Genomic DNA, 55,879 nt, shown 5'->3' with positions numbered 1-55,879 from the left:
TGCAGGTATGTGATTTGGCGCTAATATACACCTTCTAGTAGGCAGGCATCCGCGGGGCGCTATCGAATCAAAATGAGGGATTATGGATGGCGACTCTCCATTACACGTCGGGCGGGTCCGGCACGGACATTGCAAAAGCCGGATTCAATCTGGCTAGCGTGCAATATGTTGACCAGGTCAACGAGCTGCCAGAGGGCATGAAAGGCTTGGTCTACCTCGACGAGGCCAACGGAGTAACCCAATCCTTTATCGACAAGGTTACTCCTTTCCTCGGCAATCCGAACGTATTTGGGTTCTTCCTGGTTGACGAGCCGGATCCCACCGGCCAATGGGGTACCTACGCCTCTGCCGCAAATCTGAAGGCAGAATCCGACTGGATCCATGAGCATTTTCCAGGCGCCAAGACCTACATCACAATGATGAGCTTGGGGACGTCGGCGAATCCGGATTTTAGGGGCACGTACAATCCCGCCAATACGGGTATCGATTACTACGGCATAGATGTCTATCCCGTCCGCACGGATGGCCCGGTCGACTACAACATGATCGATAAATTCGTCGCCGCCGCTCAGGCATCGGGCATCCCGACGAGCCAGATCGTTCCGGGCTACCAGGCGTTTGGAGGTGGCGAGTATAACACCGACATGGGTGGCAAATATGTCGTGCCCACCGCCGCCCAGATGGAGACCATGATGGACCACTGGGCCAAGCTGGTTCCATCACCCGCCTTCGACTACGCGTACGCCTGGGGTTCGCAGCGAGGCGACACCGCGCTTGAGAGCTCCCCGGAACTGCAGGCCGTTTTCCGGGAGCACAATCTCGCAACGACTGGGACCGCTCCGCCTCCCGTCGACACAAGCGACACCTTGTATGGCAGCAGCGGCGACGATGTGTTTCACGGGGCCGGCGGCCACACGATGATCGGCTATGGCGGCAATGACACCTATTATGTCGATGACATCCGCGATAAGGAGATTGAGGCGGTGGGCGGCGGTACCGACAAAGCACTTGCCTCCGTAAGTCATGCTCTTGCGGCCGGCTCCGAGATCGAGCTTCTCGCCACCAGCAATCCGTCCGGCACGACGGCGATCAACCTGACCGGCAATGCGTTCGCCCAGACTATCCAGGGCAATGCCGGCGCCAATGTCATCAACGGCGGCGGCGGCGCCGACAAGATGGTCGGCTATGGCGGCAACGACACCTATTATGTCGACAATGCCGGCGACAAGGTATACGAGGCCGTCGGCGGTGGCGCCGACAGAGTGCTCGCCGCAGTGAGCCATGCGCTTGCGGCCGGCTCGGAAGTTGAGCTTCTCAGCACCACGAACTCGGCCAGCACGACGGCAATCAACCTCAGTGGTAACGCGTTCGCTCAAACCATCTTAGGCAATGCCGGCGCCAACGCAATCGACGGCCTCGGCGGCGCTGACAAGATGGTCGGCTATGGCGGCAATGACACCTACTATGTCGACAATGCCGGCGACAAGGTATACGAGGCCGTCGGCGGTGGCGCCGACAGAGTGCTCGCCTCAGCGAGCCATGCACTTGCTGCCGGCTCCGAAATTGAGCTTCTGAGCACCACGAACTCGGCTGGCACGACGGTAATCAATCTCAGCGGTAACGAATTCGCTCAAACCATTGTAGGCAATGCCGGCGCCAACGCAATCGACGGCCTCGGCGGCGCTGACAAGATGGCCGGCTATGGCGGCAACGACACCTACTATGTCGATAATACCGGCGACAGGGTTTACGAGGCGGTCGGCGGAGGCGCCGACAGAGTGCTCGCCTCAGTGAGCCATGTGCTTGCGGCCGGCTCGGAAATTGAGCTTCTCAGCACCACGAACTCGGCTGGCACGACGGCGATCAATCTTACAGGCAACGAGTTCGCTCAGACGATCGTGGGTAATGCCGGCGCAAATGTCATCAACGGCCTCGGCGGCGCTGATAAGATGGCCGGCTATGGCGGCAATGATACCTACCAAGTCGACAACGCCGGCGACAAAGTCTACGAGGCAGTGGGCGGCGGCAGCGACAAAGTGCTCGCCTCGGTGAGCCACGCCCTTTTGGCCGGCTCGCAGATCGAGCTCCTCGCCACCACCAATCCGTCCGGTACGTCTGCTATCAACCTGACCGGCAACGCCTTTGCCCAGACCATCCAAGGCAATGCCGGCGCCAATGTCATCAACGGCGGCGGCGGTGCTGACATCTTGACCGGTAACGGAGGCAATGATGCATTCGTGTTCAACAGCGCTCTTGGAGCCGGCAATATCGACAAGGTCACCGACTTCAACAAGCTCCAGGACAAGATCCAGCTCGACGACGCCGTTTTTGCCGGGCTTAAGTTGGGCGGCCTTTCATCCGATGCTTTCTTTGCTGGCACGGCTGCGCATGATAGCTCCGACCATATCATCTACAACAGTTCAACCGGAGCGCTCTCTTTCGACAGCGACGGTATCGGCGGCGCAGCTCAAATACAGTTCGCCACTCTCTCTCCAGGTCTGTCGCTTGCAGCAGGTTCGTTCCTTGTAATCTGAACGACCCGGAACGGCGGACCTTCATTTCGAGACAGTCCGCCGCTTTATCTTTGTTCAAGCACCGGATTTCCAAGCGAAGTAACCAGTCCGGCTGGCGCTCTTCTCCTGGGGCTGGCGCGACGTACTCTCCATAAGGTTCGCCCGAAAAGTGGAATGTATCGTCGTTACCCTCGTGATCTCCTTAAAGGGAGGCCTAGATCGTTTCACTCAATGTCAATACTGAGATCTGGGGATAGCACGCCACGGCCAAAAGCGCTCAAACGTCAGCGATTTGTCGCTGCATTGACCTTGAGCAAAGATGCGGAGCTCCATTCAACTCAGGACACTCAATTATGCGCTTGTGGTCGCAGAAGAGGGCAGCTTTCTGCGCGCGGCGCGGCGCGTCGGAATCGATCACACTGCGCTGAGCCGGCGCATACGCGATCTCGAATACGCGATGGGAACGACGATATTTCATCGCCATGCCCGCGGCGTTGGGCCAACCCCGGCCGGCGAGCGTTTCCTCGATCGTCTGCGCTCCGTGCTGCTCGAACTGGACAATACTCTGACGCTGGCCAGGACCGGCATTAAGAATGAACAGCAAAGGCTTTCCATCGGCTCCAACGGACTCATCCTCGCCGGGCGAGCGCTGGATGCGATCATCGAGTTCGGGAAATGTCATCCAAATGTGACCGTCAGCTTGATAGAGGGGTCTCACCCCGAGCCCGGGGCGGCTCTGGGCGGCACCGAGGTCGACGTCACCGTGACCTCCTCCTCGCGTTCCAATGGCGGCCCATTCGAACTAATGTTGTGGAAGGAAACTCTGGCAGTCGTTGTTGCTTCAAATCATTCTCTCGCCAGCCGCCCCGTAATCGAGTGGTTGGAGCTGGGCCAAGAGACGCTGCTCGTGCGCAGGGGCGAAGCGTTTCTGCTCGCCGACGCTATTGGAAATGGCGTGCAGCTTCCCGCAATTGTCGAACACCACGTCACTGCGGGCATCCTTCTGCGCCTCGTCGGAAACGGCCTTGGAGTCGCTCTGATCCACGATGGAGACGCCAACAGCGTTCCTGACGGCGCCGTCTGCCGCAAGCTGCGGATCGGGGGCAAGCCGATCCGAATCTCCAGCTTTGCCCGTTGGCGTCCGGACAATGCCAATCCTGCCCTGACGGTCTTCATCACATTCCTGCGCGATAGGTATTGGTCCTGACGGCCGTCCGCCCACCAAATGACCCGAATAGTCATCCCGCCTTCAGGGTTCGTTGGCTCTGGCAAAGGCTCTGTCCGTTGTAATGAAACCGAGTCAGCATCGGCGGCATCAGCTTTGCCGAATCGGCGACTATCTGTCCGGTCTCGCGGCCCAGCAATTCAGCATAGGCGACGAGATGGCGATGAATGGTGCCGGGCAGTTCGACCGTGATCTTGACCGGACGGTCATCGGGAATGACGGAGAGTTTCAGTTTGGTCATGACGGATCCTTCGGCGCCGCACCCGGTCAGCACCAAAGCCTTCGGCGATGCGCACCAGATCGCAGAGCGCTGAGCGGATTTGCGGCCAAGGAAACTCGGAGCATTCCTCCCACGCTTCGCCCTCGCGCAACACGGCATCGAGCTTGCCCGCCACACCGGCCAGAGTCGTAGCGGGGGTGGTTGAGAAAGCTTGCAGCAGATCTTGCATTTTCTCGCTAGCCTCGCGCTCGGCCCTGAAGGCGGCGGTGTAGCCAGTTTGCTCCGCAGCCGCATCCCAGCGTGCCTGATGCGCCGCGAAATCAGCTTCGGCCTTTTCGCGGAGAGCCGCCATATCCGGCGCTTTGCCGAGCACTTCATTGAGCATCTCGCTCGAATGGACCGTCACCTGCTCACCCTCGGTCAGGCGGACGGTCACACAGGGAAAGCCGACGCTCTCGACAAGCCTTGTCTCCAAGCGCTGCTGCCTCCGGCAAAGCCGCTCGGTCTGTTTGTGGACTCTCTCCCATTCCCGCCAAAGCGCCAGTGCAGGATCAGAACGCACATTCGTGCTTCCGGCGCCGCTTGCGGGCGCGTTGCCTTGGAGCGTCCACGCGGTGGTGGCCACGACTGTTCCCTCAAGTACTCGCCTGCGGGTGACGTAAGGCAGAGTCGTGTTATTGTCGGAATCAGCCATGATCCGAGCTCCAATCAGCTTGGGTTGCGGTCAGGCCGGGCGGGATGGTGCAAACATCCTGTTCGGCCGCGAACTTGCCGCACGTATAACCGGAGCAATTTGACAAGCTACCGGTGAAAAGTCAACCCAAGAGATAAACGTTTGACCTATAGTAAAATTTCTGCCGCGCAGTGTCGGGGCGCTCGCGCGATGCTGGGGATAAGTCAGCGCGAGCTGGCGGACGCCGCCAAGGTATCACGGCCTACGGTGGTCGATTTCGAGCGAGGCGCCCGGGTTCCGCATCCGAACAATATGGCAGCGATTCGCCAAGCGTTGGAGGTTGCCGGTATCGAATTCATCCCAGAAAACAGCGGCGGACCCGGCGTACGACTGGTACGCCATCTCGAAAGTAAATGACCTCACGGCAGCGAGCAAACCAAAATGCGGGAGCATCCCGCGACTGTATCGCGCAGCCAGCCGCACTCTTCTTACAACCTCATCGAAAACAGGACCGACAAGACTTGTTACGGTCGATCTTGCTAATGCGAAACGGCTCGCTGGCAACGAGTTCGGCAGCTCTGGCCGACATTGACAGCACCACAGCGGCGGATTCTCGGCCTTTACTCAGCTGCTCCGCGGTCAGCGCGATTGTTCAAGGCGATGAGGCTTTTCGCCCGGGCCAGGCAATCCGGCTGCTCATTGCGATAGCGGGTCCGATTTCCATGATTAGGACGGTCCCGGCAAGAAGACCAACTCACTGAAGAGGTCATCCCAGTCGATATGGCCCAGCCGAGCGGCATGTGCAGGTCGCCCAAACCTCGTGCTGCATCCTCCTGCGGGAGGTAGGTTCGATGGAAACGGGCGCCCCGAAGGAATCATGGACATGCAGGTGCCCTGCCACCGGCGCCATGGCCCGCAGCTGCTCGCGGAAGTTCAGGCCGCGATGGGTGGATTCAATATAGGCGTGACTGAAATCGATAAGCGCCACCAAGTTCGGATGGCCGACCGCCTTAACCGTCTGCGCCACCTCGGCCGGGGTCTACCGGCACTGACCCGGTTCCATGGCGAAGAGGTTCTCAAAGGCGATGATGATCACCGCCAGCTTGCGGGGCCACCGCGACGCTGGCTCTGCAGTGGCAGGAGCGTTTGGCGGTCGCCTCACCCCAGCTCTTGACCTTGTCCCTGCCCTTGAAGCGGATCACCAGACCCGATACCGCCTCGCAGAGCGCACGCCGCACATCCGAGTCGCCGGCTTTCGAGATCCGTCCCCGGACGTCAATCGTGGAGCCGGATTGCCAGCGCCGCGACAGCGAGCGTGCCGAGGCATGGTTGCACGGCTTCGACGGCCTGCCGATTGGCGGTGAGCCGAAGCCGATAAGCAACCAACTAAAGACCGAGTTCGAAAGCCGTCAGCGGTCGGTCCACCAACCGCTGGCGCGGGCGGCATCGAAGCACACTTTCCTAGGGTGGGGGCCTTTGAGCCCGGCTTTCAGAGCGGCAACGCCACGATTGTACTCTTTCGTTTTGTCATACTTCCCACCCTCAACAAGAAAGTCGCCAAAACGTCTGTCGTTATAGATCGATTGAGAGCAAAACAAATAAGCCGCCATCTGATATCCATAATCGAAGGCAACCGAGTTAGCGCGGGCGGCGGTTGGAACGAACGAGTTTGCGCAAATCACCATTGCCGCGACCGGCATCATGCCTACGCAAGCTAATTTCATTGTTGTTGCCCTCTCCCAAGACGCAACGAACTTGCCGAAGTTTTTGCCTTGGTGCAAGACCGTCATGAAATCGTCCTCGAAGGAGCTCGTGCTCCACATCCTTCTGTGCAAGCAGTCGCAGATATTAACCGGCCGTGGCGTCAATAGCTGGTGAAACTGGCAAGATGCGCCGGATGAGGCAATCAATTCGAACGCCGGAGAGCCTGCCTCTGCAGAATTTCCGGGTTTAAGTTTCATGGGTGCGGCGTGCTCGCAAAGCCCAAAAGACCGGTGAAGTTCGCAACACGTCAAATTCTCGGCGACACTCTGACGTTACAGCCCGCCTGTATGCACCCACGCAATGACGCAGATCTGTCTGGGTTCGGTCCACTCGGGCCCGAGAGGCGAAGATATCGGGATCGAGGCGCTTGGGCCACTGCGCGCCAGACAGAGCGATCCGATCCGTGTCATACTGTCAGAGGCAAGACACTAGCAATTTGGGGGCGGCGGCAGATGAAGGAAGAGAACGACGTTCAGAAGTTGGTGCGCACGCTGCGTGCTCGAGCACCCGACGACGCGGCTGAATTGCTGGCCCGAGAATCTCCCGAGTTCATCCGGGACACACTAAAGTTGTTGCCGGACAGGCACGCCCGTAAGGTGGCGGAGCATTTGCCGCCGCATATGCGGCCTGTCAAGCCTGATGCCGGTGGCAAGGACCTTGCGATCCCTGAGTCGCTCGTCGAACTGATGGACCCGATTCCCGCCAGCGTTCCTGTCGGCACGACGATAGCCGCCGCGGTGGAGGCCGTCAGACGCACCCAGGTGCCGACCGAGCTCACTTATCTCTACGTCACGGAGGGCGGCGATAAGCTGGTTGGCCTGGTGGTCCTGCGCGATCTGATGCTGAGCGAACCGGACGCGATGGTCGATCAGATCATGCTGCCCAGGCCGTTCGCCCTTAACGTCGGTCTGTCTTTGAGCGACGCCTGCAAGGCGGCGGTACGCCGTCACTACCCTGTCTATCCCGTGGTGGACGCGGAGAACCGGCTGCTCGGGCAGGTCCGCGGCTGGCGGCTGTTCGAACAGCAAATCATTGAGATTTCCGCCCAGTCTGGCCAGATGGTGGGCGTCCAGAAAGAGGAGCGTTCTTTTACGCCGCTGTTTTCAGCCTTCTTGAAGCGTCATCCGTGGCTGCAGCTGAACCTGCTGACGGCCTTCATGGCCGCTTTCGTGGTCAGTTCGTTCACAGGCACGATCGAGAAGATCGTCGCCTTGGCGGCGTTCCTCCCGGTCTTGGCCGGGCAGAGCGGAAACACCGGCTGCCAGGCACTGGCTATGACGCTGCGTGGCCTTGCCCTGGGGGATGTGGACAAACGACCGAAGCTGCACCTGGTGATGAGGGAGGGCGCGCTCGGGATCGCCAACGGCGTGCTCGTCGGTCTTGTGGCGGCTGCGGCGATGTGGTTCTACGCGTCGCGGCAACCGGAGTCGGCGGCCCAGGCGCCCATGCTGGCACTTGTGATCCTGCTCGCCATGTCCGGATCGTGCCTCATGTCCGGAATCTCCGGCGTGCTGATCCCGCTGGGCCTGCGCCGGGTCGGCGCCGATCCGGCGGTCGCTTCGGCGATCTTTCTCACCACCGTGACCGATATCGTAGGCATGGGCCTGATGCTGGGGCTGGCCACCATGCTCGTGCTGTAGCAAGGCGCGTCCGGTGACGCGTCCATGGGGAGATGGGGTTCCTATAAGCTGACCTCGTCGCGTCCAACGAAATAGCAAGAGCCGTGCCGCATCGCGAACGCGTCGTGAGAAGCACCTCGCGGCAGCTCTCCGACCGCTTGCGCAACGCCACGGAAGACCTTTGGATGAGCCGTGGGTGACCTTGATGGCTCATTCGGTGACCAGATACGCGCAGAACCGCGCAAACAATATTAATCTTGTCGGCCGTGCGATCCACGACTGCTGACGATTTGAGTTAGTTGCCGCTGATGCCGAATACTTCAATTGTTACAGCAACGCTGAGAAGATGTTTTGATAACCAGCGCAGCCGAAATACGAATAAATCCGATGGTTTGTTGCGCAGCTGCAACAGCTGCTGAGACTCGCATGGTCTGGCGACCGTTCAGTCGCCTTTTTCTTGTGGTCGTGCTAAGTCCTTCGCACTAGTCGGGTTTGGGGTGGGTTCTCGGCATGCAATCTTCGTTTCGAACGATCTTCGGCTGCGCCGCAGCGCTGCTTTGTACCGGCGTATTGCCGGCCGGCGCACAAGGTCTTTTTACGGCATATGACGATGCGTTTTCGGCCCGCATCGCCAGTCCGGCCGACAACGGAACGCTCGCCCAGTTCGTCACAGTTGCCGTCAACGCGGGACAATACGATCAGGCGATCTCCTCAATCGAGCAGTATCTGATCAAATATCCCCGCGATGCGCGCGCCCGCCTGGCGGCCAGCCGATTGTACTATCATGTCGGCTCCTATGAATTGGCCCGGCGGCAGGTGCAGTACGGCATCGAAGTCGGCGGCCTGACCGCAAGTGAGCAGCAGGAAGCTGTTCGCCTGCTCGCCCGCATCGAGCGCGCGTTGCGTGGCGTCACCTGGGAACTCGCCCTGACCGGCGGCGTGTTCAGCGCATTTACTGATTTTGAGCCCGGCGGGGCGCAAGACGACGACAGCTTCGTCTCGCCCTATGGGCGGGCGGAAGGCTTTGTCCGGTGGGACCTCGGCACGCCAAGCGCCGACGCTCTCGTCCTTTCGGGGTCGTTGACTGCGACACAGCGCTTTTTCACGGAAGACCTGTCGGCTCCGGGTAGCGAGGAGACCTTCATCCACGGCAACGCCGCGATCACCTGGGACAAGGGGCTACCCAACAGTGGGATCGATTCGCTGCGCCTGCTGCTTTCCGCGTTCACCGTTACAGATCGCTTCGACAGCGATATCCACGAAACCGGCGTCGGCGTCAGTGGGCGCTTTCTTGTGCGCCCGACGGTCGAGACGACGCTTTTCGCAGGCGGCGGCTACATCGATCTAAGCCCCTCGCAAGGCATTTTCGCCGATAGCAGGGTCTTCTATGAGGCAGGCGGCAGCTACCGCTTCCGCAATGGCCAGGCGCTCGGACTGCGCTTTGTCGGCTCGAATGACTTCGCTTCCGGATCTGGCGAAATCGGCCGCAGCTACACGGGCGAGGTCCGCTATGGCGGCCTGTTGATGAACGTACCGGATCTTTTCGCATGGTCGCACCAGATCGCCTTCTCGGCCGGCCACAGCGACACTCCCGATCTGTCTGTCGGCATCGGCACAAATATCAAGAGCGACTTCTGGCGCATTGCCTCGGAAAGCGATTTTCAGCTGACGGAGGCGCAGAAGATCAGCGTCGATCTCGCCTATCGCGAAACCAACTTCGACATCGCCAACCGCGACCGAAAATCGTTCGAAATGCTGATGAGCTATACGTTGACGCTCAATTGAAAGAGGCCGCGATGAGGACCCCGTACCGTCAGATCGCCATTTTTATCGCCTGCCTTGCCTTCGCGGCACCATCCGCCGCTGAGACGGTCGGGTCGATGACGGCCTATCAGACCAACATCGTCCGCAACAACGGCGGGACAATGAACGTTGGTGCCGGCGTCGAACTCGGCGACCAGCTGCGCAGCAATCCCACCGGTCTTGGAATGCTGGTGTTCCGGGACGAATCGAGCGCCAAGATTGGTCCGAACACCAGCCTGACGATCGACGAGTTCGTCTACAATCCGGGCTCCGGATCGGGAAAGATCGACATCGGGATGAACAGCGGCCTGGCCCGTTTTTATGGTGGCCAGGTTTCGAAAGGGGGCGTCATGCAGGTTGCGACGCCGCACATGGTGCTCGGAGCCAGAGGCGGCATCATCGAAGTGCTGGTGGCAGCCGGCCAGACCGTCGGCATACTGCGCGCCGGCCGTATGACCTGCACGATCAATGGCAAACGGCTGGTCATCACAAACCCGGGCTACGCCTGCACATCGGAAGATGGCAAGCTGCTGACCGGCTACGGCGGAATCGACACCTTCCCGATATTGGACAGCATCGACCGGATAGCCGGCACCGGCCTGCCAGGCGCACCGGGTCCTGGATTGGACGTAAGCGCGATTTGTGCGTCGGCACTCGGCGGCTCGCTCAAAGTCTGCGAGTCCACGGACGGCGCATTGCCAGGAGTGGTCATGGAGTTCCCCGACACCCCAACGCCACCTGTGGGCGGCGGCGTGAATAAGGGCGAGTGTGAGGGTGAGGGTTGCTGCTACTACTGCAATTAGGCCTGGCCGCACGACATGAGCCTCTTGGTCGGTTGGCGCTGGGCTGATTGGCGGCAAGCTGGCAGGCGCAAAATATCCGGCCTTGTGGTCGTGCTCCTGCTGCTCGCTTGCCATTTGGCTTTTGACGGGCCGTTGTCGCGCCTGCGTGAGCGGACGTACGACTTCTACCAGTTTCTCGCCCCACGCCAGGCGACGAGCAATCCTGTCGTGATCGTCTCGATAGACGACGCCAGCCTCAAGGCACATGGGCGATGGCCCTGGAACCGTGGCCTCTTGGCCGATCTGGTCGATGGCATCACCGAATCCGGCGCGGCGGTGGTCGGGCTTGCGCTGGTACTGCCCGAGGCCGACACCTCGCCTGAGGGCATAGCCGGAGACAAGCGCCTGGCAGCGGCGCTGGCCAAAAATCGAACGGCGCTTGCCGTCAGCCTAGGCAATGAGGCGACGGTTTCAGAAGCAGAACCCAAAGCCGGCTGGTCGATCGTCGGGCAGGTACCCGACACACTTCCCGGCTTCACCGGCCTGACCGGCTCGCTTGCCGAATTCTCGAACGCCGCCGCGGGCCTCGGCGTGATTCGCACCTTGCCCGATCCCGACGGCGTACTGCGCCATGTGCCGCTGCTGTGGCTTCGCAACACCGCTCAAGGCGTGCAGCTGTGGCCGTCCTTCGCACTCGAGCTCCTGCGCCTTTATGCCGGACAGGACGGCTACATAGCCCGGATGAATGCTGCCGGGTTCGACGCACTCAGGATGGCCGGCGCCATCGTGCCGCTCGAGCCGGAGGGGAGCATCCGCCTCTGGGAAACCAACACCGATACGCCCCGCCTGTCTGCCAGCACTATCCTTTCGGGCGACAGTGATCCGCGGCTGCGTGAGGCCATCGCCATTGTCGATCTGTCGGCCGTGGGACTGACGCAGTATCTGCCCACCCCGACGCGTCCAGCGCGACCAGGGGCGGACATCCACGCCGATGCAATCGCCCAGTTGCTTGCCGGGCGCTACCTTGCAGAGCCAATGCACGCGCGCATGCTCGAGCGGCTCTGGTTTGTCCTCAGCGCCATCGTTTTCATCGGGCTTTCCGGAGTGCTCGCCGAGCGTGTCGTGCTTGGTGCCCTGGCTCTCGTGCTGCTGGCCGTCACGCCGTTCGTGTTCGGCGCTCTCGAATACAGCCTGCAGGGTAAACTCTATGACCCGCTGCAGCCGGCGCTGGCGACGATCCTGGTAGCCGGCTTCGAAGGGTATGTCCTCTACAGGCGCAGCGAGCAGCGCCGGTCCACCCTGGCACGGCAATTCTCCCAGTATCTATCGCCTTCCGTGGTGCAGCGCCTCGCAAGCTCGGACACCGAAGCGATCCTGTCCGGCGAGAAGCGCGAGATCACAATTCTGCTCAGCGACATACGCGGCTTCACGACGATGAGCGAACAGCTCGATACCCAGGAAATCGCCAAGGTGGTCAACCACTTCCTCGGCATTGCGACCGATGAGATCCTCAAGCGCGACGGCACCATCGACAAGTTCATGGGCGATGCGGTGCTCGCCTTCTGGAACGCGCCGCTTGATCAGCCGGACCATCGCAAGCGCGCGCTCGACGCGGGGCTTGCCCTGATCGAGCGGGTGAAGCGTGAAGACGCCGCCTTCAGCGCGGACGGCCATCCCTCCATCGAAATCGGCGTCGCCATCGAGACGGGCATCTGCTCGGTAGGCAATTTCGGCTCCGAACGGCGTTTCGATTACACCGCGATCGGCTCTCCGGTGAACCGCACGGCTCGGCTCGAGTCGACGACCAAGAAGCTGGGCATCCCCCTGGTGCTTGGTCCCGGCTTTGCGGCAGGAGCGCCGATGCCGGTCGTCCAGGCGGGCGCCTTTGAACTCCAGGGTTTCAAGGGCGAGGTGCCGGTTTTCACCGTTCCGGAGATGCAAGCTGCTCACCAAAGTATGAGCCGCGAAGTAGACAGCCAACGTGGTGAGCAATCTGGCGCCCCTGCCGTGGTGGTTGGTTCGCCGCCATCCGTGCAAATGGCACCGCCTGATCTTGCACCCCGAACCCGAAGCACACGCTGACCGGATCCAGCGGATCGCAGGGGTGCCGACCTGCTTTGTGAACTAATACTGCTGGGGAGGCCTAGGTGTCATCAAACGGCCCTTTAATTGCGGGTGGCTGTCAATCCGGATCAGCGCGACAGCCGATGAGACGCGGATAGACGGCGAAGGGATCGGTCGAGGTAACCCCGGCAATGATTGTCGAGGCCGCCGAATTTTCGAGCGAGAAGATAGGCCGTGTTATCCAGTTCACCACGAATGGCAGCACGGCTTCGTTGAGTTCGCCGGCGCCATCATGTGGAGGCAGCGCGTGGTTCAGATTGTTTATCCTCGCCGCCGGATCATGCGCTCGGGATGTTCCCAAGAGCATCCAGCGGTAGCACTCCCCGAGCTGCCCTAACGAGAGAGTTCGCTGGGCCGGGATTATGGCCGTTATGAACCTGACGCAATCGATGCAGCTGGCGCTGACCTCGTCGGGCGTGTGGGCGGTCTATCGACATCAATCGGTCGCCGCGGATGTTGGGATGCGCATGCGTCGGCGCACGTAACGTCGATACGCCTTGGGCATGTGGGCGTTGACAGTGACATGGCCGGAGCGACGTGTTTCAGACGCCGAGCAATTCCAAGGACTGAGCACCAGAACCGACCCTCCCGACGGATTTTCGCGAGCTGCCTTCCTCCCTCCCCTCCTTATCAAAACCGCCGCTCGCGAATTCGCTGGCGAGTATATCTCCAGTATGATATACATATATCACTCATGAGGATATACAAAATGCCGCTCTTCATTCGCGATCCCGACGTCGATGCCATGGCCGTCGAACTGCAGCACATTACCAACGCGCGCAGCAAGACCGAGGCCGTCAGAACCGCCTTGCGTCACGAGATCGAGCGCAACCGCGGCAGCGTCCCGCTGCGCGAGAGACTTGCCAAAGTCAAGGAAATGGCGCGGCGGATCGGGCCGGCCAACCCTGATTTCGATATGAAGAAATTCACCGACGAAATGTGGGGCGACGACTGATGTTCGTCGATGCCTCGGTGATCGTTGCCATCCTGAACGAGGAACCTGGCGCGGAAGAACTGGAAAAGCGGCTCGCGGCCGCGACCAAGCCGCTGTATATCTCCCCGCTCGTCCGGTTCGAGGCAGTCCAGGGTCTCGCGCGAGCATCGGCCGAAGCCATCAAAAAGAACGCCAAGCCCACGGCCGACATGCTGGCGCAAGCCCGTGATACCGTCGACGCCTTTTTGATCGAGATCGCCGGCAAGGAAATCATGATATCCGGCGACATCGGCGACCGGGCGATCGAAGCCAGCATGAAATACGGCAAAGCAGTCGGGCACAAAGCCGATCTCAATTTCGGCGATTGTTTTGCCTATGCTTGCGCGAAGGCTCACCGGCTTGCCCTGCTTTACAAGGGCAATGACTTTTCACAAACTGATCTGGCGTAAGGCTTTCCAGGCCTTGCATCGCGGCGCGAGGGCCGATGGGCCCTTTTGCATGCTTTGGGCGAATCGTCGTCTTTCATGGCTAAAGGCAATATTACGAGGAACGTTCGCTGCAGCACTGGTTTTCTTCGGCACGATCACCGTCCAGGCACAGCGGGCAGACGGCATCTTCTGGGTGCTGCGATCGGGTGTGCCATGCCGCGATCTGCCAAGGGGCGATACGGCCCACCACCACCTGCTACAATCGCTTCGTTCGATGGCGGAAAGCAGGTGTGTGTGACCGCCTCATGCATGGCATCACCAAAGCCCATGATGCAACGGTGCAGATGATCGATACCTCCATTGTTCGCGTCCATCAGCAGGGTGCGACGGCAAAAAGGGGAATCGGGATCATTGTCTCGGTCGTTCCCGAGGCGGGCTGACGACCAAAATCCATGCTCTTGTCGACGCCGAAGGCAGGCCGATCAAGCTGACGCTCACGGCAGGTCAAATGAGTGACATCGCCTACGCAGCGGACTTGATCAAGGATTTGCCCGAGGGTGCCATGCTGCTCGCCGACAAGGGCTATGATGCCAACGCCTTGCGCAATGCCGTCACCGAGCAAAAGGCATGGGCCAACATCCCGCCCAAGGCCAACCGCAAGGACCCGATGTGCTTCAGCCCCTTCCTCTACAGGGCCCGCAACCTCGTCGAACGCTTCTTCAACAAGGCCAAGCAGTTCCGTCGCATCGCAACTCGATATGACAAGCTGGCAGAAAACTACCTTGCTGCCCTGAAACTCGTCTCAACTCGCATCTGGCTACGCGGTGATGAGTCCACGTCCTAGCGTTTTGCGTGCCCTCCCCGGTTGTCATTCGCCGCGCATGGTCGCCTGGAAGGTCGGCAGGTGCTTCTTCTGTGCCTCGAGCATTTTCTCGCGATAGACGCCATAGATGACGTCGGTGTCGTGCAGTGTGACGCCGGCAATTGTCGGCGAGGCAAAAACCGGCAGTTCGATGCCGCGTTTCGAAAGCGCCTCGGCGGTGCGGGCGATCAGCTCATGCGCCAGGATCATGGCAAGCACGGTCGACGAACCGGAGACCGGCCGGCTCCAGCCCTCGACCGGCACGATGGCATCCTCGATCGGCGAGCAGGTGTCGATGACAAGGTCGGCGGCATCGCCAAGCCGTTTGCCGGAAGAGTGCGTCGCCGGCTTGTCGAGATTGTTCTTGCTAGTTATCGCAACGACGAAGATGCCGCGTTTTTTCGCATAAAGCGCGGTGTCGATGCCGGACGAATTGCGGCCGCTGTGGCCAAAGATGATGATCGAATCGCCTTTGTTCAGCGGCTGGTGGTCGAGGAATTTCTCGGCGTATTTCTCGGTCCGCTCCAGCCACAGAAGTTCGCGCACGCCGCCGGCGCCGAGCACGTTGTGCCACATGACGCGCGGGTCGGTCAGCGGATTGAAGCCGACATAGCTGCCGTAGCGCGGAAACACTTCCTGGACCGGCAACACCGAGTGGCCCGAGCCGTAAAGATGAACCAACCCGCCGCTCTCGAGCGTGTCGGCAAAGCGGCTGGCCGCCTCGCCAAAGGCTTCGGCATTGGCTTTCGAGGCCAGTTCGATCAGAGCGGCGAGGCGGGGTATGTAGAGATCGGACACGTCGGTACTCCTGTTATTGTTATGTGTCGGCTTCGGCAATGGCTCAGCTTCGTGCGTTTGGCGGGGCGCGGCCGGCGCGCAGCGTCGAGCGGATTTCATAGCGGTCGCCCCGCATCACCGAGACGGTGAATTCGAACGGGCCGCGATCGTCGGTGGTGATGCGCTCGACCACGAAAGCGGGACTCCCCGCAGGCAGATCGAGCAACTCGGCATCCGCCGCCCCGACCGCGCCGACACGGTAGTTTTCGCGTGCCGCGACCGGCACGATACCGTAATGGCCTTCCAACGCTTCGTAGAGCGAGCCCTGCAACAGGCCGGCGTCGAGAAAGCCGGGCACGCGCGCGGCCGAGAGTTGCGCAGTCTGAATACCGATCGGTTCGTTGTTGCCGAGCCTGAGCCGCCGGATGCGCACCACCGGGTCGCCCTCCTCGATCTCCAGCGCTCCGGCCGCAGCGGCATTGGCGGTGGTCAGGCTGCAGTCGAGCAAGCGCGAGCCGGCGACCACGCCCATATTGCCCATTTCCTGCGTGAAGCTGGTGAGTTCGCGGGTGCCGGCGACCAGCGTGGTGGAGCGCACGAAGGTGCCACGGCCATGTTCGCGCCTGAGCAGCCCGTGCTCCTCCAGATTGCGCAGCGCGTGGCGCAGCGTGATGCGGCTCACCCCGAACAGGGCGCACAGTCTGTCTTCGGCCGGAATCTGGTCACCAGTCGCCCACTCGCCACTCTTGACGATGGCGCGGATGGCCTCTTCCACCTGATACCAGAGCGGCTCGGGCCTTCGGCGGTCGGGCAGCTGAAAGCTCGCTTGGCTCATCTAATCTGCCTCCACTGTGCTCCGGCGAGACCGGCCAGCGAGGCGCCGACGAGACCGGCGCGGGAACCGAATTCGCCGGGCCGCAGAACGACATCGCGCAGATGCGGCGGCAGATGACGCTGCAAAGCCGAAAGCAGCGGCGGCCCTACCACGTCCAGCGCATCGGCAAGGCCGCCGGAAATCAGGACCGCCTGGGTGTCAAGCAGCGCGACCGCACCCGCCAAGGCAGTGCCCAGCCGGCGCGCCGGCAGCTCCAATGCGTCAAGTGCGGCCGTCTTGCCACCCCGGGCCGCCTCGACCAGCCTGCCGCCATTGGCCAGCCCGATCTGGCGCGCCGCGGCGTCGAACGCCCGCCCGGAAGCGAAGCGCTCCAGCCAGCCGCTGCGGTCCTCGCCTTCATCCTCGATGTCGGCGCAGGCCCAGCCGAATGAGCAGGCGCCGCCACGTGCGCCTGCAACGATGCGGTTGTTGGCCAGAACGGCGGAGCCGATGCCGGTGCCGATCGCCAGCAGGATGGCATCGGACAGGCCTTTTGCGGCACCTTCGACCGCCTCGGCCAGCATGGCGATCTGCGCATCGTTGCCAATGGCAACAGGCAGACGAGGAAACAAGGTCGCGACGTCGACACCATCGAAATAGGGCAGGTTCGGAACCCAGCGGCAGATCGAGCCCTCGACAAGCCCCGGCACCGCCAGGCCAAGTGCCTCGACCGGACCGGCCTCGGCGCGCAAGGCACCGATTCGGGCGACGAAGGCATCAAGGCTTGCCGGCGCAGGCTCGCGGCTCAGCATCTCCAGCCAGCGAACATCGCCGGTATGGATTGCGGCGCGCAAATTGGTGCCGCCAAGATCGATGGCCAGAACGCGTGTCATCGAGAGCGGCTCCGATTGGCAGCCGGCGCGAACAGCCCGCTGCCGGCATGCCAGGATTGCGACGCTGCCACAAAACCCTGCGCGTAGCGCGTGCCGCGCAGGCAGCCGCGCAGCCGATAAAGTGCGCTGTAATAATCGACATAGGGGAAACTGCTCAAGCCACGTGCAAGTTCGTATTCCTGCACCGCCTCGCTCCAGGCCTCGAAGCCGTCACTGACATCGACGAGATGCTCGGCACGAAAGCCCTCGTCGTCCTCCCAGTTCTCGCCGAACAGCAGCAGTTGCGGCGTGTATGCGCCATGGTCGCGCTTCAGCGTTGGCAATGCCGCAAAAAAAATACCGGTCTGTGTCAGTCGGGCCGCGGCGCGATGGTCCTTGTGCCAGCTGCCATGCCAGTGGGTGATGACGATTTGCGGCTTCAACTCGCGCACAACATCGCAAACCTTGAGCGCCGTCTCGTCGTCGCAAGGCAAGAAGGCGTCGTGCAGCCCGAGACTGCGCATGGCAACGCCGAGCCTGGCTGCGGCCTTTGCGGCCTCCTCCTCCTTCTGGACGCAATAGTGCTCGGGGGCGAGGCTTGGATGGCCCTGCTCGCCCATGCTGAGATGCAGGAAGGTGACTTCGGCACCGCCTTGCACCACCGTCGCCGCCAGTGGACCGGCAATCACCTCGGCATCGAAGGCGTGCGCTCCGACGACCAGGATCGAGCGTGCGGCATAGACCTTATCCTCGATCATTTCGCGCCTCCCCCAGAGCCAACGCCCTCGCGAATCTGGCGGGCAAGCAGACAGTACATGATCAGGATGGGCGCCATGGAGATGGCAAGCGAGGCGTACACCAGGCCCCAATCCGTGCGGAACTGGCCGACAAACACGCTGATCGCCAGCGGAACAGTCTTGTAGCGGTCGTCGAAAATGAAGATCAGCGGGAAGAAGAAGTCGTTCCAGACGGCGATAGCGGTGAAGATGGCAACGATCGATACGGCTGGCTTCACCATTGGCAGCACGATCTGGAACAGGATGCGCGCCTCGCCGGCCCCATCCATGCGCGCCGCCTCGTCGAGCTCGGACGGCAGCACCCGCATGAAGTTTGCGAAGATGAAGACGGCGAAGGGAATGCGGATCGCCGAATAGACGAGGATCAGGCCGGCCAGCGAATCGAGCAGGCCAAGGTTGCGCATCAGCGTGAACAGCTCCACCGAGGCAAGCCGGATCGGCAGCATGATGCCGGCCAGGAACAGGCCGAGCATGATGCCGTTCCATCCCAGCCGGTAGCGGCTCAGCGGATAGGCGGCCATTGCCGACACGACAATCGTCAGGAGCACCGCACCGGCGGTGACGATCAGGCTGTTGACGAAATTCTGGCCGAGATCGGCGCGCGTCCAGGCCGCCACGAAATTGTCGAAGGCCCAGCTTTGCGGCAGGCCGAGCCTGTTGTCGTAGATCTCCGCCGTGGTCTTGAAACAGGAGATGACGAGAATATAGAGCGGCAGCAGCACCGCTGCGGTCCACACAACCAGCGCCGTCCAGCCGGGCAGCCGTGCGAGCTGTTGAGGGATGGCGAGCGTGTTCACAATTGCACCGTGCGGCGGTCGAAGAAGCGCAACATCAAAAGCGTGCCGATGCTCAGGATCAGGAACAGCAGCGTGCCGAGCGCCAGCGCCAGGCCTATATCGGTGATACCGACCGCGCCTTCGGCGCCGAAAGCGAGCCGGTAGAAATAGGTCACCAGCGTGTCTGTGGAATAGCTCGGATTGCCCTGCACGCCTTGCATGACATAGACGATGTCGAACTGGTTGAAGGTGTTGATGAATGACAGCGTCGTCAACGTGCCGACGGCCGGCATCAGCAAAGGCAGGGCAACCGAGACCAGCATGCGCCCGCTGCCGGCGCCATCCAGCCTGGCAGCCTCGAATATCTGGGACGAAATCTGCCTGAGGCCGGCGGTGTAGATCAGCACCGGCAGGCCCATCCAGTTCCAGGCGTCGACGGCGATCAGCATCACGAGTGCCGTGTGGCTGTTGCCGAGAACCGTCAGACTGCCTTGATGCAGGCCAAGGCCGTTGAGCATCCATTCGATGGTGCCGCCGGGCGCCAGCAGCAGCCGCCACAGGGCGCCGACGATGACCGGGCTCAGCACTGCCGGGAAGAAGAAGACCGACTGGAAGAAGGCCGCCCCTTTGGCGCGCAGGAACAGCAGCCAGGCCAACAGCAGACCAAGGCCGTTCTGGAACAGCATGATGCCGAAGAACCAGGCGATGTTGTGCCAGAGCGCTCCGTAGAGCCGCCCACCGCTCGGGAAAACGAACAGGCGGGTAAAATTCGACAGGCCGGCGAACTCCAGCATGCGCAGGCCCCTCCAGACGAAGAAGCTGCCCCACAACGACATCAGCAGCGGATAAAGGACAAACAGCGCATAAACGGCCAGTGCCGGCACGATGAACAGCACGGCCATGCGCTGCTGGGTGCGCTGAAGGCTGCTTTTGCGGCGACGGGCGATCATGTGCTGCTCTTGCGCAGGTGTGACGGCCTACTGCTTCGGCTTGAACCAGCTGCTGACGGCGGCCTGCATGTCGGCCGCCAGCTTCTGCGGCGTGATGTTGCCTTCGACCATGTCGATGATCTCGGACTGCAGGATCGAGGAGGCCGTAGGCGTCTGCCAGCGGAAGCCGACAAGCGTCAGATAGGGTGTGGAATTCTTCGACATCTCCATCATCGTGGCGAGTACCGGGTCTTTCACGGTGACGTCGGTACGGGCCGGCGGCCAGCCCAACTCGTCGGCGAAGAGCTGCGCGAACTCGGCCGAAGCCATGAAGTTGAGCACCTTGATCGCTGCCTCCTTGTTGGTACTTTCAGAGACCAGACCATAGGAGCCGTCTGAAAAGGCCGAGGTGTAGAGCTTGGTGGCAGGATCGTCGGCGGGGAACGGGAAGATCGAGAATTTCAGCTTCGGGTTCTGCGCCTTGAAGCTGCCGTTCTCGAACGAGCCGCCGAAGAACATGGCCGCCTTGCCGCCGATGAATTGCTGTGTCGAGGTGGTGTAATCGACCCCGGCAAAGCCGTCGGGGAAATACGGTTTCAACTCGGCATAGCGTTTCAGGGCAGCCACGTAGCGCGGATCCTCGAAGGTCGCCTTGCCGCTCATCATTTCGTCGTAGAAGCCCGGGCCATAGATGGTCGGGCCGACGACGCCGACGCCGATCTCCAGCGCCCAGGCGGAGCCGTTGGCGCCGCCGGCGGCTATTGGCGTTATCCCCGCCCCTTTCAGCTTCTCGCAGGCGGCGACGAAATCTTTGTAGGTCTTGGGGATTTCGATGCCCTGGGCGGCGAAGATGTCTTGATTGTAGAAAACACCCATCATCGGCACCGAATAGGGCACGCCATAGATCTTGCCGTCGGCGCGGCCACGAGCGCCGCCCAGCGCGCTATCGGGCATGCTCTTCAGCTCCGGCACGCTGTCGTCGAGCGCGTCGAGATAGCCACCCTCGATGAACGGCTGCAGTTCGCCGTAAGCCTTGAGCTGGGCGATATCAGGCCCGCGGCCGCCACGCAGCGCCGTGCTCAGCCGGTTCTGGTAGTCGGCGTCGGGGGTGAACTGGACGTTGACCTTAATGCCGGGAGTCTTGGCCTCGAAGGCGTCGAAGATGCGGCGCATCGCAGCCTCGTCCTCGGTGCGCCAACTCCACAGGGTCACGGTGTCGTCAGCCTTTGCCGGCAGTGCGGTGAAGACCCCGGTGCAGACTGCGGCAAAGCCGCCGATCAGGCCGAGTGCGGCGCGTCGATGAATTGAAAACATACTCAGTCTCCCATTCTTGTCGATTGTCATTCCCACGGCGGTTCAAAAGCCGAGAGGCAGTCATAAGCTTTTCTCATGTCATTATAACGACATGATCTCGACCGCAAGTGCCTTGCAGTAAGTCGGGCATGGCCGGCAGGGGAGAATCAGCTCGAACTGTATCAGCTAATTATTTGTTTTGACAAAGTAATCTCGCATGCTTTGTGGACCGCAGTAAGAAAACGTCGCAACACCGGCAGGAGCTCTCCACGAAGATAGCGCTTGCATCGTTGCTTCAAGTTGTCATAACGTCATGGACATTGCTGTGTGGCTATGCGGAGGGTCGAATGTCTTTGGCTTGGATTTCGAAACTGGCACTGGCTGCAGGGTTGGTGGCCTCGCCCACCGTTGGTTGGGCCCAATCGGTCAACATCTCCTATCTGACCCACTGGTCGCCCGAAACGGTCGCTTTGCTGGACGCCGCGGCCAAGGACTACGCCAAGAGCAATCCGGATGTGACCGTCACCGTGCGCGCCGTCCCCTTCGGCGATCTCCTGACGACACTGCGTTCCCAGGGCGGCAGCTCGGACGGGCCGACGATCGCCGGCATCTATGATTTGTGGCTGCCCGAACTGGCGCGAGACAAGCTGGTCGCGCCGGCCCCCGATGCGGTTGCCGGCGAGGTCAAGAGTGCGTGGCGGGCCGGTGTCGTCAGTGCGGCCTCTGTTGGCGCCACGCTTTACGGCATTCCAAACGAGATCGACGTCTATGCGCTGAACTACAACAAGGAGCTGTTCAAGCAGGCTGGCATCACAGCCGCGCCGAAGACCTGGTCCGAATTGAAGGATGCGGCCCAGAAGCTGACCAGGAAAGATGCCGGCCAGCAAGGCTTCGGCATGATCAATTCCTGGGCGGCGGGCGTCGTCCATCCCTTCGCCTCGCTGCTGGTCTCCAATGGCGGCGAGCTGGTCAAGGACGGCAAACCGATGCTCGACAGTCCTCAAGCCGGTGAGACTTTCCAGCTTTACGAGGACCTGATCAAGTCCGGCGCCAGCGATCCGGCGATGGCCACGGCCGACGCCAACACAACCGGCCCCTTCCTAGACAATTTCGTCTCCGGCAAGACCGGCATGATCATCATGGCCAACTGGTGGGAAAGCGCATTGAAGAGCGGCATGGGCGACAAGTTCTCCAACATCGCCACCGCACCCATCCCGGTCGGTCCGAGCGGCGACAAGCCGCACTCGATCTCCTATTCATGGATGACCGTCGTCAACGCCAATGCCGGTCAGGCCGAACAAAAAGCGGCATGGGATTTCCTGGTATGGCTGAACAGTCCGAAGTCCGGCAAGAACGGCGCATCGGCAATGTCGGATATTCTGATGTCGATGGGCATCCTGCCGACGCGGACCTCCGACATCGAAGCCCATAAGGACAAGCTCGGCTCCGAGTTCCTGTCCGGCTATGTCAGCGTGCTTGCCGACGCCAAGCCCTTCCCTGTCGTCCCGGGCGGCCAGGAGTTCAGCGAATCGCTGCAGCAGACGCTCGAGGCGTTGCAGTATGGGCAGCTCTCGGCCAAGGATGCGCAGGCGAACGCGCAGGCCGATGCCGTCTCGATCCTGGAGCGTGCCGCCAAATAGCGAAGGCGCTGTTTCGAGAGCCCGACGCTTTGGAAGCAGAGCGATGATCAAGACCTATCGTGCCTCGGCGGGCATCATGCTGGCGCCCGCCGTGACAGTGATCGGCGTTTTCATCCTGCTGCCGATGCTGCTCACCATCTGGCTGTCATTCCAGGACTGGTCGACGCAGACGCCTTTTTCCAATGCGAGCTTCATCGGCTTCGACAATTTTCGCGAAATATTCGGGCCGACCTCGGTCGGGCGGGATTTCAAGCGAGCGCTGCTCAACACCGCCATCTACACGGCATTGTCGGTGATGCTCATCCTGCCCCTTTCGGTAGTGTTCGGCTTGATGGTCCACCAGCGCGATGTCGCAGGCGGCACGGCGCTGCGGACCGTGTTGTTTTCCACCTACATGGTGCCGATGATCGCCGTGACGCTGGTCTGGTCGAAGCTCTATTCGCCGAGCGAGGGGCCGCTCAACCAGGTGCTCGGTCTCGCCGGCATCGGCCCGCAACTCTGGTTGTCCTCGCCAAGATCGGCGTTGATCTCGATCGTCGTCCTCAATGTCTGGCAGCAGATCGGCTATTTTGCGGTGCTGGCCGTTGCCGGGCTGACCCAGATCCCGGGCAGTCTTTACGAGGCGGCGACGCTTGACGGCGCCAACCGGCGCGAACAGTTCCGCTTCATCACCTTGCCGCTATTGAGCCGCACGCTCTTGTTCAGCGCCGTCATTGCCATCATAAACGCCGTGCAGGTGTTCGAGCCGGTGGCGCTGATCACCCAAGGCGGGCCGGTCGGCTCGACCAACGTGCTGACCTACCATATCCGCCGAGTCGGCATCGAGCGGGCACAAGGCGGGCTGGGCTCGGCCATGGCAGTGATGCTGATGCTGGCGCTGATCGTCATTGTGTGTGCGCTGTTTGCATTCGCCAACCGGAAGGATGACGAATGAGCGCGCCGGGCCGCTCAGCATCGAGCCGGTTGGCGCGCAAACGCCTGGCGGGCCGCAGAGCGCTGCTCGCCACGCTGATGCTGCTGGTTGCCGTGGCCTCCGCCTTCCCGCTGTTGTGGATGGTGCTCTCCAGCCTGAAAACGCCGGCCGAAACCATGCAGGTGCCGCCGGTGTGGATACCGCGCACGCCCACCCTCGAAGCGTACGAGAAAGTGTCCGGCGTCATCAATGTCGGCCGCTCGATGTGGAATTCGCTGGTGATCGCCACGATCACCACCGCCGGCATTCTGGTCACCAGCATGATGGCTGGCTACGCTTTCGCCAAGCATCACTTTCCCGGCCGCTCACTGCTGTTTTCGGTGCTGATCGCCACCATGTTCCTGCCGCCGATCGTCACGCTGATCCCGCTTTACCGTCTCGTCGGATCAATCGGCCTGAACGCCAGCCTTGCCGGCATCATCGTGCCCAATCTCGCCAATGCGTTCGGCATTTTCCTGATGCGCCAGTTCATAGCCGGCGTGCCCGACGATCTGATCGACGCAGCACGGATGGATGGGGCGTCGGAACTCCTGATCCTGTTCAAGATCGTCGCGCCGAGCGTGGCGCCGGCAATCGCGGCACTGGCGCTGTTTGCCTTCGTCTATCACTGGAATAGCTATCTCTGGCCGCTGACCGTTCTACAGGGCAATGCACACGAATATCCGATCGTCATCAGCCTTAGTCGCCTGCTCAGCTACAATCGAGGCGCTCTCAACACGGGACTGGTGATGGCTGGCGCGACGCTTGCCGTGCTCCCGCCACTGGTGCTCTTCGTCTTGCTGCAGCGGTTCTTCGTGGATTCGATCGTCGGCTCGGCGGTCAAGGGATAGCGTCGGCGGCACTGGCTATCTGTTTGTCGCGAATCTGATGCGAATGCCTCACAAAGTGAACGTCGGACGTACGTTGTTGTCACTTACCGAACAAACTCAACCACCTATGTCCTGGTGCATGGTCGGCCAGCTCGCCTTTCCGCGTACATCGCCTGTCAATGCCCAAATGCCACGCACCATTGGCTCAGTTAGCCGGATTCTGCCGGGTTTCGACACCAAAGAGGAAGTGCGAATGGCCATGCTGCCGCGCTCCGCGGGCGCCTGCTGATTGCTCTCTGTCTTCTTGCGCGCCGTTCCTGGCGCCGAGCGCCTTTCGTTCTGTGACATATCCCCTGGCTTGAGAGCGCGCGCGATCTCTAGGTAGCCGGTCAATTTGTCAACCTCGACGACATAAGGCTCGAATATGGCTCCTATGTCATGGGAGTGAACGCCTTCCGGCGTCCGCCCCCAAAGCAGCTGCTTGCGGCGGTGACCGAGGCGCCGGTTACCGCATCGTGTCGTCGGTAATAAAGCGACGTTGCGCTCTCTGCTTTCACATCCGGGTATGCCGAAAAGTCCGTCGGTCAAAAGTCGACCAGCGGCGTGTCCACGATCTGGTGCTCGAATAGCAACCAGAACGGCGATCCCCGGGATTCGGAGTACCAATGCTCAAAAATCGCAAGGGCCTCGCCGATATTGGTGGCGGGTTCGTCCTCGGGCAGCCTCGCAGCCTGGAACAACGCAAGCGCAACGGGGCCAAAATGCGTGATCGCTTCCGTGCGCGCCTCGCTGTCCGCATTCCAGCCGAGCCGCAAGCGCAGGACGGCCAAAGCGCTGGCCACGGCGATCTCCTCACTTTCGGCTGAGGCCACGGCGTCCGAGATCGCCTGCATGAGGTTGAGCCGCCTGAAGGCGAAAGCGCGCTCCTGTTCCAGAACCGCGATCTGATTGGCCGCTTGTCGCCTGAAGCTTGCCTCGGTTGTCCTGGCGGTCTCAGCCGTCGTTTTCAGGTCATTCAGAAAGGAAGCCGTCGGGTTCATCTTGGCTCACTAGGATGGCGGAAGAGAGTGGGAGTCGAACCCACCAGAGACCGACTCGCGGCCCCTCCCGGATTTGAAGTCCGGACGCCCCACCGGGGACGATGCTCCTCCAGAAATTTGCGCCATCGGCGGCTCACCCTCGCCTGTCAGGCGGAACAGGTCCAGCCTGCGCCTGTTCAGACGGCGCAAGTCTCCCCGCCGCAGCGTCACGCCGTGCCGATCGAGAAATTCGAGGATATGGATGGCGACCTTGCGTCCGCTGCCCACGCGATCGCGAAATTGAGCAGCGGTGAACTGCTCTGTGGGCATCGACGCAGCGAGGTCGCGCGCGATCTCGACGATCTGCGCCAACGCCTCGCGCAGGAAGAAGTGGTCATGAGCGACCTCGTGGACCTTCCCCATGCGGCCGGCAAGCTTCAGAAGCCGCCGGATTTCCGTCCCCGGCGCGGCCAGCACCTCGGCAATATCCCACACTCTCGGCGGATGGAACCGTTCGGGTCCGCCGATGAGAGGCTGGATTTGCAGCCAGAGAGTTTCATCCTTTGCCGTCAGGTGCGCCTCATGACCGGGCAGCCGCACCCAGGCGCCGTCCAAGGCAACTTCTCCAGCGTGCGAAAGGCTCCGCAGAACTGCCGTGAAAGCGGGCGCCGGCAGACGTGGATCAAGCCCAATACGCAGTCTCTCCATTCCTACGCCCGGCAAATCCGGATTGTCGGCATGGAAGGTCTCCAGGGTCGCGGCCAAGTCGCGCTTGAATCGCAACCAGCGCTCCGGCGACAGCACGAGGAGCATTTCTCCGACGGCAAAACGGACAAGCCCGAGTTGATCGATCAGGCCTTCCGTCTCGCAGTCACTAAGCGCCCTGTCGCGCGCGAAAGCCTTCAGGTCGAAATAGTGGGGCGGCGCATCAAGGAGTGCGGCGGCGGCCAGTTCGGGCGCCAATAGCGCATGGGCATCGAGTTGGACCAACCGTTCCGGCGCGCGGCGTTTGCGGCTGGGCGCCCGCAGATCGAGAAAATGTCCGCCGCCGATGGTTCGCTGCGCGGAGGTGTCGCGCACCACGTAAACGTCGCCGGCAGCGGCCGCGATCGGACTGTCCAGCACCAATTGAACATTGGCCGTGCCGCCAGGCCCGATCGGTTCGTCTCCGAGGAGTACAATGCGTGCTCCCACCTCCGTCGCGGCATGGTGGAGCCGCACCGGAAACCATTGGCCGATCGGCTTGCGTTCACCCGGCAGAACGCGAAGGCTTGCATCGATCCGGTCCGACGGCGCGTGAAGCTTCGGATCGACAATTACGTCGCCGCGCCGGATCGCCTCCTTGAAAACCCTTTCGCCGGTCAGATTGAGCGCGCAGCGGTCTCCCACCCGACCACGTTCGGCCGGCCGGTTCTGGGCGTGGATCGATCGGACCCGCGCAAGCAATCCTGACGGGCTTACGACCACGTTGTCCCCAGTACCGAGAGAACCCGAAAGCACGGTGCCCGTCACGACGGTGCCCACGCCGCGCAGCGTGAACGAGCGGTCCACCGCTAGTCGAAAACGGCCCGAAACTGCACGCCGGGCAAGATGCGACGCCTCCTCGACCAAGAGATACCTGAGTTCATCGATACCTTCGCCTGTAACGACCGAGACGGGAATCAGGTGGGCCTCGGCAAGCATCGTCCCGGCAAGCACCGAGCGGAAATCGTTCGCCACCGCAGTGCGGCGCTCGGGACCGGCCAGATCGCATTTCGTGAGCAGGACGGCGCCGCGCTTGACACCGAGCAGGTCGACGATGGCGAGATGCTCCCGGGTTTGCGGCATGACGCCGTCGTCGGCGGCCACCACGAGCAACACGAAGTCGATGCCGCTGGCGCCGGCGAGCATCGTGTGTACGAAACGCTCGTGCCCGGGAACATCGACGAAACCGATGCTATCCCCACCCGGCACCGGCAAATAGGCGAAGCCGAGATCGATCGTCATGCCGCGTGTCTTTTCCTCCTGCAAACGATCGGTGTTTATACCGGTCAGCGCATGCACCAGCGCAGTTTTGCCATGATCGACATGTCCCGCCGTGCCGACGATCATGATGCGGTCTCCGGCAACGGCGCGGCGGCGCGACGCTCGGCCTCGGCGGCATCGCCCGCGCTCAATTCGGCCCGCACCGCAGCCAGATAGCGGCGGGCAAGGGCGCTGCCGCCTGCCTCGGCACGCAGGAGCCAAACCAGCGCCTCGACCGCGTCAGCCGGCACGCCCGTACCAAGATGGCAGGCGGCGCCGAGCATTGCCTGCCCTTCGGCGTCTCCTCGCATGGCAGCACGGCGCCACCAGCGGACAGCCTCGTCCGGATCGCGCGGCACGCCGAGCGCATTGTGATAAAGCATGCCGATCCGGGTCATAGCGGATGCGATGCCCTGATCGGCCGCGGCAAGCGCCCAGCGTCGCGCCTCGCCGGCATCGGGAGCCATCACTTCGCCCTCCAGCAGCATCCAGCTCAGCATATCCTGCGCCGGTCCGTCGCCCGTTTCCGCTGCGGCCCGATAGAGCTCGGCCGCCCGGCGAAAGTCCTGCTGAACGCCTTCGCCGCGGAAATAGAGCGAGGCCAGGTTCCTTTGCCCGACAGGATCTCCTGCCTCGGCGGCGAGCGCCAGCCAGCGAAAGGCCATATCCGCATCACGCTCGACGCCGAGCCCTTCGGCGAAGCAGGCGCCGATATTGTTCTGAGCGCGGGCAACGCCCTGGTGAGCCAGCGGCTCCCATATGGAGAGAGCCACGGCATGATCGCCTCGCCGCGCGGCTTCGAGGGCCTCGGTCATGCCTCCGGCCACAGGCGTCTCGGCTGGGCGGCGCGCAAGGCGGTCAAGCCAGCGCATCGGTTCCTCCCAGATTTAAGCCGGCTAGATTGGCGATGAAGTTCGCCTCGTCTTCCAGGCAGCGGAAATCGAGCACGAGCGCCTGGTTTTCGATGCGCCCGATCACGGGGACGCCCAGCCCACGCAGCGCAGCCGCAAGCGCTTCGAGCGCCCGGCCGCTCCCTGAGCGCGGCTTGAGAGCAAGCCCGGCGCTTGGCACAGTTTCGAGCGGCAGCGCGCCGGATCCGACTTGGCTCCGGCACTCCACCGTGTCGACCGCAAAGGCTTCGCCCACGGCGTCAGCAACCAGGGGAGCAAGGCGCTTTGCCTGCGCTGCAATCTCCCTCACCGAGCGCGAGAGCAGCCTTAGCGTCGGCAGGCGCTCGGCCAGGCGGTCGGGGTCGCGGTAGAGCTTCAACGTCGCCTCGAGCGCGGCCAGACGAAGCTTGTCGACCCTGAGCGCCCGCTTCATCGGGTTGCGGCTGATCGCTGCGAGCAGGTCCCTGCGGCCGACGATGAAACCCGCCTGCGGACCGCCAAGCAGCTTGTCGCCGGAGAATGTGACGAGATCGGCGCCGTCGGCGACCGCCTCGCGCACGGTCGGCTCGCGCCCAAGGCCGTAGCGGGCTAGATCGACCAGCGTGCCCGAACCGAGATCATGGACCAGCGGTACCCCATGCGCCTTGGCGATTGAAGCGAGCTCGGGTGCTCGGATCTCGGCCGTGAATCCTTCGACCCGGTAGTTCGACGTGTGCACCTTGAGGATGAGCCCGGTCTCCGGGCCGATCGCCGCGACATAGTCTTTGCGATGCGTGCGGTTGGTGGTGCCGACCTCGACAAGCCTGGCGCCGGCGCGCGTCATGATCTCGGGCATCCGGAAAGAGCCGCCGATCTCGATCAACTCGCCTCGCGAAACGATCGCTTCGCGACCGAGCGCCAGCGTGTTGAGCACGAGAAGGACGGCAGCCGCGTTGTTGTTGACGACGGTTGCATCCTCGGCTCCGGTCAGCTCGCAAACGAGCGATCGAAGATGATCGTCCCGTTCGCCGCGCTCGCCTTTCTCGACATCGAATTCGAGAGCCACCGCTTCGCGCATCGCCAGCCGAACAGCCTCGACCGCCTCTTTCGCGAGGAGGGCTCGTCCGAGATTGGTATGCAGCACCGTTCCGGTCAGGTTGAAAACGGGACGCAGGGAAGAGCGTTCGCCGTCCCTGAGCTGCACGAGCGCGTCGCCGGCAAGATCGTTTGCCTCCGGCACGACGGCTCCGGCATTGCGGGAGGCCATTCGTGCATCGGCGACGGCTCGGCGAATGGCCTCCGTCGCGGCCTGCCGTCCGAAGCGCTCGATTGCGGCCGCCGCCAGCGGGGTCCTCAGCACTTGGTCGACCGACGGAAGGTTGCGCAAAGGGTTTGCCGATGAAGCGGTCATCGTATCCTCAATAGCCAACAAGGAACGGATTGAACGATCCGCGGCGATGGCCACCCTCGCGGACGAGCAGGTCGAGGCCGAGCGTCGCCACGTCGTCGGCGACCGGATCGAGAGCCGGATCCTTGTGCTGGTACAGGATCTTTACATAGCAGCCGCATGCATCGCAGGTCTCGGCCTTGACCGTGCCAGGGCCTCCCTCGATTTCCTGATAGCCTATCCCCTTGGTCGAGCCGCACAGCGTACATTTGACACGGACGTGGTTCCACAATGTTCCACACAGCGCGCAGACGCAGAACCGCGCCCCGTGTGCGCCGTGCCAACCGACGATGATCGAGGATACGGGCGGCCCACCGCAGGCCGGACAGGCGCCGTCGGCAACCGGAACCAGCTTCGAGCTGTCGAGACATGCCGCGAGGCGGGCAAAGTGAACCTGCAGCGCGGCCGCGACATAGACATGCTCGGCAAGCGCGTTCATTGGGATCGCATCGGTGAGCACATTGCGCACCATGGAGTCGACCCCGGACGCATCGATATTCGCCAGCCTGTCCAAGGCGGCTGCGGCCGCCTTGGGTTTTTCGATCGCGGCTGCCACTTCGAACAGGCGGCCGAGCGTCATTCCAAGGGCGGCATCCGAAGTGGATTGGTTGCGATCGAGCGGCGGCATACCGAAGGTTCGTGCGCGCTCGCGCGCCTCCGCGGTCGGCAATTCGATCTCCGGCAAGCCGTCCTGGATGCGGTGCTGCGCATCCGTCAGTGCAGAGAGGAAGCGGAGATAGGGGCCGAGCTGGTGGTCATCCGCCAACACATCCAATCGCTCGGAGCGGCGAATGAACAAGGTCCGCGGATCAGGCAGGCGCGCAAAGGGTGGAGCCGAGACCTCGCCGATTACAGTCGGGTCAGGGCGTGACGGATCTTGTTGCTTTGGCATTTCAACCTCACGAACCTCACGGGCCACGTGGTCGGCTTGATACTGCTCCAGAGCAATTCCACGAAAAGTGTATAACGGTTTTCCGTCCGGAATTGCGTAAAAACAAATACCCGCTCATTCGGCGGGATTCGATCCCGAACGTCCGTCCGGTTTGCCTGCGATCAGTTCACGCAGCCATTTGCGATGATGCCGCCAAGCCCAGCCGCCGGTCACCCGTCCGCGCGTCATGGCGGGAATGGTGCCGCGTACCCAGATGGCCGAATAGAAATGGATAATCCAGACGCCGATGATCGCCACGGCAGCGATCGAATGAACAAGCAGCGCCACCCGCTGCTGACCGATCGTGGTGTAAGCGGCGAAATATTGTTGCCAGATGACGATGCCGCTCGAAATCAGGATGATGATGAGGATCGACATTGACCAGAAGACGAGCTTCTGGCCGGCATTGTACTTGCCGACTTCGGGGACGTTGTCCTCGTGATTGGACAATACGTCACGGAAACGAGCGAGCCACGTTCCGTCCTCGGGCCTCCACAAATTGGCCTTCCAGAACCGAAGGAAAAGCCCAAGGAAGCTGCAGAAGAGCAAGACGCCGATCCATGGATGAGCGAAGCGCGTGAACTGGCCGCCGCCAAACAGCCCCGACAGGAAGAACAGGCTCGGGTGAAACATGGCAAGGCCGGACAAGGCGAGCAGGATCAGGCTGGCCGCCGTGATCCAATGGTTGATCCGCGCGCCCACCGTGTAGCGGTCCACGATGACTGGCTTGCCGGGATGTACCTGCTCGTTCGGCTTCACGTCATACGCGGCCATCGTTGTCGCCTTCCGTCAGCTCTTCGGCATGCTCCTCATCCGTCTCGGAGACCCTGTTCGGTCCCATGACCAGATGGTGAAGCAGGCCGACGCCGGCCGCCACGCTGAGAATGGTGAGGCCGGCATATTTGGTCACGCCCTTCCACGCCTCCACGAGCGGACTGATCTTCGGCTCCTTCGGCAGACCAGAATAGAGTTCCGGCTGGTCGGCATGGTGCAGCACATACATCACATGCGTCCCTCCGACGCCGGGCGGATCGTAGAGGCCGGCATTCGGATAGCCCCGCGATTTCAGGTCCTTGATGCGGCCGTCGGCGTGCTGTTTCATCTCGTCTTTTGTGCCGAACACGATTGCCTGGGTCGGGCAGGCCTTGGCGCAGGCTGGTCCCTGGCCGACAGCCACGCGGTCGGAGCAGAGCGTGCATTTGTAGGCCGTGTGATCGACTTTGGAGATCCGCGGAATGTTGAACGGGCAACCCTTGATGCAATAGCCGCAGCCGATGCAGTTCTCATGGACGAAATCGACGATGCCGTTCGAATACTGCACTATGGCGCCTGGTGCCGGACAAGCCTTGAGGCAGCCCGGGTCAGCGCAGTGCATACAGCCATCCTTGCGGATCAGCCATTCGAGTTCGTTCGTCTCGGGATTGTCCCATTCGCTGTAGCGCATCAGCGTGAACATGTCCGGCGTCAGATCGGCAGGATTCTCATAGACGCCGGCATTGAAGCCGATCTCCGGATGCGTGTCGTTCCACTCGATGCAGGCCGTCTGGCACGCCTTGCAGCCGATGCATTTCGAAACATCGATGAGCTTGGCGACTTCCGTCAATTGCTGCTCGGGCGCGGGAACCGTCGAGGCAGAGCGGCGGATGAGGTCCTTGTCGGAAAAACGCGGTGCGGTATCCGTCGTCGAAGGATTTGGAAGTGGAGGAAACATCGCTTACTCCTCCTACGCTACCGGCCCGGCGATGGGCTCGATGTTGACAAGGAACGCCTTGTATTCCGGCGTCTCGATGTTGGCGTCGCCGACAAAGGGGGTGAGCATGTTCGGGCCAAAGCCTTTCTTCGCCGCTCCCGTGAAGCCCCAGTGCAGCGGTATTCCGACGATGTGGACGGTCTTGCCATCGCAGGTGAGCGGCCTGATCCGCTTGGTCACCATGGCCTTCGCCACAACGGAACCGCGCTTCGACCAGACGCGCACCCAGCCGCCTTTGGTGATGCCCTTCTCGGCCGCAAGCTGTTCCGAAATTTCCACGAAAAACTCCGGCTGCATCACCGCATTGGTGATGACGTGCTTGGTCCAGAAGTGGAAATGCTCGGTCAGTCGGTAGGAGGTCGCCGCGTAGGGGAACTCCTGCGAAGCCGATTCGGCGAACTGGGCCATATCGCCTTCGAACACCCGCGCTGCGGGGTTGCCGCGGACTTTGGGAGCTATCGGGTTCGCGATGGGCGACTCGAATGGCTCGTAATGCGCCGGGAATGGTCCGTCGCGCATCATGCCCCGGGTAAAGAGGCGCGAGACGCCCTCCGGATTCATGATGAACGGGCCTACTTGATCGGGCTTTGCCGTTGGCAAGATGTCGGGGACATCGTAGCCCGACCATTTCGTGCCGTCCCATTCAATCACCTTGCGGCTTGGATCCCAAGCCTTTCCGGTGAGGTCAGCCGACGCCCTGTTGTAGAGAATGCGGCGGTTGGCAGGCCATGAGAACGCCCATTTGGAATAGGCGCCGGTTTCGTCAGGATCGGTGGTGTCCCGCCTGGCCATGTTGTTGCCGTTTTCGTTGAAGCAGCCGGAATAGATCCAGCAGCCGCAGGAGGTGGAGCCGTCGTCGCGCAGCGCGGCGAAGCCCGGCAAGAGCTTTCCGGCCTCGGCCAGCACCTTTGTCGGGTCGGCCGTGTCGGTTACCCTGGCGAGCGCCCTACCATTGATCTCCTGGGCAAGCTCCTCGGCCGTCGGATCGCCGGGATCGGCATAAGGCCAGTTGAGCTTGACGATCGGCTCGGCGAAGGCGCCGCCTTCCTTGGTGTAGAGCTCCTTCAGGCGCAGATAGAGCTGCGCCATAATCCAGGTATCGCGTTTGGCCTCGCCGGGGGGCGTGCCGCCGGCCCAATGCCACTGCAGCCAGCGCCCCGAATTGACCAGCGAGCCGTCGTCCTCGGCGAAGCAGGTGGAGGGAAGCTGGTAGACTTCCGTCTGAATCTGCGACGGATCGACATCGTTGTACGGCCCGTGGTTCTCCCAGAACCGGCCCGTCTCCGTGTCCAACGGATCCATGATGACGAGGTATTTGAGCTTCGAGAGGGACTCGATCACCTTCTTCTTGTTCGGAGCTGCCTGTAGCGGGTTGAAGCCCTGGCAGAAATAGCCGTTCATCTTGCCCTGGTGCATCAGCTCGAAAGCCCGCAGCAGATCGTAGCCCGGCAGGTCGAGCTTCGGCAGGTAGTCGTAGGCGAAGCCGTTCTCCGGCGTTGCCGCGTTGCCCCACATTGACTTTTGGAAGCTTACGAAGAACTTCCTGTAGTTCTGCCAGTAGCTCATCTGGTTCGGCCGGAGCGGCTTGAAGCCTCGGGTCGACATGTAGGCTGCCAGATCGACCTCCTTCTCGGTCGGCAGCGTCAGATAACCAGGCAGCAGGTTCGACATCAGCCCGAGGTCGGTCAGCCCCTGGATGTTGGAGTGACCGCGAAGCGCGTTCATGCCGCCGCCGCGTATACCAATATTGCCGAGAACAAGCTGCAGCATCGCCATGGCGCGGATGTTCTGCGAGCCCTTCGAGTGCTGGGTCCAGCCGAGCGCGTACATCGAGGTCATCGCCTTGGTCGGAGACGACGTCTCGGCGACCATCGCGGCCACCTTCAGGAACCGGTCCTTCGGTGTGCCGCAGATGCGCTCGACCATCTCCGGCGTGTAGACCGCGACATGCTTCTTGAGCAGATTCCAGACGCAGCGGGGATTGGCCAATGTCGCGTCGACAACGGCAAAGCCGTCCGTGCCTATGTCATAGTCCCAACTGGACTTGTCATAGTCTCGCTTCGCCTCGTTATAGCCGGAGAAGAGGCCGTCCTGATAGGTGAAGCCCTCCTTGACGACATACGTCGCGTTGGTGAAGGTCTTCAGATAGTCCCATTGCACCTTATCGTTCTGGATGCAGTAGTTGATCAGCCCGAGCAGGAAGGCGATGTCCGTTCCCTGGCGGATCGGCGCGTAAAGATCCGACACCGAAGCCGAGCGCGTAAAGCGCGGGTCGACGACGATGAGCTTGGCGCCGCGGTTGGCCTTCGCCTCTGTGACCCATTTGAAGCCGCAAGGATGCGCTTCCGCGGCATTGCCTCCCATGATGACGACGAGATCCGTGTTCTTGATGTCGGTCCAGGAATTGGTCATTGCGCCGCGGCCGAATGTTGGGGCGAGACTCGCCACCGTCGGGCCGTGTCAGACACGTGCCTGGTTGTCGAACACCAGCATGCCCGCGCTGCGGACCACCTTGTAGGTCGCGAACGCGGTTTCATTGGTCGAAGCCGAGGCGGCGAGGAAGCCGGTGGTGATCCACCGGTTGACCGTCACGCCGTCATTGTTCGTCGCGACGAAGTTCTTGTCGCGATCGTCCTTCATCAGACGGGCGATGCGGCCGAGTGCGTCTTCCCAGCTTATCGGCTCGAACTTGTCCGAGCCCGGTTTGCGGATCATCGGATGTTGCAGACGGGTCGGCGACTTGACAAATCCGAGCAGGGCCGACCCTTTGGGGCACAAGGTGCCGCGATTGGTCGGATGATCAGTGTCACCCTCGATATGGGTGATCTCGGCCGGCTCGCCCTTTCTGAGATCGCCCTTCGAATACAAGATTATGCCGCAAGCCACCGAGCAGTATGGACAGGTGTTGCGTGTTTCGGTGGTGTTCGCGAGCTTGAAGGGCCGTATAGCCGCCGCGTGTGCGGCCTCGCTATCGCCGAAGCCGAGGGCTCCAAGCGTAGTACCGGCGAGACCCGCGCCTGCTGTTTGCAGGAACGCGCGTCGAGAAAGATCGATGTTCATGGGTTCCTCCCGAAGCCGATGCCCCACAAGGCAACTCGAACCAACGGTTCAAGCCGACTAACTAGTCTCGGACCAAATAAAATCAATGCCAAAGAACGAGGTGCGTATGGTGCAGCAAAAGTGCCCCTCCGAACCGCCTTCCTGCAACAGGCTTGTGCCCGCAAATCGGCTTTGTGTATTATTGTTGAATATTCTTGTCATCTTTTCGTGACCGCGACTGCGATTGACGAAAACGAACGCATTGCCATACTGTAAAGCGTGGCGATGAAACAGCTCCCGCGGGTCGGGGCGCCTTTCGATCGATACCCAATGACGGCGATGCCTCGCACGCCGGATACGGTGCTTGCCTTTCCTAACTTAACGAAATCCGCTGAGAGCAAGCGTGCTCCAAACGCGCCGTGCGTTGGCGCGATCGTATTTTCCATTCCGGTTGACCTTGATCCCTACTAGAGCGTGCCAGCAGAGGAGGCTCGACGACTATGGCAATCGCCCTCTCGCCCGAAATAACCGATGCGCCCGTTGTGCGCCTGACCAGCCTCGCCCATGGCGGCGGTTGCGGCTGTAAGCTGGCACCGTCAGTGCTGCAGCAGCTTCTCGCTAATCCGGCGGCTGCCAGTCCCTATCATCAGCTTCTCGTCGGCACGGAGACCGGCGACGATGCGGCAGTCTGGCAACTCGACGGCGCGACTTGCGTCATCGCGACCACCGACTTCTTCATGCCTATGGTAGATGACCCCTACGATTTCGGCCGGATTGCCGCAACCAACGCCCTGTCCGATATCTATGCGATGGGTGGCCGGCCGATCATGGCGCTGGCGATCCTCGGGATGCCTCTCGACAAGATCCCGATGCTCATGGTCCGCGAAATCCTGAAAGGTGGCGAAGCTGTCTGCGCCGACGCCGGAATCCCGGTTGCAGGTGGCCACTCGATCGACTCGCCGGAGCCGATTTATGGCCTCGCAGTCATCGGCACATGCCGACCCGGAGATATCCGACGCAATTCTGACACCAGGCCGGGTGACGCCTTGATCCTGACGAAAGGGCTCGGCGTCGGCATCTACTCCGCCGCCATCAAGAAGCAGGCGCTTTCCGAGAGCGGCTATCGCGAAATGATCGCCTCCACCACCCTTCTCAACCGGATCGGATCGGAGCTGGCGCAGGACGCGAGCGTCCACGCCGTCACCGACGTGACCGGATTTGGCTTGCTCGGACATGCCCTCGAGATGGCACGCGGTTCCGGATGCACGCTGATAATTTGCAGCCACGACGTGCCGCTCTTTTCCGAAGCTGCCTCGCTCGCGGTCGACGGCCACGTTACCGGCGCATCGCGGCGCAACTGGGCGAGCTATGGCGACGCGGTAAGCTTACCTCCCGGCATGCCCGAGTGGCGACGCCATCTTCTCACGGATCCACAGACTTCGGGCGGATTGCTGGTTGCTTGCGAGACCGACCGCGCAGCGGCGCTCGTCGAGAGGATCGTCGCGGACGGCTATCCTTTGGCTCGCATCATCGGCCATGCCAGGCCCGGCGCGCCGACAATAGTAGTAGAGGCCTGAACGGCCGCTCCGCTTCCCCGCCAGATGACGGGGCGCGCCCTCCAGTCCGCGGCACTCCACCTCCTGATGCCGCCCGGCATGCCGCAGCGCCTGCCGGCGTCGCGCGGTGCGCGACGTGCTGGTGTGCGCCCGGCTTGTCGCGATGGCGACAAACCGGCGCTTGACCGCGGCAAACAAAGCCGGCGGCAGCGGCCCGCAATAGCCGCTCTCCGTCTCCAGCGGCCGGATGTCGGGGCCAGGCCAGGCGAACCGGTTGCTTTCCGTCAAAACGATCCACGACCGCTCGCCGTCAAGCCGCAAACGCAGCTTGACCGCAGCCGGAATCTCGATGGCATCATCGGGATCGGACGGCGGCGTATGGGTGATCGGCAGGACCCGGACGACTGGCGAGCCGTCCTCCTGCATGGCGACCAGCGCGAGCACCAGGCAGGGCCGGTCCTTGTCTCCTTCCTCGCGGCCTTCGCGGTGTTGCCAAGGCCAGAGGTAGGAGTAACGGAAGACGTGGCCGACCTTGATTTCAGCCGGTAGCATTTTTTGCCGTCAGGCCTTTTGCCCCGAGGCGTTTCGACCCGAGGGTTTTGACCCAGAGAGCTCGTCGTTGAGATGGTCGAGATCCGGCTCCATTTCAGAGGCTTCGACCGCGGCGATCTCGTCCGAGCCGAGTTCCGCTGTCAGATCGACCCGCCGGTCGCGCTTCGACAGCCGGACAAAATCCTCATAGGCCAGCAGCACCGTGCGCGGGCGACCGTTCTTGGTGATGATTACCGGGTCGCGGACCGCGGCATCCTGATAGGCGCCAAAATTTTTCGAGACGGCGGCGGCGGTGACGGTGGTGCTCATCGGCGAGACTCCTTTATTCCGGAATATACGGGCTTTCCGGGCTTTCCGCAAATGTCGGGCGCCCGCCAAATGGAACGAGGCAGTGACAGGGCAGCTTCCAAAGGCCCTCGTCCGTTCGCCTGGGTTCGTTCTGCGAGTGCGCCGCCGATATTGTCCAAGACGCAACGCCCAGAACACCTCCACTTGCTGTAGGCAGCCGCAACTGGAAACGATGCCGGACGTTGCTGTGACGAACAGGAATAAGGCTGTCTGTGGCGGCAAGGCTGGTTGAGGAAAGCCCCGACCGTTATGAAGCCAATGACCGAAGAGCATCCCGCGGCACTAGCACAATACGTCCCGCGGCAGCTCTCGACTAGCGAAAGACTGACGACGACGTCTGTTTGGGGTCGAACTTGCCTATTGGCCGCTTGCTGGAGACTGGACATTCGCGGACCGCCACACTGCTGTAGCCAATGCTATGGATCGACTCCTGCACCTGGTGCCCGCGTGCGGCGGCCGTGATGATTTTGTCGGGATCGTCGGTCCAGACGAAGGGCTATGACTGCAGCTTGTGGTCGATGACGAAGCGGTTGATGGCGGAAACCCACATGCCCTCAACACGGGACTGGTGATGGCTCGCGCAGCGCCTGCCGTGCTGCCGCCATTGGTGCTCTTAGTTCCTGACACGACCCCACGCCAGAACCGCACTGCACGAGCTTCCAGCGCCGGTTGCCCTGCGGCGGGAGGTTGGGGTGGCACCAAGAGGCGGGGAGGATGATCGCCATTAAGCACCGATTTATGCGGCAAATCTTGGCTCCGGAACTCCCGTTGCACCCAGGCCGGTGATGGCAAAAAGGCTGCCGCGCAAGACACCGTCGCTTGGAAAGCGCGGCAGCGGCGGCTTGGCCATCGAAGTGACGTACAGCGTGTCGAGCTTCGGCCCGCCGAACATGACGCTGGTGATCTTCTTGACGGGCATGTCGATGATGCGATCAACGCTGCCGTCGGGCGCGTAACGCACCAGCCTGCCGTCATAGACCAGCGCGTTCCACAGGAATCCTTCCGAATCGACGGTCGAGCCGTCAGCCGCCCCTCCCCGGCTGGTATCGACGCGGGTGAAGGTGCGCCTGTTGTCGGCGGCACCCGTTTCGATATTATAGTCGTAGGCCCAGATCTCGCCGGTCCAGGTGTCGGCGAAATAGAAGGTGCGGTCGTCCGGGCTCCAGCACGGACCGTTCGAGCAGATGATGCCGGAATCTATTCTGGTAACGGAGAAATCCGGATCGAGCCGGTAGAGCCCGCCGGAGGGTCCCTCTTCCATCGTGTCCATTGAGCCGGCGAAGAAGCGGCCGCGCCGATCGACCTTGCCGTCATTGAGCCGGTTCATCGGCCTGTCCGGCTCCGGATCGTGAATCGGCGTCACCTCGCCGGTGGCGAAATCAAGCAGATGGAAACCGCGCTGCAGCGATACCACCGCGCCACCGCCGTCCTTGCGCAATGCCATCGAACCGATCTTCATCGGCACGTCCCAGCAACGGATCTCGCGGCCGTCGGCGGTCGCCCGAAACACACGCCCGTCGAAACTGTCGATCCAGTAGAGGCGCTCCTGTTCAACGTCCCACAGCGGTCCCTCGCCCAGCGTGGTCTTCACGTCCACCACGACTTCGATCTTCATGCCGTCCTCCTCTGTTCGAACTTGCAGAAACCGGTCAGAACGCGACCTGGTCGCCGCCCTTCAATGACAGGATTTCGCGGGCCTCGTCGGGCGTTGCCACTTCCATGCCGAGGCCTTCGATGATCTTGCGGGCGAGCACCACCTGCTCGGCATTTGACTTGGCAAGCCTGCGCTTGCCGGCCCACAGACTGTCTTCGAGCCCAACGCGGATATTGCCGCCAAGCGCTGCCGATTGCGCGGCTATGCGCAACTGGCTGGCGCCCGCACCCAGCACCGACCAGCGAAACTGATCGCCGAACAGGCGATCGGCGGTACGCTTCATATGGGCAACGTCTTCCGGGTGCGTGCCGATGCCGCCGAGCAGGCCGAACACGGACTGCACGAAGAACGGCGGTTTCACCAGTCCGCGATCAGCGAAGTGGGAGAGGTTATACAGATGGGCGATGTCGTAGCACTCGAACTCGAAGCGCGTCCCATTGTCGTAGCAGGTCGCCAATATGTATTCGATGTCCTTGAACGAGTTGCGGAAGACGAGATCACGCGTCGCTTCCAGATGCGGCCTTTCCCAGTCGAACTTGAAGGTCTCGTATTTGTCGGCGAGGTGATAGAGCCCGAAATTGATCGAGCCCATGTTGAGCGAGGCGACTTCCGGCTTGAACTGGGCGGCGGGCCGCACACGCTCCTCCACCTTCATGTAGGGACTGCCGCCGGTGGTGATGTTGATGGCGGCATTGGTGCCTTGCTTGACGCGCGGCAGGAAACGCGCGAACGCCTCTGGCGTCTGGTCGGGCTTGCCGGTCTCGGGGTCGCGGGCATGCAGATGCAGGATCGCCGCACCAGCCTCCGCCGCCGCAATCGCCTCCGAGGCGATCTGGTCTGGCGTGATCGGTAGATAAGGCGACATGGTCGGCGTATGGATTGCCCCGGTCACCGCGCAGGTGATGATGACCTTGCCGCTGGGTTGCTGGGCGCCGGGCTTGCGGCTTGTTTGCGTCATCGTCCAAACTCCTGATCCGACTTTTTTTTGTGCGCCGCCAGTGCCATCAGCCGGCGGTCGCGCCAGACCTGCCGTTTGCCGAGTTCTTCTCGCGGCAGCCGCTTGCGGCGCTCGGCCTCGACGGTCTCCATGACCTCGCCGGCCCAGTCGACGCGCCGCAGCATCTGCGGGAAGATGTTGGAATAGATCGTCTGGTAGCGCTCGACATAGTCGCGCACACCACCCGGTGCATTGAGGTCGATCGTCTCGAACGGACCCATGAACGACCAGCGCAGCGCCAGCCCGTCGCGGAGGCCCGTGTCGACGTCCTCGACGCTGGCATAGCCGTCGGCGACGAGCCGGAACGCCTCCTCCAGCAGCGCGCCTTGCAGGCGGTTCATGATGAAGCCGTCGAGCTCGCGCTTCATCACCAGCGGCGCGTGGCCCGCCTCGACAAGAAAGGCGCGGGTCCTTTCCACCGTTTCGGCGGAGGTCCATGGCGCCGGCACGACTTCCGCCGCCGGGATGAGATAGGGCGGATTGATCGGGTGCACGACGAGGCAGCGATGGCGCCCCTCAAGATGATCGGTGAATTTCGACGGCAACAGCGCCGAGGTGGAACTGGCGATCACCGCCTGCGGACCGGCAAGGGCGTCGATCCGGGAGAACACTTCCCGCTTCACCTCGAGGTTTTCCGGCGTGTTCTCCTGGACGTGGACGGCATCGGCCAAGGCGTCGCCAAGCTCCGCCACAATGGTGATGCGGCCAAGCACGGCATCGACCGCCTGTCCCCGCAGCAAATCGTTGGCGGCTAGGTCGCCGAGCACGCCAGCGATATAGTCGCGCGCACCGCTGGCCGCGGCCGGCGCCTGGTCCCACATGCGCACATCATGGCCTGCACGAGCGAAGCTGATCGCCCACGCTCGCCCGATGAAGCCGCTTCCGACAATTGCTACCTTCGCCATGATCTCCCCCTCAGAGTGTCTCAACGTTGCCGTCGACGCCGAGCGACTGGCCGGAAATGTTGACGCCCGCATCGGAAAGCAGGAAGGCGACCATCGCGGCAACATCGTATGGGCTGGTCATGCGGCGCAGCGAGATGTTTTGCAGATAGCGCTGCGTCATCTCCTCGTTTGAAACGCCGAGCTGCTTTGCCCGGTCGGCAATGACCTTGTCGATGCGCGGTCCTTCGATGATGCCGGGCAAGATGGCATTGACCCTGATCCCATGTGGTCCGAGTTCCTTGGCAAGACTCTGAGTCAGGCCGACAACGCCGAACTTGGCAGCAGAATACGGCGTGCGGAACGCGTAGCCATGGCGGCCGGCGGCCGAAGACATCGAGACGATCGAGCCGCCGCCCGCCGCCTTGATCAGCGGCACGGCACGCCGCGCGCACAGGAACTGGCCGGTCAGGCAGATATCTATGCAGCGCCGCCAGTCCGCCGGATCGATCTCATCCACCCCGCCGGTCGGCCCGGCAATGCCGGCATTGTTGATCAGGGCGTCGAGCCCGCCGAGCTTCTCCTTGACGGTCTCGAACAGCTGGTCCACATCGTCGTCGCGCGAAACGTCGGCTTTGACTGCGGCGGCGAGCGTAATTCTCTCTGGAGCGGCGGCCAGCGCCTCGTCGGAAATATCGCAGATCACGACACGCGCGCCGAGCCTCGACAGCGTCTCTGCAATGGCAAACCCGATGCCGCCGGCACCCGCCGTCACCAGCACGCGCTGGCCTTTGAGCCCGGTCAGGAATTCGTCCGCCGATGCCGGTGCGCTTGAGCTCATTATTCCATTCCTTTCACTGAATCCGCCTTTCGCGCAGCGCCATGACGGCACCGAGCACCACCAGCCCGAACAGGATCGCCCGCGTCGCGTAAGGCAGCGTCGTGCCGGCGAGCAGCATCTGCAACGCGGTCAAAAGCAGCACGCCGCCCAGCATGCCGAGATAATGGCCGCGCCCGCCGGTGATCAGCGCACCGCCGACGACGACAACGGCGATCGAGGGCAGCAGATAGTCGTCACCCATGCCGAGGCTGGCCTGGCCGGAAAAGCCGGTCAGCATGATGCCGACGAGCCCGGCGCAGACCGCCGACAGCACATAGACGAAGATGAGCGTGCGCCCGACCGCGATGCCGGAGAGCTGGGCGGCGCGCAGGCTGTTGCCGATGCCATAAACCCGGCGGCCGAAAGCGGTGCGGCCGAGCAGCAGCACGGCAAAGACGACGAAGGCGATCATGAACAGCACCACCGGCGTCACAACGAATACCTTCCCGGTCATGAACCAGCGCAGCATCGGCGAGGAGAAGCCGGCCGGCGTACCCTGCGAGTAGAGCAGCGCGACGCCTTGCAGAACGCCGTTGGTGGCCAGCGTCATCACGATCGGCGAAATGCCGAGGAAGACGATGCCGATGCCGTTGGCAAGACCGATCAGGCAAGCGATGAGCAGCACCGCCGGCAGCGCATAGGCAAGTGCAGCATCCGAGCCGTTGACCATGCCGGCAAGCAGGATGCCCGAGAGACCGATCGTCCACGGCACCGACAGGTCGAGCCCGCCGGTGAGGATTACGCTGCCTTGCCCAAGAGCGAGGATGGCGAGGAAGCTCGACAGCACGAACAGCGAGTTCCAGTAGGTGACGTTGACAATGGCGCGTCCGAGCCAGATCTGGGTGACGATCACGACGATGGCCAGGCAGACATAGGCCGGCAGCGCATAACGCAGCGTCTCGGCATTGCGGATATGGAAGGCCGGCTGCGGCGCCTGCTGATCGTCGGTGCTGCCACGCGCGATTCTCAGCCGCCGGTCGGTGCGATCGATCTGCGAGGGCAGCATTCCGGCGCGCCATGCGGCCAACCGCGCCCGTAGCGCACGCAGTTGGCGGGCGAGTACGGAGCCATGCGACAGCGAGCCGGCAAGCACGGCAAGGATCAGGATTGTGCCCTCGGCGATCGTCGAATAATAGGCCGAGACGTTGAGTACGAGCAGGATGTTGACGACCATCATCAGTATGTAGGCGCCAAAGAGAGTGCCAACCGGCCCGCCTTGACCGCCGCCCAGCCTTGTACCGCCGACAACGACCGCCGCGAACATCGACAGCAACAACGGGTTGCCGACGAGCGGATCGCCGCTGCCGGTCTGGGCACTGATGAAGACGCCGGCAAGCCCGTAGCAGCCGCCGGCTACGACGTAGACCAGGAAGCGCACGAGAACGACGCGCACGCCGACCGATGCGGCCGCATCCGGATCGCTGCCGATCGCATAGAGAGCCGTCCCGAAGCGTGTGCCTTTGAGCCAGAACCAGCCGAGCAGGACGACACCAATAACCACCAGCGGCATCGGTATCCAGCCGGCGATGGCATCACCGAGATAGAAGGCGCCAAGATCGGGAGAGACGAAGCCGCCCGGCTTGTCCATAACCAGCAGCGTTACCCCCTGCAGGATGAACATGGTCGACAGCGTGACGACGATTGGCTGCATGCACAGGACGGCGATGAAGAAGCCGTTGAAGGCGCCGACCAGCATGCCGACACCAATTCCGGCCAAGGTCCACAGCGCGACACTGGTGCCGGTCGCCATCGGATCCATGCCTTTTGCCAGGACGACATTGACCAGCGAGATCACCGCGCCGGCGGACAGGTCGAAACCGCCGGACAGGATGACCACGGTCTGGCCGATCGCCGCCAGTGCCGAGGTGGCGCCGCCGCTGGAGAGAAACGAAATGTCGAAATAGGTGAGCCGCCCGGCACTGACCAGATCAACGATCAGCAGGAGCACGGCAAAGACGATCGCCGCGATGATCGCGCCGCTGTGCCGCGCGAAGAGCCGCGACACTGTGGCGGCCGGTGCCGCGGCGGGCAAACTCGTCACGCTCATTCCGCCGCCTCCCGGACCAAGTCGCCGTGTCCCAGCGCCGGTCGCATGATCGCGCCTTCCGTGATGTCGTTGCCGGCAAGCTCCGCCACCAAGCGACCGTCATAGAGGACGAGCACCCGGTCGCATTGATGGACCAGCTCGGGAATTTCGGTTGAATGCAGAAGGATCGAGCCGCCGGCCGCCACATAGTCGCGCATCATCACATAGAGTTCGTGCTTGGTGCCGACGTCGATGCCGCGGGTTGGGTCGAAGAGCAGCAGGATGCGGCTTTCGGCGACCAGCCATTTGGCGATGGCGATCTTCTGCTGGTTACCGCCCGAAAACGCCCCCGCCCTAGTCCACATGGCGCGGTGGTCGACCTCGACCGTCGAGAAGGCGGACTGTACGGCCCGCGCCTCCTCGTCCCTGCTGATCAGGCCAAATCGGGTAAAACGCGCGACGACCGGCAGCGATACGTTCTGCCGGCCCGAGAGTTTCAGGAACAGGCCTTCGGTCTTGCGGTCCTCGGGTACCAGCCCGATCGCCATGTTGGGCTTGAGCGCATCGGCGGGCGATCCAAGCCAAACCATGCGGCCGTCGACCAGGATATGGCCGCGCTCGATCTCGGCCATGCCGAAGCAGGCGAGGAACAGGTCGAGCTGGCCCATGCCCTGAAGCCCGGCAATGCCGAGAATCTCGCCCTTGCGCAGGTCGAAACCGACGCCGTCGAGCTTCCTCCCGGCCTTGAGATCGCGTACGCCGAGCACCGGAGGACCGAAGACGGCCTCGCTTTCGGGTTTCGGCGGAAAGGTCTGGGCGATGCTGCGACCGATGATCTTTTCGATTACTTCTCCATCCGGGACATCGGCAGCCGGTGCGGTCACGATATGACGGCCGTTCCTGAGAATGGTCAGCGTATCGCAGAAGGCCCGCACCTCGCGCATGCGATGGGTGATGAACACGACCGTCGTACCGGCCGCCTTCAGCCGCGCGATGATGCCGCCCAGCCATTCGACATCGCCGCCCGACAGCGTCGAGGTCGGTTCGTCGAGCAAGAGGATGCGCGGCTTGCGATAGAGCGCGCGCGCGATCTCGATCTTCTGCCGGACGGCGAGATCGAGCGTTGCCACTTCGGCATCAAGATCGACCGAAAACCCGAGATCGGAAATGTGCTGGCGCACCGCCTTGCGCGCGGCCGACCGCTTGATCAGGCCGATCGGGCCGACAGGCGCGTAGGGCAGCAGCATGTTGTCGAGAACGCTGAGATCGCGCACCAGCGTCATTTCCTGGAAGGCTGTCTGCACGCCTTTGGCGTGCGCGGCGCGCGGCGAACCGAGTGGCGCCGGTTCACCAAGAACGGTGATTTGCCCTTCGTCGGGCCGCACCAGTCCCGACAGCAGCTTGACGAGCGTGGACTTGCCCGCACCGTTCTCGCCAAGCAAGGCATGCGCGCTGCCCGAAGCGATCTCGAAGGAAACGTCATCGAGGGCGACTGTTGCGCCAAACGCCTTGCGGACGCCCTCTATGCCGACAGCTGTCGAATGCGCTGACATCATTATCCCAGTCCCGGCCTGCATGAAAGGTGCGTGGAGTGCCTCGAAAGGCACCCCACGCTCCATTTCGGAGAGCCTTACTCCTCGGGCTGGCCGACAAGGGCGGCGGCGAGACCGATTTCAGGTGTCTGGTCGGAGAAGATCGAGGCGAACCAGCCGGGGTTGGAGACCAACGACGGTTTGAACGCGTTGCAGCCAGCCTTCATCTCCGCCCAGGTGCCTTCGTCACAAAGCTTTATCGTCTCGTTGGTGACGACCGGCAGTGGCAGGATCGTCTTCTTGGCAACCTCCTTGCCGTCAAGCGCCTCGACCGCAAGCTTGAGGGCCAGCGCACCGGAATAAGGCGGCGACGCGTAGGAAATGCGCGGCGCGCCGAGCGGCGCATAGGGAGAGGTTGCGCCCTCGACCTCCGTGCCCTCCGGCAGCATCTGGATGCGCCCGCCATTGGAGCCCTCGCCGGCGCAAGGCAGGAGTTCGCTGACCTTTTTGCCGGCCTCGAGTTGCATGGAATTGGCGGTGAAGCAGCCGACCTGCATCCACAGCCCGTTGATGTCGTCCCAACTGCGCGTCGCCAATATCTTGGAAAGTTCGGTACGGGCCACCGCCTGGCTCCACATGCCGACAGCCTCGCCGACGATCTTGATGTCGGGATGCTTGGCAAACACCTCCTTCGCGGCCTTGGTGCGCAGATCATCGACCGAGGTGCCGGGAACGCCGGTCACCGCGATGATGTTGCCCTTGCCATTGAGCTTCTTGACCAGCCACTCCGCCGTTACGCGGCCAGCCTCTTCCTGGTCGATATGGACGTTGTAGGCGCAAGGCTCCGTGATCTCGGCATCGTAGGCAAACACCTTCACGCCCTTGTCGCAGGCGTTCTTCACCACCTGGTTGAGCGCGGTCGGCGAGATCGGGAAGATCACGATGGCTTCGGCGCCTGCCTGGACCATGGCATTGATCTGCTGGATCTGGCGCTGTGCGTTCGGCCCCGCAACCTGGACCTGGAGGTCCACCTTGTCGGCCATGCTCTTGTGCGACGCCATCGCCTTGACCATGTTGGCGGCCTCGGCCTGCCAATCATTGCCGATGAAGCTCATGCTGAGAAATATCTTGTGCTTTCCGGCCGCTTCGGCGGCGGACGTACCAAGAACGCAAACAGCCATGCCGGCAAGCAGCGCAAACCGCCGGGCTTTCGATCCGATACCCATTCAAAACTCCTCCCAGTTCAGACGACCGAATGCCTCCCAAGGGCACGAAACGTACTCCTTGTCATTCGACGCAGCTGAACGTATCATGATTTGATCAAAGATCAATGATGAAAAGGTAAAAGCCGGATACGCCGGCGCTTGACGCGGCAATCCGAACCTTGCATTCCGGGCACAGGCGCCGGGTAGGACAAGAGCGTCACCCGTATGGGGAAGGGTAGGCAGAGATGGCTGGGGCGGCATTCAGGAAGCCGGGCGTCGAGATCACACCGCTGTCCAGGGAAACCCTGCAGGACAGGGTCTACCGGCACGTTACCGAGTTGATCCTCGACGGCAGTATCGTTCCAGGTGAAATGGTGACGGTGCAGAGCCTTGCCGACGCTTTCGGCGTCAGCCCGATGCCGGTTCGCGAGGCACTGCGGCGTCTGAGCGCCGCCAACGCCTTGATGGTGGTTTCGGGCCGTTCGATTGGTATCCCTGCATTAAGCCGCGCGCGGCTTATCGATCTCAGGAACGTCAGGTTCGAAATTGAGGCGATCGCCGCCGCATGGGCCGCCGAACGCATGGACGATCAAGGCGTGATGCTGCTGCGCCAGCATCTGGACGCACTCGAACAGGCCAATGCCGCCGGCGACGTCAAATCCTACCTCAGGGCTAACTACTCCTTTCACTTCTCCATCTATCGGGCCGCGGGCTCGGAAAACATGCTCAACATCATCGAGAACCTGTGGCTGCAGATCAGTCCCTATTTCAACATGCTGCACGATTCCGGAAACTATTCGACCGCCAACCAGCACCATCAGGAGATGTTTGCAGCGCTGCGAGACCGCAACGCGGAGGCGGTCCGGGCTGCGGTTCGCGCTGACATCGACGCGGCTTTCACTGTCCTGATCAAACTGCTGAAATAGTCGCAGGTCGCCAAGCCCGACATGGCAGGACGGCGATGCTCACCACGAACCGCCGAGCATCAGCGGACATTTCCAGCGCCCTGCTGCGGTGATTCATCCAGAGGGGACGATCCAGCGCTCACAGGGCCGAGTTGGTCAGGGGTAGCGCTTGCCAGAGCCTACAAGCTCATCCTTAATCGCTGGCGTTGCGGTGTGACCGTCGGCACGGGTGAAGGCATGCCCGAGCGGCTTGTCAACAAGAACGGGAGACGGCAGTGTTCTGACGTTATCAATGAGCCGCGTCTCGCCGAGCCAGGCCGCTGCAAACAGGCGTGCCGGCCGATCCAGGCTTGCTATCGGTTGCAGATCTGCCTCGCCACGGAGTTCCAGGTACTCGACCTCGCGATAGCCCGCGGACAGGATCGCTGCGCGCGCTTCGGCAAGCGTTGGCAGGACGGGAGAGCCGTTCGAGAGCCCCGACGCCGTATCGAGTAGGACCGATGCTAGCCTTGGGGCGACGGCGCGCTCTGCCGGCGAGAGCCGGACATTGCGCGATGACAAAGCGAGACCATCGGCTTCCCGGACTGTCGGACAGGGGACGACGGTGATCGGAATATCCAGGTCCCGGACCATGCGCCTGATAAGTTGAAGCTGCTGGAAGTCCTTCTCTCCGAAAAAGGCGAAATCAGCGCCGGTCTGCAGGAAGAGTTTTGCAACGACGGTCGCCACCCCATCGAAATGGCCGGGCCGGAACGCACCGCACAGGCTTTCACTGACGCCGGACACGGACACGGTCGTGGCGAAGCCGTCAGGATACATCTCAGTCGCATCCGGAACATAAAGCAGGTGGGCGCCCAGCCGCGTGAGCTTTGCAGCGTCTTCGTCTTCCGTGCGGGGATAGGCGGCAAGATCCGCCGCACTGTTGAACTGCTTGGGATTGACGAACAGCGTCACGATCACGCGATCGGCCTTTTGAAGCGCAGAACGCACGAGACTCAAATGCCCTTCATGCAAGGCTCCCATCGTAGGCACCACGGCGATATTGAGACCGGAACGGCGCCATCCAGCCACAGCGGTACGAAGCTCGGCAATGGTGCAGACGATCGGCGCGCTCACGCGGCTTCTCCGGCTTGCGGTGCGTCGGCGAAGAGATGTTCGGCCGCCGGAAAGCGCCCTTCCCGCACATCAGCCGCGTAAGCCGCAATGGCGGCTTCGGCCTCTGAGCCCAGTTCGGCATAGCGCTTGACGAATTTCGGACGAAAACCGGTGAACATGCCCAGAATATCGTCGACGACCAGAACCTGGCCGTCGCAGGCGGCGGAGGCGCCGATCCCGATGGTTGGAATCGTAACCTCCTCGGTTATTCTTCGTGCGAGCGGCTCGGCCACCTTTTCCAGCACAACGGAGAATGAGCCGGATTCGGCAACAGCAACAGCGTCCCGCAAAATCCTGTCGCCGTCTCTGCCCCTGCCCTGGACCTTGTAGCCGCCAAGCACATTGATCGCTTGCGGTGTCAGCCCGACATGGCTCATGACGGGGATGCCGCGGGCAATGAGAAAGCGGATCGTGTCAGCCATGCTCTCGCCGCCCTCCAGCTTGACCGCGGCGCATCCGGTCTCCGCCATCAGCCGGGCGGCGTTGCGAAAGGCCTGTTCGCAGCCCTCCTCATAGGAGCCGAAGGGCATGTCGACGACCATCAGCGCCCGTTCAAGACCGCGGCGGACGGCCTTGCCGTGCATGATCATCATCTCCAGCGTAACCCCGAGGGTTGACGTCAGGCCATGAAGCACCATGCCGACGCTGTCGCCGACCAGGACCACGTCGCAGTGCCTATCGGCGAGGCGCGCAACGGGCGTTGTATACGCTGTTAAGCAGACAATCGGCTTCTTGTGCTTTCGGGCCGCAATGTCCGGCGGCGTCAGCGCCTTTGTCTCAACCGCCACACTCATCGGCACATTCCCTTGGGTCAAGTTCCAGCGGTGACGGTTTTGCATAGTTCTGTGCAGGTGCGAAGGCCAAAACCGCACTGCATCAGAAAAGTTTGTGCGTCGCGAAGCAGGCTCTCCGCAAAGCAAACACAGAGGGCCAGCGTTCCTCTGCTTCGGTGATCCTGCGCGACAACCGTGTTGCTGAGCGGCTGAGCAATCGGGCTCCGGCCGTTTTCAACTCGAACAGTTTAACTGCCGCACGGCGGTTCACGCCAGAAGCGACCTTGGTTGCAAGCCTACCCGAAATGCGTTGTGACGGAAGCATGCGCCCGCACTCCAGACACTACGATTTGAATCAATATCGCTGGTTCGAATCGGTTCCAAAACAAGGTGCACGCTGGCGGCGTTGGCATTTTCCGCATATTACCAATCCCTTGACTACCGTCAAAGCCGCTCCAGAATCATGGGCATGGCTTGGGAAATTGCGGACATCAATATCGGCGATGAGGTGGCGATCACCGTGACGGTGCTGAAGCTCCTGGACGACGGAAGAGCTAGCGTCAGCATCCCCTCCTATGGTTTTCCGCATTCGATCCCTGCTCCTAAAAAGTCCAAACCAGGTGACGAGCTCCAGCTCACTGGCGAGGTCACGCGGGTCGACGAGGAAAATCGAAGGGTGACCGTGAAAGCTGGCGGGCTAATCACCGTGGATGCCGATACGATCACCGACTGGACGCCTGTCCGCCGCAAAAAGATGTCGCTCACAGATGAGGCGGATTAGCGAACGCAGATCAAACCATCGATGCCGAAGACAAGTCCGCTAGGCCTGGCCGCCCTTGCTCTGGTGCGCGTGGCATCGAGGAGACCTGCCCGGCCGGCGTGCTGCCGATCGAGGAGGCTGTCTTCCTGCTCTTATGGCCAAGAGCCCATGCATGAGGGTGAGCCCCTTGCCAAGGCTATCATTGAAACAGTTGAACGGCTAACTGCTTGCGGGGAAGGCAATCGGCCCCAGGTGGCGCACTGTACGAAAATTACCAAGTTCGTTAGCCGGGAACAAGCACTCTACATCAAACGTTTTTTTGCGCGAGACTGAACTCTCCTCCGTTCTCCAGTCTGGCTGTAAAGGCCCGCTGCTTTGCACGGGCAGCGGGCCTGAGGGTTCGCACATGCCGCAGCGCCAGCGTACCAATCGCACCTGCCTTAGTCCTCATGATTTGGCTATTTGCCAGCGCGTTTTCGATCGGATTTGCGCAGACGAAGACCTCGACCCTTTAAGCCAACAGGGCAAAATCCTGGCGGAAACGGTAGTGGCGACTTTTCGAAATGCTCACACTGACGAGCGCGAACTGCTGAAGGCAGTCAGGTCTCATCGAGGAAATTGAGCGGCAAAATTTCACCCGACCGACAAGGTCGGGCTTGACCCATTCGGCCTTGTCCCCGGAGCAGGCCCGGGAGCTAACGAGGCCCTAACTGCCAACAAGATAGGCGTCACCGATTGCGGCGTCGCTGTGTTGACGGTCGTTTTGCGCCCGCATCATTCCGCTCTTGCATAGCAGTCCCAGTCTTCAGCCGCTGTTCCCGTAGTCTGGCCGTTTTTGCCTCCCGTGCCGTACGCTCAGTGCGGGTCCTTGCTTTCCTGATGAGCAGCCATGCTTCACCTACGTTTTTTGCCGGTGCCCAACCTTCGTCAAAACCCGCTGTTCCACTCCGGATCCTACCTCAGGGCTAACTACGCCTTTCATTTCTCCATCTATCGAGCCGCGGGCTCGGAAAACATGCTCAACATCATCGAGAACCTGTGGCTGCAGATCAGTCCCTATTTCAACATGCTGCACGATTCCGGAAGCTATTCGACCGCCAACCAGCACCATCAGCAGATGTTTGCAGCGCTGCGAGACCGCAACGCGAAAGCGGTCCGGGCCGCGGTTCGCGCTGACATCGACGCGGCTTTCACAGTGCTGATCAAACTGCTGAAGTAACATTCAGGTCGGCATAAGCGACATGCCGCCTCCATTGCTGATCAGACTTCCAGTTCTTTTTCCGCCCACTCCGCGAATTTTTCCAACTTGTCGAGCAAGCTCTCCGCTTCGGGTAATGATTTTGCCCTGATTCCGTATTGAGTTTCGTCCTTCTCATCGAGGATGCTCCGCAACCTGCTGGCCTGCGCTGCAGGAAGGCGATTTCCAAGCGCGTCGCGCATGATTTTCACCACGGCCGCATGATCCGCGCGGTTGATCTTTCCTGCAAATCGGGCAGTGAGCGCATCGGCGTATGCTATTGCCGCATTCACGATCTGCGACATAGCCGGATTTCCGATGTCACCCGTTCCGGACATTGCCACCTCTAAACGGGCAGCCTTCAAATATGAGCGGGCGATGCGCAATCGCCCCTCGCCAAAGCCTGTCTCGACTGCTTTCGTCGCACCTCTTCTGGTCATGCCAACGCCTTCCGGCGAGTTTTTGTTGCGAGTTCGTCCGGGCGTGAACCCAAGACGAGCAGGGCATTGGCTTCGACCCCGCCCCACCACGGGTCTCGCGTGCTCGACAGCCTTGCCACATCCTCCGGAGTGAGTCCCACGACCGAGGGATTGAAGCCAAGCTTTTGACCTTGGGTCACCAGTGCCTCACGGATTTCTTGGAGCGCGCTTTCTAGCTTTTCGGATGGCGTAACCACTGCGATGTCGAGATCGCTGTCTGGACGGTCCTCGCCCCTCGCTACGCTGCCGTAAATCCAGGCCGCGAGTACGTTCGGCCGAACTGCGGAGACCGCCTCAGTGATTACGGCGCGAATATTGGAATACCGAAGCGCCTCCTGCTCGAAGAGGGCTTCCAGTGATGTCGCCAGCGGATGGCGATCATTCAACCGGTAAAGACGAGCCCTGCCCGTTCCCTCTGAAGATACGATGCCAATCCCTTCCAAGGTTGCGAGAGCAGACCACACGCTTGCCCTTGCAAGCCCGCTACGAGTCGCAAGCAATGGAGAAGAAAGCAAGCCGCCGTGGCGCGACAATTCCCGGAGCAATCTTACGCTTGCTTCGGTGCCGAGCATAATGGTGAGTGGATAGCGCAAAGCGCTTTGAGCGGTCGAGCGTGCCATGGCGCAAGTTCCCTCTGCTGTGGACTCATAGCACATCACTCGTCGGATATCAAATCGGATGTTTTGTTTTCTAAACGAACGTCCTGTTGTCTGAATCCTGGACGGTTGCTGCGCCACGTTTGCATCTGGACCTGATGGGTTTTAGCGGCTTGTTCCAGCCGACCATGTGGCCACGTCATTGGCCCTGAAGCGGCCGACATGGTAGCAGTGGCCGCACTCGACGATGAGCAGCATGTTGGCCTTGGCGGCACGCCATACGCACTCCATCGGCCCGGCCATGGTCATTTCCGCGTGGAGTAGTCCTCCGAGAGCGGTAGGAGACCAAGGTTCGGCATGCGGTAGTTAGGCTCCTTCTCCGCGACAGTGGCCAACACCTCGTGCAATTTGTCGAACAGCCCAACCATTCGCTTTGAGGTTGAGTTGCGCCGAAAGCGCCACCTCGCGAAGGCTTAGTGCTTCCCTTATGATCCCTCAACGTCCCGAGCAAACAGTCTGTCATACCGGCTTTTTCGTCTGCCCATGCGGCTCTCCATGGCTGTGAGCACTGCCTCACGTGCCGTCAATAAATACGAACCTATTCCTCGCTGAGTCACTTAGTCCTTGACTCTTTTGTTCCGTTTTTGTTCTCTGTGGCCAGGAACGTTTGGAGCAATCGCCATGGACCACATCGTGACACTGGACAGCCGCCAAGAAGCAGCCCTCCAGGCCGTCGCCGACAAATTCATTGCCCAGCACAAGGGCGACGCGGTGAAGGCGCTCAAGGAAATGATCGTACTCAATGGCCACCTTCACGATCGCCTTGACGAACTCTCGGCTCGGCGTCGGGCAAGATGTTAGGAGGGACCCCGATGAGCATCATGCACCTGGACGCGGCGGCTAAAGCCGAACTGCACTCGGAGGCGGAGAAGCTCATCGCCCGCTACGAGAGTCCCCTGGAGACCGTCAAGGCGCTCATGGCCTACAACTGCGAGCTTGAGACCCAAATACTTACCCTCGCTTACCGACACCCGGAGCTGGTGCAGGTCAGCTACAACGACACGCCACCTGTGTTGGGGTGATCACGGCGGAGGCCAGAGCAAACAGACCATGCAGGACCTTATCACTTTTCTAGAAGTCAACGTGGTGCTGGTGTTGGCGAACCCGGCCGCCTTTGCCACGTTTGCCGTTCTGATGGGAGGAGGCGGATTTGTCGTTGGCCGCTACTTGCTAACCGAACGTCTCGCCAATCTGGAAAGCCGCATTGTTAGACGTGACGAGGAAATCGCTGAGCTGAAAGCAAAGAAGAAAGTACAACATCGGGAGGCGCCGATGGTGCCCATAATCGGTACTGTTGCAATTGGTCCCACCAACCGAAGCGGCCCTGTAAATCTGGCTATCGGACAAGCCCGACGTAGAAGCGGCCGGGCGACCGCCAATGGAGGACAATGAGGTCGAATGATCGACGGTTGCCCTAACGCGCTGGTTGAGGCGATCATCGCGGTCACCTCTCTATCGTCGGCATGGGGGTGATCATTCTCGACAGCATCCTGCTGCGCCTCAGGGAGCGAACGCTCTGGCCGAGGCTTTGGCTGATTTTCCAAAACCCGCCGCGACCTGCCGAGTGCAACGCGCAAAGGCTCCTCAAAACGGTGCTCTTGCACGCGCACCTCCCAAGTCTCGAACGCGACTCAATCCTCGGTCATGTGATAGGTTCACGCCATGTCTGATCATATTCTGCCCGGTCCAAAGAAGCCCAAGCTAATCGTCGTCGTGGCGTTCGATCGTGGCGAGGACGGCGAACTGTTTCCCGCCTTTGGTCCCGCCGATCAGCAAAGCGAGGAACGCGCCATCCGCACCGGTCAGGCGCTCGCAGGGAAGCACGTTGGCGTAATCGCATGGAGCCGCGACGCCGACCCGGCTATTGGCGACTATGGCCCGCCGACCGTGCTATTCACCTGCGGTGACGTGCCGGATATGGAGTAAATTCAGCCCCGAGATTCCATTTCGCGGTGTTCGGAGAACTCCCCTTCACTGGGTATTTGTGGATCATTTAACGCCGCTATTGGCGATGCGCTCTTCGAAGTCGGGGCCAAGCCCGACGGCTGAAGCACTGGCCAGCGTCGCGGCGGCGGCTTCTGGGCCAAGCGGATGCCTTCTGTTGCTTGCGGACGTTTGATGTGGCGCAAAGGATCAGCAGAAGCTAACATATCTTGTTCTTGGAGGCTGTCGTGCGTACGAAACGTTTCAGAAAGCCCGTCGTCGTTCAACCCGGCCGGATCGATCGCGACAGAGTTGTTGCGTCGGTATCCGACGCGGCCGAAATCCTGCTGAGGGATTGGCCGAGGCCGGAGGGCAAGTCGCGGCTCGCCGCAATCGAAGCATGCCTTGCCGTAATCCGTGGAGAAAAACCACCAAGGATAGCGCGCCAGGCGTTCATCGCTGCTGCCAAGGAGGCCAGGATACTGCTCGGGGAAGAAATTTAGGCTTACCCAGCACCCGTATGTGCATGCCCCTTGAAGCACGGAGCGCTGCTCGATTCAGCGGCGTTGTTGTTTTGTGGCATCGAGCAGAGCGTGATATATCGATGTAGTGCGATTTTATCGATATGATTTGATTGTCTGTCGAGGGCGACGATGTATCGGCTCGACTTGTCG

Annotated in this window: 53 protein-coding genes, 1 tRNA gene and 5 pseudogenes; 23 read left to right on the top strand and 36 right to left on the bottom strand. The window is 61.8% G+C overall.

The genetic code is table 11. The features are described 5' to 3' along the window. Positions 1-86: 86 nt before the first annotated feature. Both NKI52_RS22510 and NKI52_RS22505 read left to right on the top strand, forming a co-directional pair. Positions 87-2,534 carry a calcium-binding protein gene (locus tag NKI52_RS22510; RefSeq protein ID WP_352699649.1) on the top strand — a complete coding sequence of 816 codons (2,448 nt, stop codon included), beginning with the start codon at positions 87-89 and terminating at the stop codon, positions 2,532-2,534. 298 nt (positions 2,535-2,832) lie between these two features. Continuing rightward, positions 2,833-3,720, top strand: coding sequence for a LysR family transcriptional regulator (locus NKI52_RS22505; protein WP_352699647.1), 888 nt, complete (start codon positions 2,833-2,835; stop codon positions 3,718-3,720). Between the two features lie 31 nt (positions 3,721-3,751). On the opposite strand, the gene NKI52_RS22500 is transcribed toward NKI52_RS22505, so the two are convergent. Together NKI52_RS22500 and NKI52_RS22495 are read right to left on the bottom strand one after the other, a co-directional pair. Continuing rightward, complete coding sequence (locus tag NKI52_RS22500) at positions 3,752-3,979, bottom strand: DUF2274 domain-containing protein (protein ID WP_352699645.1); 228 nt, start codon at positions 3,977-3,979, stop codon at positions 3,752-3,754. Beyond that, a complete protein-coding gene (locus NKI52_RS22495; RefSeq protein ID WP_352699643.1) occupies positions 3,945-4,652 on the bottom strand; it encodes a hypothetical protein in 708 nt (235 codons plus the stop codon). The genes NKI52_RS22500 and NKI52_RS22495 overlap by 35 nt, the downstream gene beginning before the upstream one ends. 141 nt (positions 4,653-4,793) lie before the next feature. On the opposite strand from NKI52_RS22495, the gene NKI52_RS22490 reads away from it, so the two are divergent. Beyond that, positions 4,794-5,048, top strand: a complete 255-nt coding sequence (locus tag NKI52_RS22490) for a helix-turn-helix domain-containing protein (RefSeq protein WP_352456073.1) — start codon at positions 4,794-4,796, stop codon at positions 5,046-5,048. 203 nt (positions 5,049-5,251) lie between these two features. On the opposite strand, the pseudogene NKI52_RS22485 reads toward NKI52_RS22490, so the two are convergent. The 3 genes and pseudogenes from NKI52_RS22485 to NKI52_RS22475 all read right to left on the bottom strand — a co-directional run. After that, positions 5,252-5,718 (bottom strand): annotated as a pseudogene (locus tag NKI52_RS22485) (sugar phosphate isomerase/epimerase family protein); the annotation flags it as partial. Beyond that, positions 5,713-5,938, bottom strand: a pseudogene (locus tag NKI52_RS22480) (transposase); the annotation flags it as partial. The pseudogenes NKI52_RS22480 and NKI52_RS22485, both read right to left, overlap by 6 nt. A gap of 102 nt (positions 5,939-6,040) precedes the next feature. Next, positions 6,041-6,421: a hypothetical protein gene (locus NKI52_RS22475; protein WP_352699641.1), complete on the bottom strand. Its 381-nt coding sequence runs from the start codon at positions 6,419-6,421 to the stop codon at positions 6,041-6,043. Positions 6,422-6,847: 426 nt separating this feature from the next. Here NKI52_RS22475 and NKI52_RS22470 point away from each other — a divergent pair, with 426 nt between their 5' ends. From NKI52_RS22470 to NKI52_RS22455, 4 genes are all read left to right on the top strand, one after another. Continuing rightward, positions 6,848-8,035: a magnesium transporter gene (locus tag NKI52_RS22470; RefSeq protein WP_352699639.1), complete on the top strand. Its 1,188-nt coding sequence runs from the start codon at positions 6,848-6,850 to the stop codon at positions 8,033-8,035. A gap of 489 nt (positions 8,036-8,524) precedes the next feature. Then, positions 8,525-9,799 carry a tetratricopeptide repeat protein gene (locus tag NKI52_RS22465; RefSeq protein ID WP_352647362.1) on the top strand — a complete coding sequence of 425 codons (1,275 nt, stop codon included), beginning with the start codon at positions 8,525-8,527 and terminating at the stop codon, positions 9,797-9,799. Further along, positions 9,796-10,620 carry a FecR family protein gene (locus NKI52_RS22460; protein ID WP_352699637.1) on the top strand — a complete coding sequence of 275 codons (825 nt, stop codon included), beginning with the start codon at positions 9,796-9,798 and terminating at the stop codon, positions 10,618-10,620. The genes NKI52_RS22465 and NKI52_RS22460 overlap by 4 nt, the downstream gene beginning before the upstream one ends. A 90-nt stretch (positions 10,621-10,710) precedes the next feature. Continuing rightward, entirely contained in the window at positions 10,711-12,681 is a 1,971-nt protein-coding gene (locus NKI52_RS22455) for a CHASE2 domain-containing protein (RefSeq protein WP_352699635.1), read from the top strand. 100 nt (positions 12,682-12,781) lie between these two features. Here NKI52_RS22455 and NKI52_RS22450 read toward each other — a convergent pair whose 3' ends face one another. Further along, positions 12,782-13,030: a hypothetical protein gene (locus NKI52_RS22450; RefSeq protein ID WP_352699633.1), complete on the bottom strand. Its 249-nt coding sequence runs from the start codon at positions 13,028-13,030 to the stop codon at positions 12,782-12,784. A gap of 402 nt (positions 13,031-13,432) precedes the next feature. Between NKI52_RS22450 and NKI52_RS22445 the strand changes: the two genes are divergently transcribed. From NKI52_RS22445 to NKI52_RS22435, 3 genes and pseudogenes are all read left to right on the top strand, one after another. Continuing rightward, positions 13,433-13,678, top strand: coding sequence for a type II toxin-antitoxin system VapB family antitoxin (locus NKI52_RS22445; protein WP_352699631.1), 246 nt, complete (start codon positions 13,433-13,435; stop codon positions 13,676-13,678). Further along, positions 13,678-14,106: a type II toxin-antitoxin system VapC family toxin gene (locus NKI52_RS22440; protein ID WP_352451707.1), complete on the top strand. Its 429-nt coding sequence runs from the start codon at positions 13,678-13,680 to the stop codon at positions 14,104-14,106. Before NKI52_RS22445 ends, NKI52_RS22440 begins: the two co-directional genes overlap by 1 nt. Positions 14,107-14,263: 157 nt before the next feature. After that, positions 14,264-14,929: pseudogene (locus tag NKI52_RS22435) on the top strand (IS5 family transposase); the annotation flags it as partial. Positions 14,930-14,953: 24 nt separating this feature from the next. On the opposite strand, the gene NKI52_RS22430 reads toward NKI52_RS22435, so the two are convergent. The 7 genes from NKI52_RS22430 to NKI52_RS22400 are packed head-to-tail and all read right to left on the bottom strand — an operon-like array spanning position 14,954 to position 21,226. Continuing rightward, a complete protein-coding gene (locus tag NKI52_RS22430; protein ID WP_352699628.1) occupies positions 14,954-15,745 on the bottom strand; it encodes a sugar isomerase domain-containing protein in 792 nt (263 codons plus the stop codon). A gap of 43 nt (positions 15,746-15,788) precedes the next feature. Next, entirely contained in the window at positions 15,789-16,559 is a 771-nt protein-coding gene (locus NKI52_RS22425) for a GntR family transcriptional regulator (RefSeq protein ID WP_352699626.1), read from the bottom strand. Next, entirely contained in the window at positions 16,556-17,431 is an 876-nt protein-coding gene (locus NKI52_RS22420) for an ROK family protein (RefSeq protein WP_352699624.1), read from the bottom strand. Before NKI52_RS22420 ends, NKI52_RS22425 begins: the two co-directional genes overlap by 4 nt. Next, on the bottom strand, positions 17,428-18,168 hold the full coding sequence (locus NKI52_RS22415) for a PIG-L deacetylase family protein (protein WP_352699622.1): 741 nt from the start codon (positions 18,166-18,168) through the stop codon (positions 17,428-17,430). The genes NKI52_RS22420 and NKI52_RS22415 overlap by 4 nt, the downstream gene beginning before the upstream one ends. After that, the gene (locus NKI52_RS22410; RefSeq protein ID WP_352699620.1) at positions 18,165-19,004 is read right to left on the bottom strand and encodes a carbohydrate ABC transporter permease; all 840 of its coding nucleotides are present in this window, start codon (positions 19,002-19,004) and stop codon (positions 18,165-18,167) included. Before NKI52_RS22410 ends, NKI52_RS22415 begins: the two co-directional genes overlap by 4 nt. Continuing rightward, positions 19,001-19,933, bottom strand: a complete 933-nt coding sequence (locus NKI52_RS22405; protein ID WP_352699618.1) for a carbohydrate ABC transporter permease — start codon at positions 19,931-19,933, stop codon at positions 19,001-19,003. Before NKI52_RS22405 ends, NKI52_RS22410 begins: the two co-directional genes overlap by 4 nt. A gap of 27 nt (positions 19,934-19,960) precedes the next feature. Beyond that, positions 19,961-21,226, bottom strand: coding sequence for an extracellular solute-binding protein (locus NKI52_RS22400; RefSeq protein ID WP_352699616.1), 1,266 nt, complete (start codon positions 21,224-21,226; stop codon positions 19,961-19,963). Between the two features lie 326 nt (positions 21,227-21,552). On the opposite strand from NKI52_RS22400, the gene NKI52_RS22395 reads away from it, so the two are divergent. The 3 genes from NKI52_RS22395 to NKI52_RS22385 are packed head-to-tail and all read left to right on the top strand — an operon-like array spanning position 21,553 to position 24,648. After that, positions 21,553-22,845: an ABC transporter substrate-binding protein gene (locus tag NKI52_RS22395; RefSeq protein ID WP_352699614.1), complete on the top strand. Its 1,293-nt coding sequence runs from the start codon at positions 21,553-21,555 to the stop codon at positions 22,843-22,845. Between the two features lie 43 nt (positions 22,846-22,888). Continuing rightward, a complete protein-coding gene (locus NKI52_RS22390; RefSeq protein WP_352699612.1) occupies positions 22,889-23,779 on the top strand; it encodes a carbohydrate ABC transporter permease in 891 nt (296 codons plus the stop codon). Further along, complete coding sequence (locus tag NKI52_RS22385) at positions 23,776-24,648, top strand: carbohydrate ABC transporter permease (protein ID WP_352644286.1); 873 nt, start codon at positions 23,776-23,778, stop codon at positions 24,646-24,648. Before NKI52_RS22390 ends, NKI52_RS22385 begins: the two co-directional genes overlap by 4 nt. A gap of 563 nt (positions 24,649-25,211) precedes the next feature. Here NKI52_RS22385 and NKI52_RS22380 read toward each other — a convergent pair. The 9 genes and pseudogenes from NKI52_RS22380 to fdnG all read right to left on the bottom strand — a co-directional run bounded on the left by NKI52_RS22380 (position 25,212) and on the right by fdnG (position 35,707). Beyond that, positions 25,212-25,520, bottom strand: a complete 309-nt coding sequence (locus NKI52_RS22380; protein ID WP_352456088.1) for a hypothetical protein — start codon at positions 25,518-25,520, stop codon at positions 25,212-25,214. 162 nt (positions 25,521-25,682) lie between these two features. Continuing rightward, positions 25,683-25,778, bottom strand: a tRNA-Sec gene (locus NKI52_RS22375). Positions 25,779-25,901: 123 nt separating this feature from the next. Further along, positions 25,902-27,737: pseudogene (selB, locus tag NKI52_RS22370) on the bottom strand (selenocysteine-specific translation elongation factor); the annotation flags it as partial. Further along, a complete protein-coding gene (locus NKI52_RS22365) occupies positions 27,734-28,522 on the bottom strand; it encodes a tetratricopeptide repeat protein (RefSeq protein WP_352699610.1) in 789 nt (262 codons plus the stop codon). The gene NKI52_RS22365 and the pseudogene selB, both read right to left, overlap by 4 nt. Continuing rightward, on the bottom strand, positions 28,509-29,930 hold the full coding sequence (selA, locus tag NKI52_RS22360) for an L-seryl-tRNA(Sec) selenium transferase (protein WP_352699607.1): 1,422 nt from the start codon (positions 29,928-29,930) through the stop codon (positions 28,509-28,511). Before selA ends, NKI52_RS22365 begins: the two co-directional genes overlap by 14 nt. Positions 29,931-29,937: 7 nt before the next feature. Further along, positions 29,938-30,858, bottom strand: coding sequence for a formate dehydrogenase accessory protein FdhE (gene fdhE, locus NKI52_RS22355; RefSeq protein WP_352644293.1), 921 nt, complete (start codon positions 30,856-30,858; stop codon positions 29,938-29,940). A 114-nt stretch (positions 30,859-30,972) separates the two neighbouring features. Then, positions 30,973-31,671 (bottom strand): formate dehydrogenase subunit gamma, encoded by a 699-nt coding sequence (locus NKI52_RS22350; protein WP_352699605.1) that lies wholly within the window; start codon positions 31,669-31,671, stop codon positions 30,973-30,975. Continuing rightward, a complete protein-coding gene (fdxH, locus tag NKI52_RS22345; protein ID WP_352699603.1) occupies positions 31,658-32,608 on the bottom strand; it encodes a formate dehydrogenase subunit beta in 951 nt (316 codons plus the stop codon). The genes NKI52_RS22350 and fdxH overlap by 14 nt, the downstream gene beginning before the upstream one ends. A gap of 12 nt (positions 32,609-32,620) precedes the next feature. After that, positions 32,621-35,707, bottom strand: coding sequence for a formate dehydrogenase-N subunit alpha (gene fdnG, locus NKI52_RS22340; protein WP_352699601.1), 3,087 nt, complete (start codon positions 35,705-35,707; stop codon positions 32,621-32,623). Positions 35,708-36,186: 479 nt separating this feature from the next. Between fdnG and selD the strand changes: the two genes are divergently transcribed. Continuing rightward, the gene (selD, locus tag NKI52_RS22335) at positions 36,187-37,263 is read left to right on the top strand and encodes a selenide, water dikinase SelD (protein WP_352699599.1); all 1,077 of its coding nucleotides are present in this window, start codon (positions 36,187-36,189) and stop codon (positions 37,261-37,263) included. Between the two features lie 105 nt (positions 37,264-37,368). Here selD and NKI52_RS22330 read toward each other — a convergent pair. Continuing rightward, a pseudogene (locus NKI52_RS22330) lies at positions 37,369-37,686 on the bottom strand (plasmid maintenance toxin (PemK-like)); the annotation flags it as partial. On the opposite strand from NKI52_RS22330, the gene NKI52_RS22325 reads away from it, so the two are divergent. Then, entirely contained in the window at positions 37,621-37,791 is a 171-nt protein-coding gene (locus NKI52_RS22325) for a hypothetical protein (protein WP_352699754.1), read from the top strand. The pseudogene NKI52_RS22330 and the gene NKI52_RS22325 sit on opposite strands and share 66 nt — an antisense overlap. Before the next feature lie 12 nt (positions 37,792-37,803). Here NKI52_RS22325 and NKI52_RS22320 read toward each other — a convergent pair whose 3' ends face one another. From NKI52_RS22320 to NKI52_RS22280, 8 genes are all read right to left on the bottom strand, one after another. Continuing rightward, positions 37,804-38,103 carry a type II toxin-antitoxin system Phd/YefM family antitoxin gene (locus NKI52_RS22320; protein ID WP_352699597.1) on the bottom strand — a complete coding sequence of 100 codons (300 nt, stop codon included), beginning with the start codon at positions 38,101-38,103 and terminating at the stop codon, positions 37,804-37,806. Positions 38,104-38,878: 775 nt separating this feature from the next. Continuing rightward, a complete protein-coding gene (locus tag NKI52_RS22310) occupies positions 38,879-39,757 on the bottom strand; it encodes an SMP-30/gluconolactonase/LRE family protein (protein WP_352699595.1) in 879 nt (292 codons plus the stop codon). A 34-nt stretch (positions 39,758-39,791) separates the two neighbouring features. After that, positions 39,792-40,754 (bottom strand): 3,5-dioxohexanoate:acetyl-CoA acetone transferase, encoded by a 963-nt coding sequence (gene kce / locus NKI52_RS22305; RefSeq protein ID WP_352699593.1) that lies wholly within the window; start codon positions 40,752-40,754, stop codon positions 39,792-39,794. Beyond that, the gene (locus NKI52_RS22300; protein WP_352699591.1) at positions 40,751-41,698 is read right to left on the bottom strand and encodes a 3-hydroxyacyl-CoA dehydrogenase; all 948 of its coding nucleotides are present in this window, start codon (positions 41,696-41,698) and stop codon (positions 40,751-40,753) included. Before NKI52_RS22300 ends, kce begins: the two co-directional genes overlap by 4 nt. Before the next feature lie 10 nt (positions 41,699-41,708). Further along, complete coding sequence (locus NKI52_RS22295; protein WP_352456099.1) at positions 41,709-42,515, bottom strand: SDR family oxidoreductase; 807 nt, start codon at positions 42,513-42,515, stop codon at positions 41,709-41,711. 13 nt (positions 42,516-42,528) lie between these two features. Further along, positions 42,529-44,601: an ABC transporter permease gene (locus tag NKI52_RS22290; protein WP_352699589.1), complete on the bottom strand. Its 2,073-nt coding sequence runs from the start codon at positions 44,599-44,601 to the stop codon at positions 42,529-42,531. Then, positions 44,598-46,136 carry a sugar ABC transporter ATP-binding protein gene (locus NKI52_RS22285; protein WP_502894611.1) on the bottom strand — a complete coding sequence of 513 codons (1,539 nt, stop codon included), beginning with the start codon at positions 46,134-46,136 and terminating at the stop codon, positions 44,598-44,600. The genes NKI52_RS22290 and NKI52_RS22285 overlap by 4 nt, the downstream gene beginning before the upstream one ends. Positions 46,137-46,210: 74 nt before the next feature. Further along, complete coding sequence (locus NKI52_RS22280; RefSeq protein ID WP_352644330.1) at positions 46,211-47,338, bottom strand: sugar ABC transporter substrate-binding protein; 1,128 nt, start codon at positions 47,336-47,338, stop codon at positions 46,211-46,213. A 224-nt stretch (positions 47,339-47,562) separates the two neighbouring features. Here NKI52_RS22280 and NKI52_RS22275 point away from each other — a divergent pair, with 224 nt between their 5' ends. Beyond that, the gene (locus tag NKI52_RS22275; protein WP_352699587.1) at positions 47,563-48,243 is read left to right on the top strand and encodes a GntR family transcriptional regulator; all 681 of its coding nucleotides are present in this window, start codon (positions 47,563-47,565) and stop codon (positions 48,241-48,243) included. Positions 48,244-48,378: 135 nt separating this feature from the next. Here NKI52_RS22275 and panC read toward each other — a convergent pair whose 3' ends face one another. Both panC and panB read right to left on the bottom strand, forming a co-directional pair. Continuing rightward, positions 48,379-49,338: a pantoate--beta-alanine ligase gene (panC, locus tag NKI52_RS22270; protein ID WP_352699585.1), complete on the bottom strand. Its 960-nt coding sequence runs from the start codon at positions 49,336-49,338 to the stop codon at positions 48,379-48,381. Beyond that, positions 49,335-50,171 carry a 3-methyl-2-oxobutanoate hydroxymethyltransferase gene (panB, locus tag NKI52_RS22265; RefSeq protein WP_352699583.1) on the bottom strand — a complete coding sequence of 279 codons (837 nt, stop codon included), beginning with the start codon at positions 50,169-50,171 and terminating at the stop codon, positions 49,335-49,337. Before panB ends, panC begins: the two co-directional genes overlap by 4 nt. Positions 50,172-50,619: 448 nt before the next feature. Here panB and NKI52_RS22260 point away from each other — a divergent pair, with 448 nt between their 5' ends. Beyond that, complete coding sequence (locus NKI52_RS22260) at positions 50,620-50,931, top strand: hypothetical protein (RefSeq protein WP_031212213.1); 312 nt, start codon at positions 50,620-50,622, stop codon at positions 50,929-50,931. 868 nt (positions 50,932-51,799) lie between these two features. Continuing rightward, positions 51,800-52,129 (top strand): FCD domain-containing protein, encoded by a 330-nt coding sequence (locus NKI52_RS22255; protein ID WP_352699580.1) that lies wholly within the window; start codon positions 51,800-51,802, stop codon positions 52,127-52,129. A 41-nt stretch (positions 52,130-52,170) separates the two neighbouring features. Here NKI52_RS22255 and NKI52_RS22250 read toward each other — a convergent pair whose 3' ends face one another. The 3 genes from NKI52_RS22250 to NKI52_RS22240 form a co-directional block, all read right to left on the bottom strand. Further along, positions 52,171-52,587: a hypothetical protein gene (locus NKI52_RS22250; protein ID WP_352699578.1), complete on the bottom strand. Its 417-nt coding sequence runs from the start codon at positions 52,585-52,587 to the stop codon at positions 52,171-52,173. Next, complete coding sequence (locus NKI52_RS22245) at positions 52,584-53,246, bottom strand: nucleotidyltransferase domain-containing protein (protein WP_352644342.1); 663 nt, start codon at positions 53,244-53,246, stop codon at positions 52,584-52,586. The genes NKI52_RS22250 and NKI52_RS22245 overlap by 4 nt, the downstream gene beginning before the upstream one ends. Positions 53,247-53,387: 141 nt before the next feature. Continuing rightward, complete coding sequence (locus tag NKI52_RS22240; RefSeq protein ID WP_352621746.1) at positions 53,388-53,525, bottom strand: hypothetical protein; 138 nt, start codon at positions 53,523-53,525, stop codon at positions 53,388-53,390. Between the two features lie 378 nt (positions 53,526-53,903). Here NKI52_RS22240 and NKI52_RS22235 point away from each other — a divergent pair, with 378 nt between their 5' ends. The 5 genes from NKI52_RS22235 (at position 53,904) to NKI52_RS22215 (ending at position 55,708) form a co-directional block, all read left to right on the top strand. Next, positions 53,904-54,083, top strand: coding sequence for a hypothetical protein (locus NKI52_RS22235; RefSeq protein ID WP_352621744.1), 180 nt, complete (start codon positions 53,904-53,906; stop codon positions 54,081-54,083). An 11-nt stretch (positions 54,084-54,094) separates the two neighbouring features. Beyond that, complete coding sequence (locus NKI52_RS22230) at positions 54,095-54,304, top strand: hypothetical protein (RefSeq protein ID WP_352699576.1); 210 nt, start codon at positions 54,095-54,097, stop codon at positions 54,302-54,304. Positions 54,305-54,332: 28 nt separating this feature from the next. After that, on the top strand, positions 54,333-54,674 hold the full coding sequence (locus tag NKI52_RS22225) for a hypothetical protein (RefSeq protein WP_352699574.1): 342 nt from the start codon (positions 54,333-54,335) through the stop codon (positions 54,672-54,674). 270 nt (positions 54,675-54,944) lie between these two features. Then, positions 54,945-55,208 carry a hypothetical protein gene (locus NKI52_RS22220; protein ID WP_352621738.1) on the top strand — a complete coding sequence of 88 codons (264 nt, stop codon included), beginning with the start codon at positions 54,945-54,947 and terminating at the stop codon, positions 55,206-55,208. A gap of 245 nt (positions 55,209-55,453) precedes the next feature. Next, positions 55,454-55,708: a DUF982 domain-containing protein gene (locus NKI52_RS22215; protein WP_352699572.1), complete on the top strand. Its 255-nt coding sequence runs from the start codon at positions 55,454-55,456 to the stop codon at positions 55,706-55,708. Positions 55,709-55,879: the final 171 nt, after the last annotated feature.

It is taken from the genome of Mesorhizobium sp. M0590 (assembly GCF_040320905.1).
GTDB lineage: Bacteria > Pseudomonadota > Alphaproteobacteria > Rhizobiales > Rhizobiaceae > Mesorhizobium.
This window is presented reverse-complemented; position numbering and strand designations above follow the sequence as displayed.

Excerpts from the sequence above, each read along its gene's own strand:
- NKI52_RS22225 (WP_352699574.1), top strand. The coding sequence starts at position 54,333 with ATGCAGGACCTTATCACTTTTCTAGAAGTCAACGTGGTGCTGGTGTTG.
- NKI52_RS22280 (WP_352644330.1), bottom strand. The coding sequence starts at position 47,338 with ATGGGTATCGGATCGAAAGCCCGGCGGTTTGCGCTGCTTGCCGGCATG.
- kce (WP_352699593.1), bottom strand. The coding sequence starts at position 40,754 with ATGACGCAAACAAGCCGCAAGCCCGGCGCCCAGCAACCCAGCGGCAAG.
- NKI52_RS22245 (WP_352644342.1), bottom strand. The coding sequence starts at position 53,246 with ATGGCACGCTCGACCGCTCAAAGCGCTTTGCGCTATCCACTCACCATT.
- NKI52_RS22350 (WP_352699605.1), bottom strand. The coding sequence starts at position 31,671 with ATGGCCGCGTATGACGTGAAGCCGAACGAGCAGGTACATCCCGGCAAG.
- NKI52_RS22500 (WP_352699645.1), bottom strand. The coding sequence starts at position 3,979 with ATGACCAAACTGAAACTCTCCGTCATTCCCGATGACCGTCCGGTCAAG.
- selD (WP_352699599.1), top strand. The coding sequence starts at position 36,187 with ATGGCAATCGCCCTCTCGCCCGAAATAACCGATGCGCCCGTTGTGCGC.
- NKI52_RS22230 (WP_352699576.1), top strand. The coding sequence starts at position 54,095 with ATGAGCATCATGCACCTGGACGCGGCGGCTAAAGCCGAACTGCACTCG.
- NKI52_RS22255 (WP_352699580.1), top strand. The coding sequence starts at position 51,800 with ATGCTTCACCTACGTTTTTTGCCGGTGCCCAACCTTCGTCAAAACCCG.
- NKI52_RS22250 (WP_352699578.1), bottom strand. The coding sequence starts at position 52,587 with ATGACCAGAAGAGGTGCGACGAAAGCAGTCGAGACAGGCTTTGGCGAG.
- NKI52_RS22325 (WP_352699754.1), top strand. The coding sequence starts at position 37,621 with ATGGGTGATCGGCAGGACCCGGACGACTGGCGAGCCGTCCTCCTGCAT.
- NKI52_RS22220 (WP_352621738.1), top strand. The coding sequence starts at position 54,945 with ATGTCTGATCATATTCTGCCCGGTCCAAAGAAGCCCAAGCTAATCGTC.
- NKI52_RS22390 (WP_352699612.1), top strand. The coding sequence starts at position 22,889 with ATGATCAAGACCTATCGTGCCTCGGCGGGCATCATGCTGGCGCCCGCC.
- NKI52_RS22275 (WP_352699587.1), top strand. The coding sequence starts at position 47,563 with ATGGCTGGGGCGGCATTCAGGAAGCCGGGCGTCGAGATCACACCGCTG.
- NKI52_RS22365 (WP_352699610.1), bottom strand. The coding sequence starts at position 28,522 with ATGCGCTGGCTTGACCGCCTTGCGCGCCGCCCAGCCGAGACGCCTGTG.
- NKI52_RS22440 (WP_352451707.1), top strand. The coding sequence starts at position 13,678 with ATGTTCGTCGATGCCTCGGTGATCGTTGCCATCCTGAACGAGGAACCT.
- NKI52_RS22290 (WP_352699589.1), bottom strand. The coding sequence starts at position 44,601 with ATGAGCGTGACGAGTTTGCCCGCCGCGGCACCGGCCGCCACAGTGTCG.
- NKI52_RS22385 (WP_352644286.1), top strand. The coding sequence starts at position 23,776 with ATGAGCGCGCCGGGCCGCTCAGCATCGAGCCGGTTGGCGCGCAAACGC.
- NKI52_RS22445 (WP_352699631.1), top strand. The coding sequence starts at position 13,433 with ATGCCGCTCTTCATTCGCGATCCCGACGTCGATGCCATGGCCGTCGAA.
- NKI52_RS22495 (WP_352699643.1), bottom strand. The coding sequence starts at position 4,652 with ATGGCTGATTCCGACAATAACACGACTCTGCCTTACGTCACCCGCAGG.
- NKI52_RS22465 (WP_352647362.1), top strand. The coding sequence starts at position 8,525 with ATGCAATCTTCGTTTCGAACGATCTTCGGCTGCGCCGCAGCGCTGCTT.
- NKI52_RS22415 (WP_352699622.1), bottom strand. The coding sequence starts at position 18,168 with ATGATCGAGGATAAGGTCTATGCCGCACGCTCGATCCTGGTCGTCGGA.
- NKI52_RS22400 (WP_352699616.1), bottom strand. The coding sequence starts at position 21,226 with ATGTTTTCAATTCATCGACGCGCCGCACTCGGCCTGATCGGCGGCTTT.
- selA (WP_352699607.1), bottom strand. The coding sequence starts at position 29,930 with ATGACCGCTTCATCGGCAAACCCTTTGCGCAACCTTCCGTCGGTCGAC.
- NKI52_RS22240 (WP_352621746.1), bottom strand. The coding sequence starts at position 53,525 with ATGGCCGGGCCGATGGAGTGCGTATGGCGTGCCGCCAAGGCCAACATG.
- NKI52_RS22420 (WP_352699624.1), bottom strand. The coding sequence starts at position 17,431 with ATGACACGCGTTCTGGCCATCGATCTTGGCGGCACCAATTTGCGCGCC.
- NKI52_RS22300 (WP_352699591.1), bottom strand. The coding sequence starts at position 41,698 with ATGGCGAAGGTAGCAATTGTCGGAAGCGGCTTCATCGGGCGAGCGTGG.
- NKI52_RS22395 (WP_352699614.1), top strand. The coding sequence starts at position 21,553 with ATGTCTTTGGCTTGGATTTCGAAACTGGCACTGGCTGCAGGGTTGGTG.
- NKI52_RS22475 (WP_352699641.1), bottom strand. The coding sequence starts at position 6,421 with ATGACGGTCTTGCACCAAGGCAAAAACTTCGGCAAGTTCGTTGCGTCT.
- NKI52_RS22235 (WP_352621744.1), top strand. The coding sequence starts at position 53,904 with ATGGACCACATCGTGACACTGGACAGCCGCCAAGAAGCAGCCCTCCAG.
- NKI52_RS22260 (WP_031212213.1), top strand. The coding sequence starts at position 50,620 with ATGGCTTGGGAAATTGCGGACATCAATATCGGCGATGAGGTGGCGATC.
- NKI52_RS22310 (WP_352699595.1), bottom strand. The coding sequence starts at position 39,757 with ATGAAGATCGAAGTCGTGGTGGACGTGAAGACCACGCTGGGCGAGGGA.
- NKI52_RS22405 (WP_352699618.1), bottom strand. The coding sequence starts at position 19,933 with ATGATCGCCCGTCGCCGCAAAAGCAGCCTTCAGCGCACCCAGCAGCGC.
- NKI52_RS22510 (WP_352699649.1), top strand. The coding sequence starts at position 87 with ATGGCGACTCTCCATTACACGTCGGGCGGGTCCGGCACGGACATTGCA.
- NKI52_RS22425 (WP_352699626.1), bottom strand. The coding sequence starts at position 16,559 with ATGAGCCAAGCGAGCTTTCAGCTGCCCGACCGCCGAAGGCCCGAGCCG.
- NKI52_RS22470 (WP_352699639.1), top strand. The coding sequence starts at position 6,848 with ATGAAGGAAGAGAACGACGTTCAGAAGTTGGTGCGCACGCTGCGTGCT.
- fdxH (WP_352699603.1), bottom strand. The coding sequence starts at position 32,608 with ATGTTTCCTCCACTTCCAAATCCTTCGACGACGGATACCGCACCGCGT.
- NKI52_RS22320 (WP_352699597.1), bottom strand. The coding sequence starts at position 38,103 with ATGAGCACCACCGTCACCGCCGCCGCCGTCTCGAAAAATTTTGGCGCC.
- NKI52_RS22295 (WP_352456099.1), bottom strand. The coding sequence starts at position 42,515 with ATGAGCTCAAGCGCACCGGCATCGGCGGACGAATTCCTGACCGGGCTC.
- NKI52_RS22285 (WP_502894611.1), bottom strand. The coding sequence starts at position 46,136 with ATGATGTCAGCGCATTCGACAGCTGTCGGCATAGAGGGCGTCCGCAAG.
- panB (WP_352699583.1), bottom strand. The coding sequence starts at position 50,171 with ATGAGTGTGGCGGTTGAGACAAAGGCGCTGACGCCGCCGGACATTGCG.
- NKI52_RS22505 (WP_352699647.1), top strand. The coding sequence starts at position 2,833 with ATGCGGAGCTCCATTCAACTCAGGACACTCAATTATGCGCTTGTGGTC.
- NKI52_RS22450 (WP_352699633.1), bottom strand. The coding sequence starts at position 13,030 with ATGCTCTTGGGAACATCCCGAGCGCATGATCCGGCGGCGAGGATAAAC.
- NKI52_RS22380 (WP_352456088.1), bottom strand. The coding sequence starts at position 25,520 with ATGCAGGCGATCTCGGACGCCGTGGCCTCAGCCGAAAGTGAGGAGATC.
- fdhE (WP_352644293.1), bottom strand. The coding sequence starts at position 30,858 with ATGCCAAAGCAACAAGATCCGTCACGCCCTGACCCGACTGTAATCGGC.